Origin of the sequence: Nocardiopsis sinuspersici, assembly GCF_001998325.1 — a bacterium.
GTDB classification, from domain to species: domain Bacteria; phylum Actinomycetota; class Actinomycetes; order Streptosporangiales; family Streptosporangiaceae; genus Nocardiopsis; species Nocardiopsis sinuspersici.
In genome coordinates this window covers 4065325-4122025 of record NZ_MCOK01000001.1, presented here as the reverse complement: position 1 = coordinate 4122025, position 56701 = coordinate 4065325, and the positions used below count along the sequence as shown (strand labels likewise).

The window sequence follows — 56701 nt, the reverse complement described above, 5'->3', positions numbered from 1 at the left end:
CTTGTCCAGAACCAGGGCGTCAGTCATGTTCTTCCTCGGTCGTGCTCGTGGTGCGGCGGGGCCGGAGTCACCGGCACGGGCGTCAACACTTGTTGCTGAGGAAGATATTTCCTGGAACCTTAGATGTGGGTTCAATCACCCACGGGCGTGCCCTGGTGCTGGTGGCCCCTCTGGAGCGGTACGACGGGGACCGGGTCGGACGCCTCGTCCACCCACGCCTCCAGCCGCTTGACGAACAGCCGGGCCTGGACGGGCCAGTGGAAGGACGTCCGCGTGATCTGGTGCCCGGTGCGCGCCAGGCTCCGGCGCAGCTCATGGTCACGGCGCAGCCGCAGCACCGCCTCCGCCGCCGCCGACGCGTCGCCGAACGGCACCACCAGGCCCGCGGGGCCCTCCGGGCGGCCGGTCACCAGGGCCTGCGCCATCGGGTTGGGCGTGGTCACCACCGGGAGGCCGTGCGCCATGTACTCCACGACCTTGGTCGGCATCGAGTGCCGGTAGTTCGGGGTGTCGTGCAGCAGGCTCAGCCCCGCCACGGCACCCGCGCAGATCCGCAGCGCCCGGTCGTTGGGCACGAACCCGTACCAGTGCAGGACGTCCTCCTGCTGGGCCCGGCGCAGCAGCGGCCGCACGCCGACGTCGGCGCCGCCGATCACCTCCAGGCGCACCCCGTGCGGGCGCAGCATGCGGCCCAGCTCCACCAGTTCGCGCGCGCCGCGCGCCTCCGACACCTGGCCCAGGTACACCACCCGGTCGTCTCCCGGTTCGCGTGCCGGCGCCTCGGGCACGTCGGTGGTGTTGGGCACCACCGGGTGCTCGCAGCGGAAGCGGGAGCGGTAGCCCTCCTCGGCCAGCAGCAGCCGCATCCGGCGCTCCGCGCGCCGCTCGAAGGAGCGCACCACCGCGCCCAGCGGGCGCCGCAGGGCCACGGGCACCCACGCCTTGGTGAGCAGGGCCGCGGCCGTGTCCTCGTGCACGTCCCACACCGTCACCGGGCGCTTGGACGGCAGGGCCAGCAGGAGTTCGGGGTCGTGGAAGAGCAGCAGGTCGGCCCCGGGAGCCTGTTCGGCGAGCACCGCACGTGCGGCGCGCAGGGAGGACAGCCGCTCACGGCCGGAGGCGCGCGGCACGTCCACCGAGCGCAGTTCCTTCCACGGGGTTACCCCGCACTCACGGAACGGCGCCACGTAGGTCACCGTGTGTCCAGCGTCCAGCAGGGCCCGGATCTGGCGGTGCAGGATCCGGGCGTCCTCAGGATGGTGCACAACCGTGGCCACAAGCGCGTGCATCGCGTTCACCTACCTGGGTCACCGTATGGGCGGTTTGTGGCGATCTATGATGATCATCCACTTCAAGAAAGCCGTATGGGTCTTCCGACACGGTATGCAGCGGGGAAGACGCGCCGAGGAAAGCCCGGTGGCCGGTCGGAGTGCAACGCGTGAACCTTCGGCCAGGGGAACGTGAACACGAAGAGGCACGCCGGTGGACACCGTGGGTGTCCGGATCGGCGTGCCCTTTCGGGACCGGTGAACCCGGTCAGATCACAGGACCTGGAGCCCCTCGCGCGAGGTGTGGCGGCGGACCTGGACGGGGACCGCCGGGGCCGGGTCGGCCTCGGGGTCGGGGCGGCGCAGCACGCCCCGGGTGTCCAGGAGCAGCCGCGCGTACTCCTCCAGGCGCTTGGGCCGGTACTCGCTGTGGTCGGTGAGCAGGATGGTCAGGTCGGCGTCGGCCAGCGCCTGGTCCAGGTCGGTGGACCGGGGCACGTCCACCCCGTCGACCTGCCACGACTCCACGTGCGGGTCGTGGTAGGTGAGGGTGGCGCCCTTGGCGGCCAGCTTGCGCGCGACCGGCCGGGCCGGGGACTCGCGCTGGTCGGCGATGTCGGCCTTGTAGGTCACGCCCAGCAGCAGCACCTTGGACCGCGACAGCGCCAGGCCGGAGTCGTTGAGCAGCTCCTGCGCCCGCTGGATGACGTAGGACGGCATCCGGCCGTTGATCTCCTGGGCCAGCTCCACGAACCGGAACGGGTATCCCAGGGTCTTGACCTTGTACGACAGGTAGTTCGGGTCGATGGGGATGCAGTGCCCGCCCACGCCCGGCCCCGGGTAGAAGGCCTGGAAGCCGAACGGCTTGGTGGCGGCCGCCGCGATGGAGTCCCACAGGTCGATGCCCAGTTCCTGGCAGAAGATGGCCATCTCGTTCACCAGCGCGATGTTGACGTGCCGGTAGGTGTTCTCCAGCAGCTTGGCCATCTCGGCCTCGCGGGTGCCGCGCGCCCGCACCACCGTGTTCACGAAGGCGGTGTAGAAGACCGCCGCGGCCTCACCGCACTCGGGGGTGAGGCCCCCGACCACCTTGGGCGTGTTGGCCACGCCGAAGGTCGGGTTGCCGGGGTCGATGCGCTCGGGCGAGAACGCCAGGTGGAAGTCGGCGCCCGCGACGAGGCCGGACTTCTCCAGCAGCGGGCGGACCACCTCGTCGGTGGTGCCGGGGTAGGTGGTGGACTCCAGGATGACCAGGGTGCCCGGCTGTAGCTGCGCGGCGATCGACGTGGCCGCCGAGGTGACCGCGCCCAGGTCCGGGCCGCCCTCGGGCGACAGCGGCGTGGGAACGCAGATCACGATGGTTCGCGCGGTGGACAGGCATGTCGGGTCCGTGGTCGCTTTGAAACCGCGGTCCAGCATCTGGCGGACGTCCTCCGAGGAGAGGTCGTCCACATGCGACACCGCGTTGTTGAGCCCGTCGACGACGTGACCGCTCACGTCGAGGCCGGTGACCTTCAGTCCCGCGGACACGGCCTCGGCCGCCAGCGGCAGGCCGACGTAGCCGAGACCGAGGACGACGAGATCGCTGACCGCGCCGGCGGACTGCTCGGAAACAGGTGCTGGGTTGGAGGCTGCGGCATCCACTTCGTGGTCACACTCGCATTCATTTCGTGAACGGGCGTAAAAGCGGGGATTGCCATTGCTCAGTGCCTTGGACATCCGAGTGTAGGCAGGCGTTGTCCCCGGTCACGGGTTCTGGCCTGGTCCGGTCATTTTTCGAATCAGAACCCGATACGCCTGGTTGTAGCGGTATGCGGCCTCGGTCCATGTGCGGTCCGCGCCGACGAGGCTGCGACCTGCACGGCCGTAGGAAGCCCGCTTTTCATGACTGTAAGCGAGTTTTGTCAGGACATCTGCTAGGCATGCCGATTCGCCCGCAGGAATTAACTCTCCTGTCACTCCCGGTTCCACGATCTCTCGCAAAGCGGGAAGATCACTGGCCACCACCGGAAGTCCGCCCGCCATGGCCTCCACGGGTTTGAGCGGGGTGACCAGACGGCACACCCTCTCGTCCCTCCGCGGAACGGCGAACACGTCCAGTGCGGCGTGGTGGGCGCGCACCCGGTCGGCGGGGACCCGGCCGGGGAAGTGCGCGGCGCCCTCCAGTCCCAGGGAGGCGGCCCGGGCGCGCAGCACGGACAGCTCGGGGCCGTCCCCCACCACCAGGGCGCGGGCCGGCTCCCCGCGCTCGCGCATCAGGGCCACCGCCTCCAACAGCACGTCCAGGCCCTCGTAGCCGAAGCAGCTCGTGGTGGTGCCCACCACGAACTCCTCGGCGCCGATGCCCAGCTCGCGGCGCACCCCGCCGCCCGGCGGCAGCGGTTCGAGGAAGGAGGCGTCCACCGCGTTGGGGACCACCAGCAGCCGCTCGCGCGCCACCCCCCGCGCCTCGATGTCGGCACGCATCGCCTCGCCCAGCGTCACCACCAGGTCGGCGGCCAGCATGCACTCGGTCTCGCTCGCGCGCTCGGCCCGGTAGAAGGCGTCGTCCACACTGCGCGAGGGGTCGCGGGACAGCCACGACTCCTCCAGGAAGCCCCGTACCTCGTACACCACCGGCAGGCCGAACCTGCGGCCCAGCTCCAGCGCCAGACGGGCGTTGTGGTGGTTGCTCGCGGCGTGCAGCACGTGCGGGCGCACCGCCTCCACCAGCTCCGACGCCATCCGCACCCCCGCCTCCAGCTCACCCGCGGGGCCGCTCGGCGCCGTCCACGGGATCAGCCTGTGGTAGGCGACACCGTCCAGGCGCACCAGCGTGCGCGGGTCCGGTACACCCTTGGTGAGCGGGTACCCCGCCCGCGTGGCCACGTGCACGTCCATCCCGGCCTCGCGCTGGGCGACCGCGATCCGGTGGGTGCGCTGGGTGTATCCGGCGTTGGTGTGCGGCAGCGCGTTGGTCACCAGGTGCAGCACCCGCAGCCCCGATCCGGGTGACGACGGATCACCGGCCACACGCCAGCGTTCACCGTCGGGAGCCTCCGGTCGCCGAGCGTTCACCGTGTCGTCGGGCCGCGTTCGGGCATCGCGGGTTAACGTGATCCCGTGACGGTCGGGCGACGTGGACGGGGACGCGGGAACAGCGCGTCCCGTGGCCAGGGCCGTCCGGTACTCCGCGGCCTCCCGGAGGGCACCCTCCGGGAGCTGTTCGACCAGCTCACGGGCGGTCTCAGCGTCTCCCGCCGCCAGGCAGGCCGCCACCAGGCGGCCCACCCGGCGGGGAGGGGCGCCGCTCGCCGCGGCGAGCACCGCCTCACGGGCGTCGCCGCGCCGGCCCTGGTCCCACAGGGCGTAGGCGCGGGCCCTGCCACCCGCACGGGAGGCCAGGGCGCGGACCGCCCGCCGCGGCGGACCGGGCGTCAGCCGCAGGGCCAGAAGCGGCAGCCGGGCCGGATCGGACCGCAGGTGTTGCCAGGCCAACGACAGGATGAACGTCACCGCCCGCGGCCAGCGGGTACGGGGACGCGGGACCTGGGATTCGGAAGCTCGGGTGTCATGCACGGTCAGTCACACAACCACGCCGACGTGACCATGTGGTGACACCACGGCGACACGGACGGGACGGCTCGGGCAAAGAACGTCGTCGGACCACACCAGCCTCGCCGGTCACGGCGGGAACATCACCCCAACAGAAGGAAACGTGAGAGTCGTGGCAACGAGCGCCCCCCTGGGGAGCCAGGACACCGGGATCGTGCACGTCGTCGGCGCGCGCCCCAACTTCGTCAAGGCCGCGCCCGTCGTCTCCGCCCTGCGCGGGCGCGGCGCCCACCAGTCGGTCGTGCACACCGGCCAGCACTACGACGACCGCATGTCCGCCGTGTTCTTCCGCGACCTGAACCTGCCCACCCCCGACGTCGACCTCGGCGTGGGATCGGGCTCCCACGCGACCCAGACCGCCGCCCTCATGGTGGGCCTGGAGAAGGAGTTCACCGCGCGCCGGCCCGGCATGGTCGTCGTCTACGGCGACGTCAACTCCACCGTCGCCGCCGCCCTGGTGGCCGCCAAGCTGGGCATCCCCGTGGCCCACGTGGAGGCGGGCCTGCGCTCCTTCGACAACACCATGCCCGAGGAGATCAACCGCAGGGTCACCGACCAGCTCAGCGACCTGTGCTTCGCCACCAGCCCGGAGGCCGTCGGCCACCTGGCCGCCGAGGGCGTCGCCTCCGACCGCGTCCACCTGGTCGGCAACCCCATGATCGACACCCTGCTGGGCAACCTCGACCGCTTCGACGCCGAGGCCCTGCGGACCCGTCTCGGCCTGCCCGAGCGCTACGTCGCCGCCACCCTGCACCGGCCCGCGAACGTGGACGACCCCGACAACGTCGCCCGCCTCACCGCGCGCCTGCACGAGATCGCCGAGCTCGCCGACGTGGTCATGCCCGTGCACCCGCGCGGCAAAGCCGCCTTCGACCGGGCCGGACTCGGCGACCACCCGCGCGTGCGCCTCCTCGAACCCCTCGGCTACCTCGACTTCGTCGCCCTCACCCGCGGCGCCGCCGCCGTGGTCACCGACTCCGGCGGTGTACAGGAGGAGACCACCATCCTGGGGATCCCCTGCCTGACCCTGCGGCCCAACACCGAACGCCCCGTCACCATCACCCACGGCACCAACCAGCTCGTCACGGAGGCCGACCTCATCCAGGCCGTCACCAAGGTCCTGCACGGGCAGACCCCCGAGCGGATCGGCGACGACGTCCCGCCCCTGTGGGACGGGCGCTCCGGTGAGCGCATCGCCTCCGTCCTCACCCAGTGGTCAAGGTGAACCCGATGACACACGAGAACCGCAGCCCCGTCCCCGCGCCCAGGCGTGCCCTGGAGGGCACCCGGGAGCGCGCCACTCCCGCCCCGGCCCCGTCGGACGGCCGTGGCACCGTCCCGATCCCCCCACAGCGGTCCAGGTAGTCCACCATGGCAAACGTCCATCAGCCCCCTCCGCCACGATGCCCGGCCAGACCCGCGACACGCCTCGCCAAGGGCATCCGTACCCGTCCGGGCACGCGCCGGGGGTACCGCCCCGCGACGCCGGCCCCGCAGCCGACCGACGCAGTGGTTTCGCCGATCCGACCAGAACACAAGGTGGCAGACCGTGAAACGGCGTGAACAGAGCCAGACCGAACAGCTCCGCCAGGCGCTGGCCGAGCGCGAGGCCCAGCTCCAGGAGGCACGCGTGCGGCTGGCGGCCGTGGAGGGCTCCACCTCGCTCCAGGTGGGTCGCGCGCTCACGGCCGCCGCGAAGAAGCCCGGCCGGTCCCTGGTCAAACTCCCGCGTGACCTCTACCGCCTCTGGCGGCGCAGCGGAACCACCCGGCACACCGAACGCCGCCGCGGCGTCGAGCCGGTCCGCTCCTTCGACGCGGACCGCCAGGAGGCCCGCCTCCTCACCGGCGTGCCGGGCGGCGGCGAGGACCTGCTCGTGGCCGCCACCGTCGTCGGTCCCGCCATCGCCGAGGCGATCGACCCGTACTTGCACCCGGTGTCCCTGCGACCGCACGACGCCCAGATCGTCATGGACGGCGTGGACGTGGACCTGGTCCTGGTCTCCGCCTCGGCCGCCGCCCCGGGCTCGCCGTGGGCACACGTGGGCGACCCCGCGGTCGTGGACCGCACCCGCGCCCTGCACTGGGTCCTGGAGTCCGCCGCCGCACGGGGCATCCCCACCGTCCTGATCGACGACGAGCCCGCCCCGCCCGCCCTGCGCGCAATGGGCTTCGACCGGGTCCACAAGGGGGACGCCGGAGTCCCCCTGCACCTGTTCAACCCGGTGGCCGCCCACCTGACGCCCGGGCCCCAGGCGGTGTTCGTGCGCGGGCACCGCGACGAGCCCGTCCCGGACGTCCTCACCGAACTGGGCGCGGGCGTGGTGGACGCCGACTCCTCCGGCCTGGCCGAAGCCCTGCGCGCAGCCAACGTCGCCGTCGTCCCCGCGTTCCCGAGCGAGGACGTGCGCCTGCGCCGCCGCGCCTGGGCGTGCGGCACCCGCGTGGTCGCCCACGCGGCGGTCCCCGACCCGGCCGGCCCCGCCGCGGAGGGGCTGGCGGTCACGGTGCCGCGCCTGCGCGCCGAGGAGCCCACACCCTCCGAACAGCGGGGCATGCTCCGGCAGGTCTTCCTGCGGGAGGCCACGCCGGTCCGCCTCGCCGAGATCCTGGACGGCCTGGACTTCCCGCCCGGAACCCCGGGCGCGGAACTGCCGCTGAGGGGCCGCTCCGTGGCCGTCCTCGCCGACCCGGCGGGGGAGAGCGACGCCGAGCTGCTCGCCGACGACCTGCTGGCCGCCGCCCTGAGGCCCACGGAGGTGGTCGTGCCCAGCACGGCCTCGCGCCTGCCCGGGATCCGGCGGCTGCGGGCCGAGGGCGTCACCGTGCGCACCGCGCGCTTCAGCGCCCCGGACACTCCCGAGGAGCTGACCCGGGGCACACCCGACGTCCGGGTCGGCGGGCTCGGCCCGGAGCGGTGGGCGGTCCTGGCGGAGCGGGCCACCGCGCCCTGGGCGCACCTGTGGACCGCGCCGGTGGGACGCAGACGGCTCGCCGACCTGGTGTGCGCGGTCGAGTGCTCGGACGCCGACGCGGTCGGCACCGTGGACCTCGGCGCCGGGGAGGACGGCGGCGACCCGGACGGCCGCCCGCGGGAGGACGGGGCACGCGGGTTCTTCGACCGGCCGGGCACCAGCGGCCAGCAGTACGTCTTCGTCAGCTCGGTCGTCCCGGAGCTGGCCCGTACCGGACTGCTGCGGCGCGGCTGGGATCCCGCGGAGTGGAACCGCCGCGGCACCCGGCTCCTGGCGCTGGGGCCCGACCACGGTACGGGCACCGACTCCGACGCCGAGGACGCCGTGTACAACACCACGGACGCCCCGACCGGTGCGGTCGGTTGACCACCGACCGCGCCGACCGCCCCGCACGGGCAACGAGAAAGCATCCGAAGGGAAGAACGTGAGTACACCGCCTCCGCGCGCACTCCTGTACGGGGACGTGGACCTCAACATCATCGACGGTTCCGCGATCTGGGCGCAGTCGATGGCGCAGGCCCTGGCCGCGGCCGGATGCGAGGTCACCCTGCTGCTGAAGGCGCCCGTGCGCACCGACCGGCTCACCGAGCCGCTCACCAGGGTGCCCGGGGTCAGGCTCGTGCGGCCCCACGAGGACAAGGCGCTGCCGGACCTGGCCCCGCGGGGGCTCACCCCGGAGCAGGCCGTCACCCTGATGACCAGGTACCACGAGCGAAAGGCCTTCGACCTGGTCGTCGTGCGCGGCCGCCGCCTGGCCGGACTGGCCGCGCAGGAGGAGGCGCTGGCGGGACGCCTGTGGACCTACCTGACCGACTTCCCGCACAGCGTGGGGGAGCTGTCGGCCACCGCCACCGCCGAACTCACCGAGATCGCGCTGGCCTCCCGGTTCCTGCTCTGCCAGACCGAGGAGCTGCGCGCCTTCCTGGAGGCGTCGGTGCCCGCCGCCTGCGGACGGTCGGTCCTGTTCCCGCCCGTGGTGGTCGTCCCCGAGGACGTGCGCGCGGACGGGGAGGCCCACGCCCGGGCCCGCATGGCCTACACCGGCAAGTTCGCGCCGCGGTGGAACACCCTGGAGATGACCGAGCTGCCGGCCGAGCTGGCGCGCCGCGGGGTGGACGCCGAACTGGTGATGATCGGCGACAAGATCCACGCGGAGCCCGCCGACTGGGCCAAGCGCATGCGCAGGGCACTGGAGGACACCCCGGACGTGCACTGGCGCGGCGGGATGTCGCGTGCCGACGCGCTCCGCCAGGCCGCCGAGTGCGGCTTCGGGCTGTCCTGGCGCGACCCGTCCATGGACGCCAGCCTGGAGCTGTCCACCAAGGTGCTGGAGCTGGGCGCGCTCGGACTGCCGGTGGTGCTCAACCGCACCCCCATGCACGAGACGATGCTGGGCGCCGACTACCCGCTGTTCGCCGGCGCGGACGTCGCCTCGGTCGCCGAGGTGGTCGCCCGCGCCCACAGCGACCGCGCGGTCTACGCGGACGCGGCCGCGCGCTGCCGCGACGCCGCGGCCGACCACACCCTGGAGCGGGCCGCCGAACGGCTGCGCGGCTACCTCACCGAGGCCCTGCCCCCGGCGCCGGCGGGTGCCGACCCGGACCGCCCGCTCAAGGTGGTCGTGGCCGGGCACGACATGAAGTTCTTCACCCGCCTGGCCGAGTACCTGGACTCGCTGCCCGGGCTGGACGTGCGCATGGACCAGTGGGAGGGGCTGAGCACCCACGACCAGTACCGGTCCCGTGAGCTGGCGGGCTGGGCGGACGTGGTGATCTGCGAGTGGTGCGGGCCCAACGCCCTGTTCTACGCCAAGTGGAAGCGGCCCGACCAGCGCCTGATCGTGCGGCTGCACCGCTTCGAGCTGTACGCGGAGTGGCCGCGCAAGCTCGACATCGACAAGGTGGACGCCGTGGTGTGCGTGAGCCCCCACTACGCCGACCTGACCCGTGAGCTGACCGGGTGGCCCGCCGACAAGGTGATCGTGATGCCCAACTGGGTGGACGACGAGCAGTTGGACCGGCCCAAGCTCTCCGGTGTGGAGTACTCGATGGGCATGGTCGGGATCGCCCCGTCGCGCAAGCGCCTGGACCGGGGCCTGGACGTGCTGTCGGAGCTGCGGCGCATGGACCCGCGGTACACGCTGGCGGTGAAGACCAAGCAGCCGTGGGAGTACTGGTGGGTCTGGAACCGCCCGGAGGAGCGCGCCTACTTCGAGCGTGTGTACCGGCGGATCCAGCGTGACGACCTCCTCGCCTCCGGGGTGGTGTTCGACCCGTTCGGTCCGGACGTGGCCACCTGGCTGCGGCGGGTGGGGTTCATGCTCTCCACCAGTGACGACGAGTCGTTCCACCTGGCTCCGGCCGAGTGCGCCGCCTCGGGCGGGGTGCCCGCGCTGCTGCCGTGGCCGGGCGCGGACACCATCTACGACCCGCACTGGATCCACGACGACGCGGTGGCGATGGCCGAGTCCATCCACGCGACCGTGAGCGAGGGGCGCTTCGCCGCCGAGGCGGAACGGGCGCGCGGGGAGATCACCAAGGCCTACGGCCTGAGCCGGGTGCGTTCGCTGTGGAGCGACCTGGTGGTGCGGGGCAAGGTCCCCGACCAGGCGGAGCAGTCCACCGCCAGGGCGGGCGCCTGAGGGGCCGCTCGGAGCTCAGACCGGGCCGGTCATCTTCGACAGGCCTCCCGCCCCCGCGGGCAGGAACAGCGCGAAGGTGGTCGGCCTGGTCTGCACCAGCTCGATCCGTGCGCCCTCGGACTCGGCGATGTGCCGGGCCAGTGCCAGTCCCAGGCCGGTGCCGCCGCTACCGCTGACCTCGCGGTCGAAGATCCGGCCCGCCAGGTGGTCGGGGACCCCCTCGCCCTCGTCGCTCACCTCGATGCGCACCGACTGGTCGGTGTCGAGGCGGCGGATGGTCACCGTGCCCGCGCCGTGCTTGTAGGCGTTCTCCACCAGGGTCGCGATGATCTGCGCCAGGTCGGTGGGGACGGTCATGGCCGTCAGCCCCGACACCCCGGTGACCAGCAGCCTGCGCTGCTCGGCGTGGAAGACCGGCTGCCACTCGGCCTGGATGTGGTTGAGGACGGAGTCGACCTCCACCGCCTCCACCTCGGGGTTCTGGCTCTTGCGGGCCCGCCCCAGCAGGCTCTCCACGGTCTCCACCAGGCGCTCGGTCTGGGCCAGGGCGGCCTCGCCCTCCTCGCGGACCACCTCGGGGTTGCCGGCCTCGGCGAGGATCTCCTCCAGGCGCATCATCAGCGCGGTCAGCGGTGTGCGCAGCTGGTGCGAGGCGTCGGTGGCGAAGTGGCGCTCGGTGGCGATCAGCCCGGCGATGCGCTCGGCGCTGCGGTCCAGGACCTCCGCCACCCGGTCGGCCTCGGGGATCCCGTAGCGGTGGCCCCACGGCGTGGTCACCCCCGAGCCCAGCCGCTCGGCGGTGACCGCCAGGTCGATCAGGGGCAGGGTGAGCCTGCGTGCCTGGAACATCGACAGTCCCACGGCGACGCCGATGGCCAGCAGCGACAGGGAGGCGATCCCCAGCCAGGCGCGGACCACGCTCCGCTGCACGCCCTCGGCGCTCATCCACACCTCGACGAGCGTGCCCCGGCCGGTGGTCGCCGTGGCCTTCAGCATGCTCGGGGAGTCGGGGGCCTCGGGGTCGAGGGCGGGGTCGCCCGCGGTCACCGAGGCGGACGCGTCGGTCGGGGTGATCCTGATGAAGCGGTTCGGGTGGTCACGGTCGAACTCACCCAGGTTGAGCTCGCCGTGGGCCTCCAGCATGGTGTCGCTCTCGGCGCCGATCAACTCCGCCTCGCCCTGGAGCTGGCGGGTGCTCTCGTCGTACACCAGCTTGTACGTGAGCGCGCCCAGAGGCAGCCCGAGCAGCATGACGGCGATGACGGTCACCACCAGGGTGGAGAAAACCATCCGCCTGCGCATGTCACCTCATGTCCGTCCGACCCGGAGGCGGCCGACCGGCGCGGAGCGCCCCGGACCCGTGGCCGTGTCAGTCTCGCTCGAACCGGAAGCCCACACCCCGGACGGTCGTGATGTACGACGGCTGGTTGGCGTCGTCGCCCAGTTTGCGGCGCAGCCAGGAGATGTGCATGTCCAGGGTCTTGGTGGACCCCCACCAGTTGGTGTCCCAGACCTCGCGCATGATCTGTTCACGGGTGACCACCTTGCCCGCGTCGCGCACGAGCACGCGCAGCAGGTCGAACTCCTTGGTGGTGAGTTGCAGTTCGCGGTCGCCCAGCCAGGCGCGGCGTGAGTCGTTGTCGATGCGCACGCCGTGCACGACGGGCACCTCGGCACCGCCCCGGCGCAGCAGGGCGCGGACACGGGCCAGCAGTTCGGCCAGTCGGAAGGGCTTGGTGACGTAGTCGTCGGCACCCGCGTCGAGGCCGACGACGGTGTCGACCTCGTCGGCGCGCGCGGTCAGGATGAGGATCGGCGTTCCGTGACCCTCGGCCCGGAGCCGACGCGCCACCTCGAGTCCGTCCATTTCGGGCAGCCCGAGATCCAGGACCATGAGGTCTATGTCTCCCGCACGGGCACGGTCGAGTGTCTCCATGCCGTTGACGGTCACGTCCACCGTGTAGCCCTCGCGGCGGAGTGCGCGCGCGAGAGGCTCGGAGATCGAGACATCGTCTTCGGCCAGCAAAACGCAGGTCATGGTGCCGATCGTAGGTCCGGGGGCGTGCATTTCCCTATTATGCGCGCCGGATGTGCCAAGGTTGGCCGAAAATACGCTAATCACATATCGGGCAAATCGTCCAATTGGCCACCTTTGGCCCTTTCTTTGCCGTTACATGGTGAAACTGGGAAGCTCGCAGTGCGTGTGCCCAGGATGCCGCACGGATGGAGCCTGTGCCTCCCCCCGGATGGGAACCACGCAGGGGAAAGTGACAGGATTCGTGGCAAACGGGTAATAAAGCGGTATAGAACGGGCGCCGAAACGCGACGAGGTGTCCGCCGTCCGCCGCCCGACCTCCGCCGGCGCGCCGCCTGGGCCGGCACCCCGGACAGCGAGGAGACCGCGTGTGAACCCCCACGAGACACCCGGGTACGGCGACGGACACGGCTCGTCGCCCCGGCCGCGGCCTCCGCGGGTCCCCTTCGGCCGGCCGCCGTCCCGGCCGGGCCGCTACGGCACCGGCCTGGTGGCCGTCCTCGCCGTGGCCGCGGTCCTGGCGGGGGCCTCCTTCCTCGGCGGCGGCATCGCCCTCGGCGGGATGGTGGCCGAACGTGTCGCGGCGGCCGGGGGCCCCGAGCCGTCGGAGGAGCCCGCCGAGGCGCCGCACGCGTCGGAGCCGCCGAGCGGGCCCCCGGCCCCCACCGAGGACCCCCTCGCCTCCACCGACGAGCCCACGCGGGAGCCCACAGGCACGCCCACGACAGGTCCGACCGCCGAGGAGCTCATCTCCTCCGGGGAACTGGTCACAGGGCTGCGGAGCGGCTTCGGCATCGACTCGCGCCAGGACATCACCGACGAGGTCTGCGCCCCCGCCGACGAGGAGGAGCGCGGCGTCTTCCAGTGCACCTCCGCGATGGACACCGACCTGGTGCGGGTGGCCGCCTTCGAAAGCGACGGGGTCGCCATGCTCACCGCGATGGCCATGAGGGAGAGCGAGGACAACGCCGCGGAGGACGTCCAGGACGCCTGCCACTTCGTGCTGGTGTGGTTCGAGCACCACGGTCTGGACCAGGGCGAGCGCGACGACATGGCCGAGGCCGCGCGGGAGATCGCGGGCTGCCCCTGACCGGAGGCCGGTGCCGGCCCCCTCACGCCGACGGGCGCCGGACACGGCACGGGCCCGCCCCGGGTGTCGTACACCCCGGGCGGGCCCGTCCCGACTGCCTAGGAGTCCGTCTCCGCGGCCTCCCCTTCGGCGGCGCCTCCGCGCCTGCGGGCCAGGTAGAGCGCGGCACCGCCGGCGGCGACGGCCACCGCGGCCGCGGCGACCAGCCCGAACAGCGCGCCACCGGTCGTCGGCAGGGGGCCGCCGGCGTCCCCGCCGGGCTTGCCGGGATCCTTCCCCGGGTCGGTCGGAGCGGTCGGGCCCGCGGTCGGCGGAGCCGTCGGGTCGGCCGGGTCGGTCGGGTCGGCCGGATCCGTGGGGTCCCCGCTCGGCGGGTCGGTGGGCTTCCCGCCGCCGTCGCCGTCCGGCACGGTGGCCTGCTCGCCCACCACGATGCGGCCGGAACCGCCCTCGGGGTAGGCCTCCTCGGTGACCCTCCCCTCCAGCGTCCCGGTGAGCAGGTTCTCCAGGGCGCCCTGGTAGGTCGCGCCCACCACGGTGAAGTCCGCGCCGCGGAACGGGTACATGTCGCCGCCCCGCGCGGAGAAGTCGTTGGTCACGACCGTGATCGGCTCGCCCTCCACGACCTCGCCGTCCTCGACGAGCACCGTGCCGTCGTGCAGGACCACGTTGCGGACCCGCTCGCCGGGGGTGAGGACCACGCCCTCCTCGTCGACCACCTGCGCGGTGCGCTCCGGGTCGTAGGCGAAGTTGACCCCCGCGACCTGCATGAACGCTCCGCTGGCCGCGGGTGCGGCGGCCACGCCTTGTTCCAGCAGCTCCTTGACCTGCGAACGCGGGATCTCCGGGACCACCGCCACCTGGTTGGCGAACGGGGCGATCGAGTAGGTGTCCAACGAGGTCAGCGGCCCCGCGGGGATCACCGAGGAGTTGCGGATGCCGCCGCCGTTCTGGATGCCGATCCGCGGTGCGGGGACCCCGTACTCGTCGGCGTTGCGGACACCGGTGTCCAGCAGCGCGTCCGCCACCAGGTTGCCCAGGTTGGTCTCCCGGGTGCGCACGCCGGGGTCCCGGACGCCGTTCAGGTCGACCTCGCTCCGGGCCACCTCGGCCTCGGCCAGCCCGGCCACGTACTCGGAGACCGGCCCGGTCACCTGCTCGGCCACCTCGGGGTGGGGCTCGACCGCGTCCTCACCGGTGCCGGAGACCCGGACCGGGCCGGAGCGGTCGGAGACCGACACCACGTCGCCGCCGTCGAAGTTCACGACCAGGCGGCCCACGTACTTGTAGTTCGATCCGGCGGTGACGATCGGCACCCCGACGCCCTCGGGGTTGGTGGCCATCAGCGGGTAGGCCAGCGGCTCGCCGGTCTCCGGGTGCGCGGTGACCTCGTCGCCGGGCACCAGCGCGTCGTCCGGGCCGGCCATCACCTCGTGGCCGCCGCCCGCGACGATGGCGTCGACGCCGGTCAGCTCCTGGGCGACCCTCTCCTCGTAGGCGATGTTCTGCAGGTGCGAGATCAGGACGACCTTGTCCACGCCCGCCTCGGTCAGCCGGTCGACCTCGGCCTGGACCGGCTCGACGAGGTCCTCCACCACCACGCCGCGCGGGCTGGTGATGGTATCCAGCGGCGGGTACAGGGCGCCGACGACGCCGACCTCGTGTCCGGAGGCCTCCACCACGGTGCTGGGCGCGATCCGGCCCTCCTCCTCCAGCGCGGCCAGGCGGGACTCGGCGGACACGTCCACGTTGGCGGCGACCACCGTGGTGTCCCCGTCCAGCTGTTCGAGGAACTCCGCGTACACGTCCGGGCCGAAGTCGAACTCGTGGTTGCCCATGGAGATCGCGTCGTACTCCGCGTGGCCGGCGGCGACGGCGTCGTAGAAGGGCGCGCCCTCCTCGCGGGAGGCGGCGAACTCCGGGCCCGGAAGGTACATGTCGCCGGCGTTGACGGTCACGACACCGTGCTCGTCGGCCTCGCCCTCCTCCGCGCCGGTGCCGCTGTCCTCGGCCTCGCGCAGCCGGTGGAGCAGCGTGGTGAAGCGGTCGGCGCCGCCGAAGCCCGCCTGCTCGGGGGCGGGCAGCAGCTGGGACTCGGGGTCGTTGGCGTGCAGGATCGTCAGGGTGAAGTCGGCGCCGTCCTCGGGGTTCGCGGGGACGGACGCACTCGCTGTGGGTGCGAACGGGACCACCAGGGCGCTCGTCAGCACCAGTGCGGCCGAGGCGCGCACGAGTCTGGACATCTTTCCGGGACTCCTTCGGAGGATGAACGTCGTCGGGGGACGACCGGGGGTTCCGCCGGGGCGGACAGGGGGTCGGAGTGGTTCACCCTAGAGGCGCGCGGACGAGGGTTCACGTGCCACGGGGTTACGATTTGCAGAATCTGCGGTACCGATACAGGTTTTTGGTACGTCCGTATCGCGCTGCGTGACCCTGCTGCCCTCTCGGTCGCACTGGGTGACCCGCCCGGTGACCCGCCCGTACGGCCCGCCGCCCGCGGCGGTGGAGCGGTTTCCCGGCCGGTCCCGTGCCCTTCGCCTCCCGCCCTCTACGATGGGGGAGACAAGCCGGCTCGACATCCCTCGGAGGACGTCCGTGTTTTCCTCTGGCCAGGACCCGTACGACCCCGACGGGACGCAGCACGGAGGCGGCGTGCCGCCGCGGGGGATGCCCGACTTCGGTGCCCACCTCGACGCGCTGCGCCCCGACGCGCCCCTGCCCGGGAAGGTGGCGCTCGTCCGCGTCCTGATGTTCGTGGGCGGCGCCTGCGGGCTCGCGCTGTCGGCCCTCTTCCTCATGGGGCTGAGCGTGTCCTCCGAGGCCGTGGCCGAGGCCATGCGGCAGCAGGCCGACGCCGCCTCGGGGCAAAGCGCCGAACCCTTCTCCGACGTGGAGACGGTGCGCGCCATGATGGCCGCCATGGCGGCGGTCACCGGCGTGTACGGGCTGCTGTCCACGCTCCTGGCCGCCAGGATCCACCACCGCACGGTCGGCGTGTTCTGGGGCGTCGTGCTCTTCCAGGCCGCCGCGGGCGCGCTCCTGCTGTGGAGCCTCGCCGGGGACTACTTCGCGGTCATCCCGCTGGGCTTCGCCGTCATGATGGTGGTCCACATGTTCTCCCGCGAGGCCCGCGCCCACTACGGGCTGCTCTGACCGGCGGCCGCCCTCAGCCGCGCCCGGGGCCGAACGCGCGGCCGAACGGCCCGCGCCCCTTGCGCGGGGGCCGCGGCGGACGCACCGCCACCTCCGTCCACCGGCGCTCCAGCAGCCGCCGCACGGCCGCGGCGTCCGGCCCCGCCGCGGCCTGCCCGGGGCCCTCCGCCGCGTGCACTCCGCCCTCGGGGCCCTCCAGGGCCAGGGCCGCGCGCAGCAGCTCCACGGCGTCGGGCCGCCCACCCGGCTCCTTGGCCATCGCGGCCAGCACCAGCCGCTCCAGGCCGGGCGGCAGGTACTCCAGGTCCGGTTCCTCGAACATCACGCGCCGGGCCATCTCCTTGACCCCGGCCCGACCGAACGGGTCGTGCGCGGCGGCGGCGAAGGCCACCGTGGCCCCCCACAGGAACACGTCGGCCCTCTGCGTCGTGGGCTCGCGCCGGTACTGCTCGGGGCTGATCCACCCCGGCGTGCCCAGTCTGTCGACCTGCTCGGCGACCCGCTCGTCGGGCAGCGACTCCGGTGACGGCAGCCTGAGGTCCCGGTAGGCCCGGCGCATCCTGCGCAGCCGGATCCACTTGGTGGGATCGGGGTCCTCCACCGGGTGCGCGATCCCGAAGTCCAGCAGCTTGGGGCCCTTGCCGGAGAGCACCACGTTGCCGGGCTTGAGGTCGCGGTGGACCACGCCGGCGGCGTGGATGGCCCGCAGCGCCTCCGCGACGCCCACGGCCAGCCCCAGCAGCATCCCCCCGCGCAGGCGGCCGTGCCGCTCCACGTGGTGGCGCAGGGTGGGCCCCGGCACGTACTCGGTGATCATCCAGGGCGGGTCCGCCTCCACGTCGGCGCGCACGAACCGTGCCACCGCCGGGCTGTTCACCCGGGAGAGCAGGCGGGCCTCGTGCGCGAACCGCTCCCGGAAGCGCCGGTCGGCGGCCTGCTCGGCGTGGACGACCTTGACCGCCAGGTAGCCGTGCACGCCGGGGGAGTCGGCGGCGTAGACCGTGCCCATGCCGCCGGAGCCGATCCGCCCCCGCACCCGGTGCCCGCCGATCTCACGGGGGTCGTCCGGCTCCAGGGGGGCGAGTCTGCGTACGCCGCGCGCCTTCATGGTGACTCCCGCTTCGCCGGGGACGGGGGACGCTGTTGCGCCGGATCCTATCCGCCTCCGGCGCGGCGGCAGGAGGGCGCGCACGGCCGCGAACCCCCGCGCGGCGGGGGACTCCGCTATAAAGACGTCGTCAAGCGCAAGCCCGTCCGCGCGCGGAAGGAACACGATGGAGTTCACCCTCCCCGGCGGATACCCCGTCCGGCTCACCCCCGACATGGTCCGGGCCCTGCGCCGCGCCGAGCCCCTCCCCGCCAGGCAGGGCGTGTGGTGCCCCGACGTCCGGCGGGACGAGGACAGCACCGCACTCGTCGCCGCGGGCCTCGCCACGCGCGACGCCCGCGGCGTGCTCGTCCTCAGCGAGCGCGGGGACCAGGCGCGGTCCAGGCTGGTGCGTCTGTTCGGCCTGGTCGGCGAACCCGGACAGGAGGGCAGGGCCACGCTCGACCCCTCCCTTCCGCCGGAGCGCGCGGAGAGCCTGCGCGTCGCCCTGGACGAGGCCCGGGCCCGGAGGGTCCCGCGCGACACCGGCCGCCCGGACGGCTGGGGAAAGGCGCTCCTGCGGGTCTCCTACGGGCTCTTCTGGGTCCTGGCCGTGACCTGGCTGGTCCTCGACCTCCCGTTGCGCGCCGAGCTCGCCCTCGCGGCGGGCGCCGTCCTCGCCGTGGGGAGCGCGTCCCTGGTCCGCGCGCTCCGCCACCGGCGGGAGGGTGAACGCGACCCCGTGCGGATCGTCGAGTCCGCCGAGGAGGCGTTCGTGTCCCCCGGAACGCTCGACGACGGATCCCGTGCCCTCCTGGAGCGCGTGCAGAGGGCCGTCGACGCGGTCCTGGGCTCACCGCTCCACGAGCGCGGGCTCCTGCTGGACACCGTGCGCAACCGGGTGGTGCTGGCCGACGTGGAGTGGTTCGTCGCCCGGAGCCTGCTCCACCAGACCCGGGTCAGGGACCGGATCCGGCGGACGCCCACGCCCGGGGAGCGCAGCCGCGAGGCCGCCGCCCGCGCCGGAGCCGTCCTGGCCGCGGAGACGGCCGAGGTGAGGGCCCGTGTCGAGGTGCTGGAGGACTACGCGGGCCGTGTGCGCACCGCCGAACTGGACGAGCAGGACCGCGTGTCGGCCCGTGAGCTCGACGTGATCGCCGTGGAGGCGGCCGAAGCCGGTGCCGTGCACGGGCAGAGCGGCGAGATGCTCGACTCCCTCGTGCGGGCCCAGGAGCTCGCCCTGCGGGTCGCCGCCCTGGCGGACGACCCGGACCGACCGCCCCGCCGCCCGCGGGCGGGGCCGTCCACAGGACGGGGCGGGGCTCCCGAACGTCGGCGGTCTCTGGCACTGTCGGAGACGGAGGAAGGGAGGGGCCGCCCATGACCCCCGGACAGTTCATCGACGCCGCCCTGTGGTTCCCCGAAGCCGAGGAGGGCGAGCCCTTCGGCCCGGGCGCCCTGGTGTACAAGGTGGCCGGACAGAAGATGTTCGCCCTGCTCACGGGGGGAGGCGACGGGAGCGGACCGGCCACGGCCAACCTCAAGTGCGACCCCGACCTGGCCCTGGAGCTGCGGGACCGGTTCCCCGCCGTCACGCCCGGATACCACATGAACAAGAAGCACTGGAACTCCGTGCTCCTGGACGGCACGGTGCCCGAGGACGAGATCCTGGAGATGCTCAGACACTCCTACGTCCTGGTGGCCCGGAGCCTGCGCCGGGCCGACCGCGACCGCGTGCTCGCGGTCCTGGGCGAGGACGCGCCGCGCGTCGGCGGCGCGGCCGCGGAGGCACCGGAGCGTACGTGACCCGGAGAGGACGAACGCGTGTCCGACAAGACCGTCCAGCCAGCCGTCGTCCAGGGCGTCCTGGAACGGATCACCTACGCCAACGAGGACACCGGGTACACCGTCGCCCGCGTCGACACCGGCCGTGGCGGCGACCTGCTCACCGTGGTCGGCTCCCTCATGGGCGTCCAGCCCGGTGAGGCGTTGCGCATGCGCGGCCGCTGGGGCTCCCACCCCCAGTACGGCCGCCAGTTCCACGTGGACGACTACACGACCGTCCTGCCCGCCACGGTCCAGGGCATCCGCCGCTACCTCGGCTCCGGACTGATCAAGGGCATCGGCCCGAAGATGGCCGAGCGGATCGTCGACCACTTCGGCACCGACGCCCTGGACGTCATCGAGGAGCACCCCGAGCGGCTCATCGAGGTCCCGGGCCTCGGCCCCAAGCGCACCGGGCTCATCGCGAACGCGTGGGAGGAGCAGAAGTCCATCAAGGAGGTGATGGTCTTCCTCCAGGGGGTCGAGGTCACCACCTCCCTGGCCGTGCGCATCTACAAGAAGTACGGCGACGCCTCCATCGACATCGTGCAGAAGGAGCCCTACCGGCTGGCCACCGACGTGTGGGGGATCGGCTTCAAGACCGCCGACACCATCGCCCAGGCGGTCGGCATCCCGCACGACAGCCCGCAGCGGGTGATGGCCGGGATCCAGTTCACCCTCTCGGAGTCCACCGGGGACGGGCACTGCTACCTGCCCGAGGAGAAGCTCATCTCCGCCGCCGTGAAGATCCTCCAGGTGGAGGCCGGGCTGGTGATCGAGTGCGTCGCCGAGCTCGTGGCCACCGAGGGCGTGGTCCGGGAGACCGTCCCCGGACCCGAGGGAGAGCCCGTGCGCGCCGTCTACCTGGTGCCCATGCACCGGGCCGAGGTCGGTCTGACCTCCGGGCTGCGCACCCTGCTCTCCCACCCGGTGGACCGCATGCCCGCGTTCGCCGGGGTGGACTGGGACGTGGCCCTGGACTGGCTGCACTCCCGCACCCGCGCCGAGCTCGCCGAGGCCCAGCGCGAGGCCGTGCGCCTGGCGCTCTCGGAGAAGGTGTGCGTGCTCACCGGCGGGCCCGGCTGCGGCAAGTCCTTCACCGTCGCCTCCGTCGTCACCCTGGCCGCGGCCAAGCGCGCCAAGGTGATCATGGCCGCGCCCACGGGACGCGCCGCCAAGCGCCTCACCGAGATGACCGGGGTCGAGGCCTCCACCGTGCACCGGCTCCTCGAACTCCGCCCGGGCGGCGAGGCCACCTACGACCGCGACAACCCGCTCGACTGCGACCTGCTGGTGGTGGACGAGGCCTCCATGCTGGACGTGCTCCTGGCCAACAAGCTGGTCAAGGCGGTCCCGCCCGGAGCGCACCTGCTGTTCGTCGGCGACGTGGACCAGCTGCCCTCCGTCGGCGCGGGCCAGGTGCTGCGCGACCTGCTCGACGAGGGATCGCCCGTTCCGAGCGTGCGCCTGACCCACGTCTTCCGCCAGGCCCAGCACTCCGGGGTGATCACCAACGCCCACCGGATCAACAGCGGTGAACCGCCGCACTTCCAGGGCATGAACGACTTCTTCCTCTTCCCCTGCGAGGAGTCCGAGGACGCCGCCGAGATGACCGTGGACGTGGTCGCCCGCCGTATCCCTCGCCGGTTCGGCCTCGACCCGCGCCGGGACGTGCAGGTCCTCACCCCCATGAAGGGCGGCCCGGCCGGGGCCGTCAACCTCAACACGGCGCTCCAGGCCGCCGTGACCCCCTCGGGCGAGCACGTCCCCGAACGCCGCTTCGGCGGCCGTGTCTTCCGCGTCGGCGACAAGGTCACCCAGATCCGCAACAACTACGAGAAGGGCGAGACCGGGGTGTTCAACGGAACCCTCGGTGTGGTCACGGGCATCGACTCCGTCGCCCAGGAGGTCCTGGTGCGCACCGACGAGGACGAGGAGGTCGCCTACGACTTCGCCGAGCTCGACGAACTCGCCCACGCCTACGCCGTCACCGTGCACCGGTCCCAGGGCAGCGAGTACCCCGCCGTGGTCGTCCCCGTCACCACCAGCGCCTGGATGATGCTCCAGCGCAACCTGCTGTACACCGCCGTCACCCGGGCGAAGAAGCTGGTCGTCCTCGTCGGCTCCCGGCGCGCCCTGGCCCAGGCGGTCCGCAACGCCTCCTCCGGGCGCAGGCACACGGCGCTGGCGCACCGGCTGCGGTCCGTCCGGTGGACGCCGGGCGGGACCGCCGGGCCGGGCACCCCCTGACCGCTCCGCCGCCGGGCCCGCCATGTCGTGGGGCATCGCTACGCTGGGCACCGTGGAACAACAGACCCTGATCGTGGTGGGCGCCGTCGTCATCCGCGACGGCCGCGTCCTGGCCGCCCAGCGCGCCGGTCCCGAGGCCCTGCGCGGCCGGTGGGAGTTCCCCGGCGGCAAGGTCGACCCGGGGGAGACCCCGGCCCAGGCCGTGGTCCGCGAGTTCCGTGAGGAGCTCGGCGCCGACGTCCGCCCCCTGCACCAGCTCGGCGCGGACGCGCCCTTCCCCGCGCCCGGCCGGGACCACACGCGCCCCGCCGTGCTGCGGCTGTGGCGCGTGGAGCTGCTCTCCGGCGAGCCCGAGGCCCGGGAGCACCTCTCCCTGCGCTGGCTCAACGCCGCCGGCCTGCGCGCCCTGGACTGGCTTCCCGCCGACGTGCCCTTCCTCGACATCGTCGAGCCACTGCTCTCCCCGGGCGCCGTCACCAGGCCCTGAGGACGGTTCGGCCCGCACGTTTCCCCAAGGGGCCGCTTTGACCACATAAACTGGTAACGGGCCGTGGCAATCTGCGGTCTCTTCCCAGTACCAGGAGATCGAGACTTTCCCATGTCCAGCGCTACGCCCGTCGAGGGCTCCGCACGCCGCAGCGACCTCCGCAACGTCGCGATCGTGGCCCACGTGGACCACGGCAAGACGACCCTCGTTGACGCCATGCTCTGGCAGTCCGGAGTGTTCCGCGAGAACCAGGACGTCGACGACCGTGTGATGGACTCCAATGACCTGGAGCGCGAGAAGGGCATCACCATTCTCGCGAAGAACACGGCTGTCCACTACACCACGCCCGAGGGCGAGGACGTGGTCATCAACATCATCGACACCCCCGGCCACGCCGACTTCGGTGGCGAGGTCGAGCGGGGCCTGTCGATGGTCGACGGCGTCGTGCTGCTCGTGGACGCCAGCGAGGGCCCGCTCCCGCAGACCCGCTTCGTGCTGCGCAAGGCACTCCAGGCCAAGCTTCCCGTCATCCTCGTCATCAACAAGGTCGACCGGCCCGACAGCCGCATCGCCGAGGTCGTGGACGACACCTACGAGTTGTTCATGGACCTGGACGCCGACGAGTCGCAGATCGAGTTCCCGATCGTCTACGCCTGCGCGCGCGACGGCAAGGCCTCCCTGGAGCGCCCCGCCAACGGCACCGTGCCCGACAACGACAACCTCGTGCCGCTGTTCAGCACCATCCTGGACACCATTCCGGCTCCCGAGTACGTCCCCGGAGGCTCCCTCCAGGCCCACGTCACCAACCTGGACGCCTCCCCGTTCCTGGGCCGTCTGGCGCTGTGCCGCATCCAGCAGGGTGAGCTGCGCAAGGGCCAGCAGGTCGCGTGGATCCGCACCGACGGCAGCATCCAGCAGGTCAAGCTCACCGAGCTGCTCATGACCGAGGGCCTGCAGCGCAAGCCCGCCGAGAAGGCCGGGCCCGGCGACATCGTCGCCATCGCCGGTATCGAGGACATCATGATCGGCGAGACCCTCGCCGACCTGGAGAACCCGGTCCCGCTGCCGCTGATCCGGGTGGACGAGCCCGCGATCTCCATGACCGTCGGCACCAACACCTCGCCGCTGGTCGGCAGGGTCAAGGGCTCCAAGGTCACCGCCCGCCTGGTCAAGGACCGCCTGGAGAAGGAGCTCGTCGGCAACGTCTCCCTGCGCGTGCTGCCCACCGAGCGCCCCGACACCTGGGAGGTGCAGGGCCGCGGCGAGCTGGCGCTGGCCATCCTGGTCGAGCAGATGCGCCGTGAGGGCTACGAGCTGACCATCGGCAAGCCGCAGGTGGTCACCAAGGTCGTCGACGGCAAGGTCCACGAGCCCGTCGAGCGCCTCACCGTGGACGCCCCCGAGGAGTACATGGGTGCCATCACCCAGCTGCTCAGCGTCCGCAAGGGCCGGATGGAGAACATGGTCAACCACGGCACCGGCTGGGTGCGCATGGACTGGCTGGTGCCCTCCCGCGGCCTCATCGGCTTCCGTACCGAGTTCCTCACCGAGACCCGCGGTACCGGTATCGCCCACCACGTCTTCGAGAAGTTCGAGCCGTGGTTCGGCGAGCTGCGCACCCGGCCCAACGGGTCCCTGGTGGCCGACCGCGCCGGCGCCGCCGTCGCGTTCGCGATGTTCAACCTCCAGGAGCGCGGCACGCTCTTCGTCGAGCCGGGCACCGAGGTCTACGAGGGCATGATCGTGGGCGAGAACTCGCGCGCCGACGACATGGACGTCAACATCACCAAGGAGAAGAAGCTCACCAACATGCGCTCGGCCACCGGCGACGAGCTGGTGCGCCTGGTGCCGCCGCGCAAGCTCTCCCTGGAGCAGGCCCTGGAGTTCTGCCGCGAGGACGAGTGCGTGGAGGTCACCCCCGACCACGTGCGCATCCGCAAGGTCGTCCTGGACCAGAAGGAGCGCGGCCGGATGACGGCCAACAAGAAGCGCCAGCAGCGGTAGTACCACCGCTACGGGACGGGGGCGGGCCGCACGCGCGGTCCGCCCCCACCGCGTTTTCCGGCCGGACGGGTCGGGTAGACCCGTGAGCAGCATGAAGTCCGAGCCCACGTGTCCCCGCTGCGGGCGCGCGGTCCAGCCTCCGGGGCTGTGGACCAGCGCCTGGCAGTGCGACGTCCACGGACCGGTGGTGCCCCTGCAACCGGTGCGGGCACCCGGAACCGCGGCCCTGGAGGTACTCCTGCCCCAGGCCCACGTCCCCGTCTGGATTCCCTGGCCGCTGCCCACCAACTGGGTGGTCACCGGCTTCGCCGAGTGCGGAGACGAACGCAGCGGCGTCCTCGCCACCGCCGTGGCCCTGTCCGGTCCCGACCCGCTCGGCGGCGTCGGCGAGGCCGTCATCGTCGCGGAGGACCCCGGTGTGGGCCTCGGCGCCCGCCTCGCCGGGCTGGAGGGCCCCGACCCCGGCGACGGCTTCGACAGCTCAGCGGCCGACGCCAAGGTGCGCTTCGACGGCCACGAGATCGCGCTGTGGAACCTGGACGTGGGCCGCGACCGGGCCGTCTACACCGGCGAGGCGCTCGCCCACTGGGTGTGGCTGGTGTTCGCAGCCGCCGACACCGGCATGCTCATGTGCGAGATCAACGCTCTGCGCGACCTGCGTGACATCAGGGACGGGGGCGTCGCGCTGGAACCGCCCTTCGGCGCACCCAGCCCCTTCCTCGTCCGGAGCCTGGCGCCCCGGGACGAAACGGACTGAATCCGCCGCCCGGCTCCACCCGTGCGGGGCGCGGCGCCCGGGACTTACGTACAATCGCCCGGTGACACGTATCGACCTGCACTCACACAGCTCGGTCTCCGACGGAACCGACACCCCCGCCGATGTCGTCGAGTACGCGGTCGCCGCGGGTCTCGACGTCCTCGCCCTCACCGACCACGACACGGTCGGCGGTATCGAGGAGGCCGCCAAGTACCTGCCCCCCGGGTTCACCCTCGTTCCGGGGATGGAGCTGTCCTGCGCCTACGCCGGGTCCAGCGTGCACCTGGTGTCCTACCTGTTCGACCCCGAGAACCCCGGCCTGGCAGAGGAGCTGCGCCGTGTCCGCTCCGACCGGGCCGCCCGCGCCGAGGAGATGGTCCGCAAGCTCCGCGACCTGGGGGTGGACCTCACCTGGGAGCGGGTGCTGGAGATCGCCGGCGCGGGCCGCGACGAGTACGCCGACGCCAACACGATCGGCCGCCCGCACCTGGCCCGCGCGATCGTGGAGGCGGGTGCGGCCAGGGACGTGCAGGACGCCTTCGACCGGTGGATCGGCTCGGGCGGCCCGGCCTACGCCTCGCGGTACGCGATCGACCCGGTCCGCGCGGTGGAACTGGTGCGCGCGGCGGGCGGTGTGTGCTCGCTGGCCCACCCGGCCCGGGCGGAGGGCTCCCTCAACGGCGCGGTCCCCCTCGAACTGGTGGAGCGCATGGCCGCCGCGGGCCTGGGCGGGATCGAGGCCGACCACCCCTCGCACAACCGGAGGCAGGCCGTCCACTGGCGCGGGGTGGCCGGGGACCTGGGCGTGGTGGTCACCGGCTCCAGCGACGACCACGGGAGCCTGTCCGGCCGCAGGCTGGGGTGCAGGACCACCGATCCGGAGGCGTTCGAGCGGCTCGTCGCGCCCGCGACGGGGGTGCCGCTTCTGCGGGGGTGAACCGTGTGACGGTTCCCCGGAGTCCGGTACGGTACCGACCACTGTGTGGTAGCGCGACAATGGGTCGCAGCGCGACCCACTCGTACCCTGACGCAAGCGAAAGGTCTGACACCGTGTTCTGGAAGCGGAAGCCGAAGAAGCAGGACGGCCAGGAGGCCACCGACTCCGCTGCGGAGGCCGCGGTGGACCAGGAGGAGGCCAAGGAGGAGGACTCCGCCGAGGCCGGCACGGCCGACGCGAAGGCCGGGAAGGCGGACGCCGAGACCGGGTCCGGCGACACCGGGGCCCCGGAGGACTCCGAGGAGGAGGCCGGGAGGGAAGCCGACGCCGAGGACTCCGAGAAGGAGCCCGAGGAGGACGCGTCCGACGACGTCTTCGCCGACGAGGGCGAGGAGACCGGCGTGACCGGTCCCGACTCCGACAAGATCACCCGCGTGCGCACGGCCGGCGTCTTCGAGTTCGACGGCGAGAAGATCGACATCGTCAGCAACACCTGGATCGTCGAGGCCGACGACGAGGGCGTCATCGTCATCGATCCCGCCTACGACGCCGAGGCCATCATGGAGGCCGTCGGGGAGCGCGAGGTCTACCTCGTGGCCTGCACCAACGCCTACAGCCACCACATCGAGTCGGCCATCAAGATCGCGGAGGAGTCCGAGGCCCCCATCGCCCTGCACCCGCGTGAGATGCGCGCCTGGCGCCGCCACCACGGCGCCGAGCACCGCCCCGAGATCGAGGTGGAGGGCCAGGGCGCCCTCGACATCGGCGACCTGCACATCGACGTCCTGGCCCTGCCCGGCACCGCCACCGGCACCGTCGGCTACTACATCAGCCAGCTCGGGGTCGTCTTCAGCGGTGACACCCTGCGCAGGGGCGAGCCCGGCATGGTCGGCAGCACCTACATCGACTACACGACGCAGCTCGCCTCCATCGGGAAGGCGCTGCTGTCCCTGCCGCCCGACACCCGCGTCCTGCCCGACCGCGGCCCCGCCACCACCGCGGGCGCCGAGAGCAAGAACTTCGACTCCTGGGTCTAGCGCAGGAGCCCCCTCCGCGCTGATCTTGCTCTCGGCGTCACCGTGGAGCGCCGACAGTGCCACTGGGAGCAAGATCACCGTGGTCGGGCGCCGCACCAGGCGCGCCCCTCCGAGGACCCGCCGAGACCTGTTCACCGCCGCGCCGCCGTCCTCCGGCGGCGCGGCCGCGTGCCACGGTCAGCGGCGGCCCACCGACTCCGACTCGTTCCAGAACGCGGTCAGCGCGCTCGCCGTGGTCTCGGGGGCCTCCACGTTGGGGGAGTGACCCGCGCCGGGGACCACCAGGCGCTTGGCCTCCAGCCGCTCGGCCATCCGGTCCTGCTCCTCCAGCGGCCACGCCTCGTCGTTCTCGCCGTACAGGACCAGCTTGGGGGCATCCACACGGGCCAGCTCGTCCACGCGGTCGGGCGCGGCCAACAGCTCCTCGGCCATGTGCATCAGGCCCACGGGGCTGCTGGCCAGCAGCCGCTCGCGCAGGAAGTCGCGGATCTCGGACTGGGGGGTGCGTCCCTGCGCCACGGCGTCGAACTGCTCCTCCCACAGCTCCCGGAGCCGCTCGGAGGTGGGGTTCATGGACACGGCGGCGATGAGGCCGCGCGTGGTGTCCGCGCTCGGACCGCTCAGGGCGCCGGGGCCCGAGCACATCAGGGTGAGCGAGGCCAGCGGCGCCATGTCGACCAGCGCGGCCTCGCGTGAGACCAGCCCGCCGAAGGAGTGCCCCAGCAGGTGGACGGGGCCGCCGTCGCCGATCTGGTCCAGGACCTCGGCGACCACCGCCCCCAGGGAGGGCAGGCGGTAGTCCGGCCGCCGTACGCCGGGCGGGAGCACGAGGGACTCCAGGCCCGGCGACTGGTAGGTGCCGGGGAGGTCGATCGCGACCACCTCCCGGCCGGCCTGGGCCAGGCTCTGGAGGAGGGAGATGAAGTCCTCCTTGCTGCCGGTGAATCCGTGCACCAGGACAGCGGGGGCCAGCTCGGGGCCGCCGGAGGTGGGAAGCGCCCGCAGGGCGGCGACGGGACCGTACGACAGGGGCAGGTCCGCGCGCCGCACGCCCGGGGGCAGGTCGATGAACTGAGGTGTACTCACGTCGGGCCACCCTAGACGATCGGTGACCCGGGCCGGTCGAACCCGGGCCGCGGCCGTGACGGCCATCGGCACCGCGGGGAAGGCCCGTCGCCCGCCCCGCGTCGACCGCGGCGCCCGTTCGGGCGCCCGTGCGTCAGGTGTTCTCGGGATCCCGTCGGGCGGCGCTGGCGCCACCACGGGTACGACGGCGCCGCCGCACCTTGCGGGTGCCCTCGGCGGAGGACTTGCCGCCTTCGCGCGAGGCGTCCGGGGAAGCCGGGGCACTGCTGCCCGCCTTCTCCGCGGGAGCCCCGGACCCGGCCGACCCGCTACCGCCGCGGGTGCGGCGGCGCGAGCGGTTGCGGCTCTGGCCGCGTCCGCCCTCACCGCGGTCCCGGTCCCGGTCGCGGTCGCGGTCCCGTCGGCCGCCCCGGTCGCCGCGGGGCGCCCCGGTGTCGCCGATGTCCTCGACCTCCTCGGCCTCCAGGCCCGCGTGCTCGTCGCGCTTGTCCGCGGCCAGCTTGCCCTTGGTCCCGGCCGGGATCCGCAGCGCCTCGAAGAAGTGCGGCGAGGTGGAGTAGGTCTCCTCCGGCTCGAAGAACGGCAGGTCGAGAGCGCTGTTGATCAGCTTCCAGCGCGGCATCTCCTGCCAGTCCACGAAGGTGACGGCGGTGCCGCTGCGCCCGGCCCGGCCGGTGCGGCCGATGCGGTGCGTGTAGGTCTTCTCGTCCTCGGGCGTCTCGTAGTTGACCACGTGCGTGACGTCGTCCACGTCGAGTCCCCGGGCCGCCACGTCGGTGGCGACCAGGATGTTGATCTTGCCGTTGCGGAAGGCCCGGAGGGCGCGTTCGCGCTGGCTCTGGCCCAGGTCGCCGTGGACGGCCGCGACGGCGAAGCCGCGCGTCTTCAGGTCGCCCGCCACCCGGTCGCAGGCCCGCTTGGTCTGGCAGAACACCATGCTCTGGCCGTGGTCCTCCGCCTGGATCAGGCGGGCGAGCATCTCGATCTTGTCCATCTGGTGGGTGCGGAACGCGTGCTGCGTGATCTGCCCCGTGATGGCCGAGCCGTCGATCTCGTTGTCGTCACTCGCGCGCACGTGGGTGGGGCGGCTCAGGTACTTGCGCGACAGGGAGACGATCTCGCTCGGCATGGTGGCCGAGAAGAGCATGGTCTGGCGCTCGCTCGGGATCTTGGTGAGGATGCGCTCGATGTCGGGCAGGAAGCCCAGGTCGAGCATCTTGTCGGCCTCGTCCAGCACCACCGCGGACACCTCGTCCAGGCGCAGGTGCTTCTGGTTCTCCAGGTCCAGCAGGCGGCCCGGGGTGCCGACGACGACGTCGGTGCCCTCCTTGAGGCCGTTGACCTGCGGCTCGTAGGAACGGCCGCCGTAGACGGTCAGGATGCGGCCGCCGCTGCGCTTGCTGGCGGTGGTCAGGTCCGCGGCGACCTGGATGGCCAGCTCACGGGTGGGGACCACGACCAGGGCGCGGGGCCGCTTGGCCGTGCCGGGTGCGGCCTGTGCCCGCTGGAGCAGCGGGAGGCCGAAGGCCAGGGTCTTGCCGGTACCGGTCCGGGCCTGGCCGATGATGTCGTTGCCGTTCAGCGCGATCGGCAGGGCCAGTTCCTGGATGAGGAAGGGCTCGATGATCCCCTCCGCCTCCAGGGCGTCGGCGAACTCGGTGTTCACGCCGAGGTCGCGGAAGGTGATCTTCGGTTTGGTCGTCTCGTCTGTGCTGCTCAGGGCTCAAGCCTCCATCTTGGCGTGCCGCAACGTTGGCCGGCCGCGGCGGGATGCGGTCCATCGGTCCCTCGCCTCCGTGCGGGCGCGGCTCATCGCTCGCCTCTGTCACGAGGCGCCGCGGTGGCGCAGCCTGCCGGATCCGTGCGACGCGGGGGTTCCCCGCCGCGGATAGGGACCGTCCCCGTATTGGACGGGGAGCGCATCCGTGGTTCGTCGTTGTCCTCGCGCGGCCTGGGCCACCGTCGGTGGGGGTCCGCGCCTGTGCGGGCGCCGCCTCCGCGACGCCGCTGCGTGGGAGATCCCCGCGTGTGTGAGGAGAGTTCGGTCGGACGCACACGCCGGTCATCACGCAGAGTCTAGCTGGTGACGCGCCTGGTGGACATAGCAGTTCACCGGGCTGTGGACGGCGTGGACCGTACCCGCTCCCAGCGGGTGCAACCGTGCCGGCGGTTCGTTTAGTCCCCGGTTCGGTACCCGGGTGGCCGGGCGATACGCTGACCCGCATGATCCAAGGCCCCTCTGACAGTCCCGGCGTGATCGATCTGCTCGGGCTGCTCGCCTACGCCGAGCTCGGTTCCTTCTTCCGTCTCGCCGACGACGCGGGACTGGCCCCCTCCCTGCGGTCCAAGGGCCAGTTGGCCGCCCTCGCCGCCGCCGAGCAGGCGCACTACCAGACGCTGCGGGACCGGCTGGAGGGGCTGGGGGTCGACCCCGAGGAGGCCATGGCGCCCTTCGTGGAACCGCTGGACGCCTGGCACTCCCGGACCGAGCCGCAGAGCTGGCTGGAGAGCCTGGTCAAGACCTACGTCGGCGACGGTATCGCGGGGGACTTCTACCGCAAGGTCGCCGCGCTGGCCGACGAGGAGACGCGGGACCTGGTGGAGGGCGTGCTGGCCGAGACCGGCCGGGCCGAGTTCGTCTCCGAGACGGTGCGCGCCGCCGTGGACGAGGACCCCAAGCTGGCCGGGCGCCTGTCCCTGTGGGCCCGCCGCCTGGTCGGCGAGGCGCTCAGCCAGGCGCAGGCGGTGGCGGTGGCCCGCCCCGACCTCGCCGCGCTGCTGGCCAAGGACCCCAAGGCCTCCGGGGACGACGGCACCGGCCTGGGCGACCTCGCCGCGGTCAGCAGGATGTTCGCCTCGCTCACCGACCGCCACTCGGCCCGTCTGGAAGCCATGGGACTGTCCGGCTGATCCCTCTGGGCGCCGGTTTCAGGTATTACGCAAACTTGGTCTCATCTTGGGATGTCTTGGTCAAGCGCGGGTAATATCCAACACTTCTGTGACGATTCGTTGGCTGATGCCCGTAAAATCGGTGAAGCTTCCGTCTCCTGACCACCCGAGTAGGTACTTCCATGCCCAGTGGGACCTCCGTGCGCCATCCGCTGGCCGGACTGACCCGTGACTTCCACCGGATCGGCCCCCTCGACAGGCCGATCGAGCCCTGGATGTGCGCTGAACTGGACCAGCACGCCGCACAGGTGTGCGAAGGCATCACCGCCTCCGGTGGCGAGCTCAACGCCCGCACCCTCGGTACCTACCTCCACGGGTTCCTCGACGGCTGCCTCGAACGGGGCTGGGACTCCGAGGCGGTCGAGTACGACTGGGAGACCCTCCGAGTCCTCGCCATCTGCCGCCTGGCCAAGGATCGCGGTTTCGTCCGCTAGGTTGGTGACATCCGCAGGCCGGCGCGGGCCACGACCCGAGCTCCTCGTGGCCACCAGCCCTGCCAGTTCTCCGGTGGAAACCCCACGCTGGGCGTACGCTGAAACGTACCGGTGACTCCACAGCGGCCGATGTCGGCCCGGCGCACCGTGGTCGAACCAGGGCCCTGCGGAATGCAACGTGGGACTGGCGGCGTTATGGAAGTCCGGCAAATCGGACCGGCATGCGCCGTAACTGGCGGAGCGGCTCGTGGAGCCGCAAGAAAGGAAGGCGAATGAGGAGCGGTCGGCATGGGGCGGCCCGCCCACCGGTCGGCGTCCTGATTCAACAGGACCGCGTCGACTTCGCGCTTTTCGCACTGATCTTCGTCGTCGCACTGGCGTCGATGGTATTCACCGGACCGGGGAACGTGGCCTTCTGGCTGGCCTTCCTTCCGATCATCGCCTCCGTGGTACTGGCTTTCCGGCGGGTCGAACAACTCGCCCGCCTGGAACTGCGGGACTCCGAGTTCCTCTGAGTTCGCCCGCGGACTCCGGCGAAGCGCCCCGGGGCACCGGGTACGGACGCACGGCGCACACGACGAAGGGCGGGACCGGCCGGTCCCGCCCTCACCTGTGTCCGCGGCGCGCGGCCGGCTACGGAGTGGTCGGCTCGCCGCCCCCGCCGCGGCGCGCGGCCTGGGCCGTGGCCCCGTCGCGCCGCTCCGCGGGCTCGGCGGGACGGTTCATGGCCGCCTCGCGCCCGGCGTTGTAGCTGGCCTCCTCGCTGATCCGGCCGGTCTCGCGCTCGGCGACGTCCAGCCAGCGGGACCAGCGCGACCGCATCGGCTCGATCATGCCGCCGCCGACGCCGACGATGAGGATGCCGCCGATCGTGGCCAGGACCGTGATCAGGACCGGCAGGGTCACGGTCACGGCGACGCCGATCTCGTTCAGCGCGGCGATGACGCCGAGCGCCATGATGAACACGGCCGCCACGTTGGCCAGGACCGAGCCGTAGGACAGCCCGCCCAGAGCACCGGAGACGACGTTGCGGACCGCCTTGGCGATCATCGCGGCCACCACGACGATGATCAGCGCGACGATGGCGCTCGGGATCCAGGCGATGACCTGGCTGAGCAACTCGCTGATCGGGTTCGGTCCGAAGACGTTGAACGCGAGCGTGAACACGAACAGCAGTCCGACGTAGTAGATGATCTTTCCGCACAGCTCGCTGGCGCTCCAGCGGCTGCGCTCGAAGTACTCGCCCACACCCCCGCGGTGCAGCGCGCGGTCCAGTCCGACGCTGTGCAGCCCCTTGGAGACCGCCTTGCCCACGACCCAGGCGATAAGCCAGCCCAGGACCAGGATCACCAGGAAGCCGATCAGTTGCGGAACGAAACTGACCACCGCCTGCCAGGCCGTCGTCAGCCCCTGACCCACGTTCATAACGTCTTCACCCCCAAATCGCTTGCTCCGCCGGGGTCCGGACAAGGACCAGACGGATACGGCGAAGAGAAGCACGTTACTTCTCATTCCGGCGATACCCGGAGGGCGGCGATCGAATCGCATGTTCCGCATGCGCCGGGGTGATTCCCTTTTCTTTATGAATTCATTGCGAAATGATGGGTGGATGTTTTCCTCATTTCGCAGCGAGAGGACCCCCGGGCGCACTCGGCGCCCGGGGGTCCTCTCGTGGAAAGGGGCTGGGTTCTGTTCGGTGGACTCGGATCCTGTGCCGCCGGGGGGTTGGCGAGGGCGCCGACGGGGCCGCCGGAGGTCCCGCGGGCGCACCCGCGGGGACCGAAGGCTCCCGTACCTGCGGCGTCCGGGCACGAGGCAGGCGCGGCCGAGCCTCAAGGAAGCACGGGCTAGTCCTGTTCCCCGGCCGCCCGCTGCAGGTCCCAGCCGCTGATCCCGCGCCAGGCCAGGCGGGCCACCAACTGCTCCGCGGCGTCCTTGGGGACGGATCCGTGGTTGTTGAGCCAGTACCGGGCGCTGGTCTCGGCCATGCCCACCAGTCCGATGCTCAGCAGGTGCGCCTCCTCGTCGGAGATGCTGGTGTCCTGCCGGATCACCGCGCCGATCAGTTCGGCGCAGCGCTGGAAGGTCTCCTCGCTCTTCTCCCGCACGGCGGGCAGGTTGCGCAGGTCGGACTCGAACACCAGACGGAAGGCCTCGCCGTCGCCCGCGACGAAGTCGAAGTAGGCGCGAAAGCTCGCGATGACGCGCTGGCGGTTGTCGTCGGTGCTCTCCAGGGCCTCGCGCTGCTTCTCGACCAGCACCTCGGAGTGTTCCTCCAGCAGGGCCAGGTACAGCTCCAGCTTGCCTGGGAAGTGCTGGTAGAGCACGGGCTTGCTGACCCCGGCACGGTCGGCGATCTCGTCCATCGCCGCCGCGTGGTACCCACGCGCGACGAAGACCTCCTGTGCCGCGGCCAGGAGCTGACGGCGGCGCCTGACCCGGGGCAAGCGGGTGCCCCGGGCGCGGGCGTCTGAAGGAGCTGTCACACCCACACCCTCCGAACTCGGCATGGCAGATGCACGCCATCACCGGACATCTGCGTGGCTAGTGCCGTCGAACGCCGCCGGTGGCGCGTTCCACGGCTTTCCCCCTCATCTTACTCCGGCGTAGGTTCCCCCCGGGCAGGGTGGAGCGGGACCGTGGGTCGCGCGACCCGCCCGGAACACCCGGGAAACAGGCGGTCGGGGGCGTGGCCGGCGGTCGCGGGAGGTGTCCGGAGAAAAACGGAGAACGGACGCGGACGCGGTCACCGACGCTCGTCGTCGTCGTTTCCGACGTCGCGCGCCTGCTCCACCACGTCCGCCTCGGCGGCCTGGTCGAAGCTCTCCGGCGGCGGTTCGTTCCATCCGTTCGCGGTGTCGTCGTCCGCGGCCGGTGTGCGCTGCTCGGCCGCGTCGGCCTCGGGCACCTCGGGGGCGGGGGACGGTTCACCGGCGTCCGGGCGTCGTCTCGCGGAACGGTTCTCCTGTGCCACGGGGGCCTCCCCAAACGTCGTCGCCGACTGTACAGGCGACCACTACCCACCGCCGGGCACGGTACGCCGGCCCCCGCGGAATGAACTCCCGGCCGGTGTTGGTTGCCCTGAGGAGGACGTGCGCGGACGCGTGTGTGCTCCCACACCTCCCGGGGGTGGGAATGGAATACCCCACCCGTTAGGTTGGGTATGAGTGCAAGCACGCTTCGCGCCCTCCGCCCCCTCGCCCGGCGGTTTCCCGGTACGGGCGGTGTGAAGCAACCGAACAGACATGAGGAGTCACCGTGTCGCTGCCGCCGCTGGTGGAACCAGCTGACGAGCTGACCGTGGACGAGGTGCGCCGATACTCGCGCCACCTGATCATCCCCGACGTGGGTATGGACGGGCAGAAGCGCCTGAAGAACGCCAAGGTCCTGGTCGTCGGCGCGGGCGGCCTGGGCTCCCCGGCGCTGCTCTACCTGGCCGCCGCGGGGGTGGGCACGCTCGGCATCATCGACTTCGACGTCGTGGACGAGTCCAACCTCCAGCGCCAGATCATCCACGGACAGAGCGACGTCGGCCGCCCCAAGGCCGAGTCCGCCCGGGACAGCGTCAAGGAGGTGAACCCGGGCACCCGTGTGGTCCTGCACCAGGAGCGCCTGGAGTCGGACAACGCGCTGGAGGTCTTCGCCGACTACGACCTGGTCCTGGACGGAACCGACAACTTCGCGACCCGCTACCTGGTCAACGACGCCTGCGTCATCCTGGACAAGCCGTACGTGTGGGGCTCCATCTACCGCTTCGACGGCCAGGTCAGCGTCTTCTGGAACGAGTACGGGCCCCAGTACCGCGACCTGTACCCCGAGCCCCCGCCGCCCGGCATGGTGCCCTCCTGCGCCGAGGGCGGCGTCCTGGGCGTGCTGTGCGCCTCGATCGGCTCGGTCATGGTCAACGAGGCCATCAAGCTGATCACCGGCATCGGGGACCCCCTGGTGGGCCGCCTGCTCATCTTCGACGCCCTGGAGATGAGCTGGCGCGAGGTCAAGGTCCGCAAGGACCCCGACACCGAGCCGGTCACCGAGCTGATCGACTACGAGGCGTTCTGCGGAGCCGTGTCGGAGGAGGCCACCGAGGCCGCCGCCGGCGCCACGATCACCGCGGGCGAGCTCAAGGAACTGCTGGACAACAAGCCCGAGGACGTCTTCCTCGTGGACGTCCGGGAGAAGAACGAGTACGAGATCGTCAACATCCCGGGGGCCACGCTCATCCCCAAGGGCGATTTCCTCAACGGCAAGGCGCTGGAGCGGCTGCCCCAGGACAAGCGCGTCGTCCTGCACTGCAAGTCGGGCGTGCGCTCGGCCGAGGCGCTGGCGGCGGTGCACGCGGCCGGGTTCTCCGACGCCGTCCACGTGGGCGGCGGCGTCCTGGCCTGGATCAACCAGGTCGACCCGAGCCTGCCCGTCTACTAGGCGGTGCCCGGGGAACACGTCGTCCCCGGAGAACGCGCGGTATCCGTCCGCGGGGCGGCGCCGGAAGACCCCTTCCGGCGCCGCCCCGCGTGCTTTCGCGCCCTCCCGTGCCCGCCCCGGGCCGTGCCTGTCCCGGCCGGTAACTGGGTAGGAGTCGTCCAGAGGCCGTCGGCCGACCGCCGGCGGCAGTCCTGACGCAGGGAGGTGTTCCATGCGATGGAAGGGACGCTGGGCGGACTGGGTGGCGATCCTCGCCGGTCTGGCCCTGGGACTGAGCTGGATCTGGCACGGGATGTACGGCCTCGGCGGAGGCGCGATGCTCGTCCTCGGCCTGGGGGTCATCGTGGCCGGGGTCGTCTCCATCACCCGCCCGGGAGCGCTGTCGAGCGAGACGGGAGTCCTCGCGATCGGTGTCCTGACGTTCGTCCTGCCGTGGCTGCTGGGTTTCACGGACGTCACCGCAGCCGCCTGGACGGCGTGGATCCTCGGCGTGGGCATCGCCGCGCTGGGGGTGTTCGGCCTGATGAGGGCGCGCCAGGCGCGCAAGCGCGACCCCGAACTCGCCTGGGGCTCGCAGGCCTACCAGGTCCACAACTGATCCGACGGCCGTCTCCCTCCGGGGCCGCCTCCGCTCACGCGGGGCGGCCCCCCGCCGTCGGCGGCCCCGACGGCCGGTGGCCTTCCGTCGGTGGCCGCCGCTAGGTTGTGGGGGTGTTCACGGACGAGGAGGGCGGACCCGACGACTACGCCGAGGAGGTCCTGGCACTGGTCGAGCGGATCCCGCCCGGACGGGTGATGGCCTACGGCGACATCGCCGAGTACGTCGGCAGGGGAGGGCCCCGCCAGGTCGGCTCGGTCATGTCCTCCTGGGGAGGGGGAGTGCCCTGGTGGCGCGTGGTGCGCGCGGACGGCAGGCCGCCCTCCTGCAACGAGGTCCGCGCACTGTCCCACTACGCGGCGGAGGGCACCCCGATGCGCCCGGGGAGCGACCGTGTGGACATGCGCAGAGCCCGGTGGGACGGGGAGGGCGGAAGCTGAGAGGGTCCCTGTGGCGGAGATGACGTGCGGGATGGTCGCCGGTCTCTGGTGAACTGGTGGCGTGAACACATCTCCGTACCGTCTCGTGCGGCGCACCCACCAGGTGCAGCCGCCGCCGGTGCTGGACGAGAACCAGCGGCGCGTGGTCGAGCACGGGGGCGGCCCCCTCCTCGTGCTGGCCGGGCCCGGCACCGGCAAGACCACCACCATCGTCGAGGCCGTCGTCGACCGCATCGAGCACCGCGGCGTGGACCCCTCGCGCGTGCTGGTGCTCACCTTCAGCCGCAAGGCCGCCCAGGAACTGCGCGAGCGCATCACCGCACGGCTGCGCCGCACCACCCGCGAACCGCTGGCCCTGACCTTCCACAGCTACGCCTACGCCCTGATCCGCCGGGAGTTCCAGCGCATGGGCGACCTGCCCCCGCGCCTGCTCTCGGGCCCCGAACAGCTGATGGAGGTCCGCGAGCTCCTCACCGGAGAGGCCCTGGACGGCGCCGCGGACTGGCCCGAGCGCCTGCGCCCCGCCCTGGAGACCCGCGGGTTCGCCCAGGAACTGCGCGACTTCCTCATGCGCGCCCAGGAGCGCGGCATGGGCCCGGCCGACCTGGAGCGGCTGGGCCGCGAGCGCGGCCGCGACGACTGGGTCGCGGCCGCCGGGTTCCTGGACCGCTACACCGGCCGTTTCGACATCGCCCCCGTGCCCACGCTCAACTACGCCGAGCTGGTGCGGGTCGCCGCGAACCTGCTCTCCGACCCCGAGGTCCAGGACCGCGAGCGCGCCGCCCACGAGGCCGTGTTCGTCGACGAGTACCAGGACACCGATCCCGCCCAGGAGGAACTCCTGCGCGCCCTGGCCGGGGACGGCCGCGACCTGGTCGCGGTCGGCGACCCGGACCAGTCCGTCTACGCCTTCCGCGGCGCCGAGGTCCGGGGCATCCTGGACTTCCCGCGCCGCTTCCCGACCGCACGGCGCACCGAGGCCCCCGTGGTCGCGCTGCGCACCTGCCGCCGCAGCGGCCCGGCCCTGCTCTCGGCCTCGCGCGCCCTGACCCGGCGCCTGCCCGCGGTCGCCTCCGCGCGCGGCCACGTCAACGAGCACCGCGCCCTGACCCCGGCCGAGGGCCTCCCCGAGGGCGAGGTCCGCGTGCTGCTGGCCGACAGCGCCACCCAGGAGGCCGCGGTCATCGCCGACGTCCTGCGCCGTGCCCACCTGGTCGACGGCGTCCCGTGGTCGGACATGGCCGTGCTGGTGCGCTCCTCCAGCCGCCAGCTACCGGTACTGCGCCGCGCCCTGACCGCCGCCTCGGTCCCCGTCGCGGTCGGCGCCGACGACCTCCCCGTGGCCGCCGAGCCCATCGTCCGCCCCATGCTCGCGCTGATCCGCTACGGCCTGTCCCCGCACGAGCTGGACGAGGACGCGGCGCGCGAACTGCTCACCAGCCCCTTCGGAGAGGCCGACACGGTACGGCTGCGCAGGCTCGTGCGTGCGCTGCGCCGCCTGGACCTGGACCGCGCCCACGCCGCTCCCGAGGAGGAGGGGGACGGCTCCGGAAAGGAGGACGCGGGCGCCTACAGGCCCGCCTCCCGGCTGCTCGTGGACGCCCTGCTCGACCCGGCCGACCTCGCCCTCGTCGACCCCGAGGTCGCCGCGCCCGCCACCCGCGTCGCCGAGGCGCTGCGCACCGTCCGCGAGCTGTCCGCCAGGAGGGCCGACGCCGAGCAGGTCCTGTGGGAGCTGTGGCGCGGCAGCGGCCTCGCCGACCGGCTGCTGCGCCACAGCCTGGCCGGGGGCCGCCGGGGCGCCGCCGCGGACCGCGACCTGGACGCCGTGGTCGCCCTGTTCGAGAGCGCGGCCCGCTACTGCGACCGGCTGCCCCCCGGCAGCCCCGCCGGGTTCCTGGAGGACCTCGCCGCCCAGGAGATCCCCGGCGACAGCCTCGCCGAGCGCGCGCCCGAGGGCGAGGCGGTGCGCATCCTCACCGCCCACCGCTCCAAGGGCCTGGAGTGGGGCCTGGTCGTGGTCGCCGGGGTCCAGGAGGGCGACTGGCCCGACCTGCGGCTGCGCGGCTCCCTGCTCGGCGTGGAGGAGCTCGTCGACGCCGACGTGCACTCCGCCGACTCCTCCGGCACGGCCCTGGCCTCCAAACTCCTGGACGAGGAGCGCCGCCTGTTCTACGTGGCCCTGACCCGGGCCCGCCGCACCCTGGTGGTGACCGCCGTGGGCGGTGAGGACACCGACGAGCGCCCCTCGCGCTTCCTCACCGAACTGGGCGTCGGCGATCCCGAGCCCGTCAGCACGGGCCTGCGCTGGCTGTCCCTGCCCTCGCTCGTCGCCGACCTGCGCTCGGTGGTCACCGACCCCGGGGCCCCCGATCCGCTGCGCGACGCCGCCGCCCTGCACCTGGCCCGCCTGGCCGAGGAGGGCGTGCGCGGCGCCGACCCCTCGGAGTGGTACGCGCTCACCCCCTTCACCGACGACCGCCCCCTGGCGGACGAGGAGGACACCATCCGTGTCTCGCCCTCCCAGGTGGAGAGCTTCACCAACTGCGAGTTGCGCTGGCTCCTCGAACGCGCCGCCGGAGCCTCCTCCGGGGACTCCGCCTCGGCCCTGGGCACCGTCGTGCACGCCGTCGCCGTCCTGGTGGCCCAGGGCAGCACCCCCGAGGAGATCAGCGGGCGCATGGACGAGATCTGGGCCGACCTGGACTTCGGCGGCCCCTGGCAGTCCAGGGCCCAGCGCGACCGCGCCGACACGATGGTCCGCAAGCTCGTCGACTGGGAGGCGGCCAACGACCGCGAACTGGTCGTCACCGAGGAGGGCTTCCGGGTGGACGTGGGCGGCATCGAGATCACCGGCCGAGTGGACCGCCTCGAACGCGACGACCAGGGCCGCGCCGTGGTCGTGGACATCAAGACCGGCAGGAACAAGGCCGACGACCTGGCCCGCCACCCCCAGCTCGGCGTCTACCAGATGGCGGTCCTCCAGGGGGCCTTCGCCAGGATCGGCCTCACCGAGCCGGGCGGCGCCTCGCTCGTACAGGTCGGCGAGAAGATCAAGAAGGCGCGGGAACAGCCCCAGCCGCCCCTGGGCGAGGACCCCGACCCCGGATGGGCCGGGACCCTGGTGCGCGAGGTCGCCACCGGTATGGGCGGGTCCCGCTTCACCGCCACACGCAACAAGGGCTGCAGATCGTGCGCCGTCCGCGCCTGCTGCCCGGTCCAGGACGAGGGCAGACATGTCTGAAACCCACCCCCACCAACCCCGACCCCACCCCGAACCGGACCCCCGGCCCCACCTCCAACCCCATCCCCGCTTCTCCCCCTCGGAACTCGCCCGCCTCCTCGGCCAGCCCGAGCCCACCGCCGAGCAGTCCCAGGTCGTCTCCGCCCCCCTGGAACCCGGCGTGGTCATCGCGGGCGCGGGGTCGGGCAAGAGCGAGACCATGGCCTCCCGGGTGGTGTGGCTGGTGGCCAACGGCCAGGTGCGCCCCGACCAGGTCCTCGGCCTGACCTTCACCCGCAAGGCCACCGCCGAGCTGGCCGAGCGCGTGCGCAAGCGCCTGGAGCAGCTGCGCGCCACCGAGCAGCTGCCCGAGGAGCTGTTCGACGGCGAGCCCACCGTGTCCACCTACAACGCCTACGCCGGGCGCATCGTCTCCGACCACGCCCTGCGCGAGGCCGTCGAGCCCACCTCCCGCCTGCTCAGCGCGGGCCAGGCCTGGCAGCTGGCCTCCCGGATCGTCGGCGAGTACGACGGGCCCATGGACCTGATCACGGTCGGGGCCGACACCGTCACCCGCCGCGTCCTGGACCTGTCCGGGCAGATCGCCGACCACCTCACCACCGCCGAGCGGGTGCGCGGTATCGGCCGGTGGCTGCGGGCGGCCGTCGACGCCCTGCCGCGCAAGCCCACGGTGCCCACCCGCAACCTGCTCAACGCCCAGTTGCGCCGCGAGCAGCTCCTGCCGCTCGTGGAGCGCTACGAGCACGCCAAGCACGCCCGCGAGGCCCTGGACTTCGGCGACCAGGTGTCCCTGGCCGCCCGCATCGCCGAGAACCACCCGGAGGTCGGCCTCATCGAGCGGGGGCGGTTCCGCGTGGTCCTGCTGGACGAGTACCAGGACACCAGCCACGCCCAGCTCGTGCTGCTGCGCGCCCTGTTCGGCGAGGGCCACCCGGTCACCGCCGTCGGCGACCCCTGCCAGTCCATCTACGGCTGGAGGGGGGCCGTCGCCGCCAACCTCACCAACTTCCCCAACGACTTCCCGGCCGCCCCGGGCCGTGCCGCGCCCGTGCGCCGCCTGGCCACCAGCTTCCGCAACGGCGAGCACGTCCTGGAGGTCGCCAAGCACATCTCCGAGCCCCTGCGCGCCGAGAGCGCCGAGGTACCCGTCCTGCACCCCGGACCGGCCCGGCGCGGCCGCGGCACCGTCCGCACGGGCCTGTTCACCGGCCAGCAGGACGAGGCCGACTGGATCGCCGAGGAGGTCGAGAAGTACCTGCGCTCCGCCCCCGGCGAGCCGGGCAGCGCCGAGACCGCGCCGGACGGGCTGCCCTGGCCCCCGGGAGAGCACGGCGGCGCCGCGGACGGCGGGATCAGCCCCGGCGACATCGCCGTGCTGTGCCGCAAGCGCTCCCAGTTCCCGGCGCTGCGCGAGGCCCTGGAGGCGCGCGAAATCCCCGTGGAGGTCGTCGGCCTGGGCGGGCTCATGATGGTGCCCGAGGTCCGCGACATCATCGCCACCCTGCGCGTGGTCCACGACGCCTCGGCGGGCAACGAGCTCGCCCGGATCCTCACCGGCCCGCGCTGGCGGATCGGGCCGCGCGACCTCGCCGCGCTCGGCGCACGCGCCGCGGAACTGGCCCGCCACACCCGGCGCGACCTCACCTCGCCCGACCCCGGCGAGGAGCCCGAGGACGACGTCCTGCGCCGCACCGTCCTCGACCTGACCGCCGAGAGCGGCAGCCTGGTGGACGCCCTGGACGACCCGGGCCCGGCCGAGAACTACTCCGAGGCCGCCCGCGAACGGCTCGGCCGCCTCGCCGAGGAGCTGCGCACCCTGCGCAAGCTCGTCGGGCAGCCGCTGCCCGACCTGATCACCGAGACCGAGCGGATGCTCGGCCTGGACATCGAGGTGGGCGCCCGCGTCCACCGCGACCCCCTGTCCGCGCGCGCGGACCTGGACGCGTTCGTCGACCACGCGGTCCGCTTCACGGGCAGCAGCGAGGACCCCACGCTGGGCAGCTTCCTCAGCTACCTCAGGGCCGCGGCGGAGCGGGAGAGCGGTCTGGCCCCGGGCGAGCGCGTCAGCGGCAACGACACCGTCAAGCTCATGACCATGCACGCCTCCAAGGGGCTCCAGTGGCCCGTGGTGGTCGTGCCCGGGATCAGCGGCGGCAGGTACTCCCCGCTGTTCCCCACGACCCTGTCCGAGGGCGACATGTGGATCAAGGGCGAGCACCTGCTGCCCTACCGGCTGCGCGGAGACCGGCGGAACCTGCCCGAGCTCCTGTCGGTGGACAAGAAGGGCATCGACGAGTTCAAGGAGGCCGAGCAGGAACGCCACCTGCTGGAGGAGCGGCGCCTGGCCTACGTCGCCGTCACCCGTGCCTCCTTCGCCCTGCTGTGCACCGGCCACTGGTGGGGGCGCGACGCCGCGAGCGAGCGCGGGCCCTCGCAGTTCCTGGAGGAGGTCCGGCGGGCCTGCGGCGACAGCGGCCGTGGTCCCAGGAGGGTCGAGCGCTGGGACCCCCGGCCCGACCCCGACGACAACCCCTACGAGGAGGGAGAGGGCGACACGGCCGTGTGGCCGCCCGAGGAGGGCGCCGACCCCGCCGCGGACGGGTCCGCCGGCCGGCGCGCCGGGATCCTCGCCGGTGCCGACATGGTCGAGCGCGCCCGTGCCCGCCTGCTCGCGGGGGAGACCGACCCCGAGGAGGAGGGGGCCGCGCCGCCGCCCAGGCTGAGCCGCCGCCTCCAGGGCTGGGAGCGCGACACCGAGCTGCTGCTCGCCCACCGGCAGGCCGAGGAGGCCGGCCCCGGGGAGAGGACCGTCCAGGTCGAGCTGCCCGGCCACCTGTCGGTGTCGTCCATGGTGTGGCTGGCACGCGACCCCTCCGCCCTGGCCCGGCAGATCCGTCGTCCGCTGCCCCGCCCGCCCGCACCGCACACCCGGCGCGGCACCGCCTTCCACACCTGGCTGGAGCAGCGGTTCGGCCAGCGGGCCACCCTGCTGGACGAGCTGCCCGGAGCCGCGGACGAGACCGCGGGGGAGGACGAGGACCTCGCCGAGCTCCAGAGCCGCTTCGAGGAGAGCGAGTGGGGCCCACGCGTCCCGGTGGAGGTGGAGGTGCCCTTCGAGACGGTCATCGGCGACCGGCTGATCCGGGGCCGCATGGACGCGGTCTTCCACGACCCCGGGACGGGCCGCTACGACGTGGTGGACTGGAAGACCGGCCGTCCGCCCTCCGGCGACGCCGAGCGCCGCGCCGTGGGCGTGCAGCTGGCCGCCTACCGCCTGGCCTGGGCGGACCTGGCGGGGGTGGCGCTGGAGGAGGTGCGCGCCGCCTTCCACTACGTGCGCGACGGGCTGACCGTGCGTCCCACGGACCTGCTCGACGCCGAGGGCCTGGCCGCGCTCATCGAGGCCGTCCCCGAACCCGGGTGAGGCCGGGGCGCCGGTGCCAGGACGTGCGTGGCGCACACGCGCCCGCCGTCCGGCGCCCGCCCGGTGCCCGTCGTGTGAACGGGGTCGGCGCCGGGGCCGGTTCGGGCGCCCGAGGAGCCTCTCCGCCGTGGGCGCCCGAGGAGCATCCCTACTCGGCGAGCAGGGCGTCCATCTGCCCGACCGACTGCTCCAGGCCCTCCACCATGCCCATCCTCGCGAGCTGTTCCATCTGCTCCAGCGACGCGAAGACCGAGCGCAGCACCATCCGGGTCCCGTCGCCGTGCTCGGTGATCTCCACCCGCGCCGTGGTGCTGGGCATGTCGGCGGACGGGTTGCCGTCCTGGTCCGAGAAGCCGTCGACGAACTCCAGGGAGGTCGGCGGGTCGGCCGACACGACCCTCCACCAGCCGTGGTGCCTGTCGCCCTCGGGGCCGGTCATGAAGTAGGTGACGCCGCCGCCGGGGGAGAGGTCGTGCTCCTCCACGGTCGCCGGGTAGGAGGGCGGGCCCCACCACTGCTCCAGCCGCCGCGGGTCGGCCCACAGCCGCCACACCCCCTCGACCGGTGCGGAGAAGTCGGCGACCAGGGTCAGGGTCAGGTTCTCGAAGTCCTTGTCGATGCTGGTGACGCTCATCGGTCCTCCCCTTGTACCGGTTCGTCGGCCCCCGCCTCGGGAGCCCGGGCGAGCAGGTCGGCCATACGGTCCACCCGTCCCCGCCAGAGGGCCTCGATCTGGTCGAGGGCCCGCCGTGCCCGGTGCACGGCGTCCGGCTCGGTGCGCACGAGCTGCTCCCGTCCGTGCCGCTCCTTGGTGACCAGGCCGGCCCGCTCCAGCACCGCGACGTGCTTCTGCACGGCGGCGAAGCTCATCGGGTAGAGCTCGGCCAGCCGCGACACGGACAGCCTCCCCTCGACGGAACGCCGGAGGATGTCGCGGCGGGTGTTGTCGGCCAGGGCGTGGAACAGCCGGTCCACCGACTCGTCGGTCAGATCTCCTACAACCATTTGGTTGTATGTTAGCGCGGGCCGGTGACGATGTGAAGAGGGGCACGTCAGGGGCTCAGGTGGCGGGGAGGGGCGCTGGTGCCCCCACCAGCGCCCCTCCCCGCCTTCCGCGTCGACCGTGTCCGGTCAGGCCGATGTCCGGGGGACCGGGTCAGAGCACCCCGAAGACGAAGCCGCCCGGGGACCGGGTGTCGTCCCCGAACAGGTACTCCCGCGCCGAGAGCACGAACTCCTGGCGGCTGATGAACCCGTCCTGGTCGGTGTCCACCCCAGCGAACCGCTGCTCGGCGTCGGCGGCCTCCGCGCCGAGGGCGTTCGCGTACCGCAGGAACTCCTCGCGGCTGATCCGGTCGTCGCCGTCGGTGTCGAGCAGGTCGAACACCGCCTCGGCCACGCCCTCCGCGGCGTTGAACCGGCTCCGGTCCTCCGACGCCGCGTGCATGGCCCCGACGAACTCCTCCCGCTCCAGGCGCTCACCCTCCACGCCCGAGTGGCGCAGCAGTTCCTGCCAGAGCATCTGGTACGACGCCCCGATCGCCTGTGCCCGGCGCTCCTGCGGGTCCAGCCCGTACCCGTGGACGTAGCGATCCACGAGTCGCCGGTAGTCGGCCCAGGTCACGAAACCGTCGTGGTCGGAGTCGAGCGTGTCGAAGAGCCGTCCGAACCTCTCGGTGATCGGGGCGGCGGGAACGGTGTCCACGGGGAGTCCTCTCGTCGGCGGGCGGGCGGGTCCCGCCCCATGCCCTTCGAGTGTCCCGCGGCCGGAAGGGTTCCCCGCCCACGTCATCCGTCTGCGACGGACACGATGTCCTCGACGGTTCGTCCAGGTTCTAGGCTCAATTCCGACAAGGACGTCGAGGAAGGACGGGTCATATGGACGCACGCGCCTACATCGAGGCACACCGGGACGAGTTCGTCTCCTCCCTCAAGGAGTGGCTGGAGATCCCATCGATCTCCGCCGACCCCGCGCACCACGGCGACGTGCGCCGGTCCGCGCGGTGGCTCGCGGACCACCTCACCGCCACCGGCTTCCCCACCGTCGAGGTGTGGGAGACCCCCGGCCTGCCCGCCGTGTTCGCCGAGTGGCCCGCCGCCGACCCCGCCGCCCCCACCGTGCTCGTCTACGGCCACCACGACGTCCAGCCGGTCGACCCGGTCTCCGAGTGGGAGACCGACCCGTTCATGCCCACCGAGCGCGGCACCTCCCTGCACGCGCGCGGCGCCTCCGACGACAAGGGGCAGGTGCTCTTCCACGCCCTCGGCGTGAGCGCCGCCCTGGCCGCCTCCGGAGCCGACGCGCCGCCGGTCACGGTCAAGCTGCTCGTGGAGGGTGAGGAGGAGTCGGGGTCGGTGCACTTCGCCGAGCTGATGCGGGCCAACAGGGACCGCCTGGCCTGCGACGTCGCCGTCATCTCCGACACCACCATGTGGGCGGCCGACACCCCGTCCATGTGCGTGGGCATGCGCGGCGTCACCGACGCCGAGATCAGCCTGTACGGCCCCGAGCGCGACCTGCACAGCGGATCCTTCGGCGGCGCGGTCCCCAACCCGCTCAAGGCCATGAGCGACCTGCTGTCCGGCCTGCACGACGAGGACGACCGCGTCGCCGTCCCGGGGTTCTACGACGGGGTGGTCGAGGCCGATCAGGCCGAACGCGACCTCATCGCCCAACTGCCCTTCGACGAGCGCGAGTGGCTGGCCACCGCCGCCTCCACCGCCACCTGGGGTGAGAAGGGACACACCACGCTGGAGCGGATCTGGCTGCGCCCGACCGCCGAGATCAACGGCATGTGGGGCGGCCACACCGGCTCGGGCGGCAAGACGATCGTCCCCCGCTCCGCGCACGCCAAGGTCAGCTTCCGCCTGGTCCCCGGCCAGGAGCCGCTGCACGTGCAGGAGCGCGTCCGCGCCTACGTGGAGGCGGCCACCCCCGCCGGCCTGCGCGCCGAGACGGAGTTCAGCGGCCCCGGCGTGCGCGCCTGCGCCTCCGACCTGTCCTCCACCGCGCTGAAGGCGGCCCGTGCGTCCATGGAGCGCGCCTTCGGCACCCAGGTCCTGTTCACCCGCGAGGGCGGCAGCGGACCCGAGGCCGACATCGCCGACATCCTCGAAGCCCCGCTGGTGTTCGTCGCCGTCGGCCTGGACGAGGACCGCATCCACGCCCCCAACGAGAAGGTGGAGGTCCCCCTGTTGCTCAAGGGCGCCGAGAGCGCCGCCTACCTGTGGGAGGAACTCGGTACCGTCGGACTGGGGTGACACCGGACGCGTACGGCCGCGCCGGAGCCCGCCCGCCGAGGGCGGCGGGAAGGAGACCGACGCGGCCGCGCGCCCCCGCCGGAGGCGTGCGGCCGCCACCGGTGTCGGCCCTGTAGCGCGGGACCGTGCCCTGCGGCCCCGCAGACCCCGGAAGGACCCATGGACGCTGACGCGACTCCCTCCCTTTCCCGCTTCTCCGTCGACCCCGCCTCGCACCGGCGCCTGGACGACGCATGGCTGGCCGAGGCGTGGGCGGACCCCGCCGCGCGGGTCCTGGTCCTGGAGGGCGGTGATCCCGGCAGCCACGGCTGGCGGGCGCTCATGGCCAAGCAGTCCCGGGCACTGGTCACCACCGGTCCCACCTGCGAACTCGTGTTCACCACTCCCCGCGACGCACCCGAGGGCGAGCGCTACCTGCTCGGCACCGACGGCGAGCACGTCTACTTCGCGGTGCGCTCCACCCGGGAGCTGGCCGCCACGCCGCAGGCCGAGCCCGCGTCCCTGCGCGAGGTCGGAGCCCTGCTCGGCGACCGGGACACCGGCCTGCTGACCCGGGCCGTGGCCCTCGCCAACTGGAACGCCACCCACGGCTTCTGTCCCCGCTGCGGTTCTCCCACCACGGGGGCCGCCGCCGGGCACGTGCGCGTGTGCGAACGGGAGGGCAGCGAGCAGTACCCCCGGATGGACCCGGCGGTGATCATGCTCGTGCACCGCGAACGCGACGGACGCGAGGAGATGCTGCTCGGCAACAACCCCAAGTGGGACGCCCGCCGCTTCTCGGTGCTGGCCGGGTTCGTCGACGCGGGGGAGTCGCTGGAACAGGCCGTGGTCCGCGAGGTCGCCGAGGAGGTGGGCATCGTGGTCGAGCGGCCGTGCTACCTGTCGTCCCAGCCCTGGCCGTTCCCGCGCAGCCTCATGGTGGGCTACACCGCGCGCGCCGTGGGCGAGACCGAGCGCACCGACGACGAGATCGCCGTCGCCCGCTGGTTCACCCGCCCCGAGCTGGCCGAGGCCGTGCACTCCGAGGAGATCGTGCTGCCCGGCCGGGTCTCGATCGCCCGCACCCTCATCGAGCACTGGTACGGCGCCGAGCTCCCCGGCGGCTGGTGACGGGACCCGCGCGGCCGGGCCTCCCGGCCCGGCCCGGCCGCGTCCGCCTCAGCGGGGGCCGGGCGAGGCGTCCAGTTCGTCGGGCAGGGCGGTGAGGGGGCTCGTGCTGCTCTCCACCACGTCCAGCGCCAGGTCGGCCACCTTCCTGCCGCGCGAGCGCGCCGAGGAGCGCAGCCGCTCGAAGGCCTCGCGCGGCTCCATCGTGTGCCGCTCCGCCAGGACCCCGATCGCCTGCTCCACCACCACACGCGAGTGCAGGGCGTGCTCCAGCTGCGCGATGGTGTGCCGCAGCCGCTCGACCTCGGACGCCCCCTCGGGGGCGCGGCCGGGCGCCTGCGCGCGCGGGAGCCGGGCCCCCGACTCCCGGGACAGCAGGTCCGCCAGGACCATCGCGCTCACCAGGTCGGGCACCTCCTCGCCGCCGTCCACCCGCCACCCCGTCGGGGTGCGGCGGACCACGCCGAAGTCCACCGTGCCGGTGACCACCGTGTCATGAGGCCTCATGTCCTCCCCCAACTCCGCACTCCCCGTCGTCATCGTCCGAGCCTCCAAAGCCCGAGTGCCGTCGGAGGTGCACGCCGGAGGCGGGCCCCATGACGGGGGCGGCGGCCGCGTCCCCCGGAGGGGAGGCGACCGGCGGCCCGCGTGCGTCCTACGACAGCTCGGCCAGTTTCTGCTTCACCTGAGCGAGAGACGGGTTGGTCATCGCCGATCCGTCGCCGAAGACCAGCGTCGGAACCGTCTGGTTCCCTCCGTTGGCCTTCATCACGAGTTCAGCGGCTTCCGGGTGCTCCTCGATGTTCACCTCGTGGCCGGTGATCCCCTCGCGGGAGAGCTGGCTCTTGAGCCGTTTGCAGTACCCGCACCACGGGGTGGTGTACATCGTGAACTGTCCGGTGTCAGCGCTCGTCATCTCGCTCACGCCCTTCCTACGTCTACGGTCGGTGGTTGCGTCCGGTCATCTCAACACCGAGGGGGCCGGACCGCTTCCCGTGACCGCGCGACACAACGTGGGACGCCTCACAAGCCCAACTGGTTCTGGAATGTCCGGCGCGCCGCGTGACCAGCGGTCCTCCGGAGCACGGGGGCCGATCCGCTCCCCGGCACGGCTGATACTTGAGAGACTGGGACGCCAGACCCATCCGCCCCGACCCGATGCAGGAGCACCATGGACCCCGACCGCGTCCTGGAGGGACTGGACCCGGAGCAGACCCAGGCGGCGCGCGCCCTGCGCGGCCCCGTGTGCATCCTGGCCGGTGCCGGAACAGGGAAGACCCGTGCCATCACCCACCGCATCGCGTACGCGGTCGCCAGCGGGGTGGTGTCCGAACAACAGGTTCTCGCGGTCACCTTCACCGCACGCGCCGCCGGCGAGATGCGCGGCCGTCTGCGCGGTCTGGGCGCGCCCCGCGTGCAGGCCCGCACCTTCCACGCCGCCGCCCTGCGGCAGCTGTCCTTCTTCTGGCCGCAGGTCGTCGGCGGTGAGAAGCCCACCCTCGTCGAGAGCAAGATCCAGGCCGTCTCCCGCGCCGCCCACTCGGTCGGCCTGCAACCCGACCGCGCCGGCCTGCGCGACCTCGCCAGCGAGATCGAGTGGGCCAAGGTCACCCAGGTGCGTCCCACCGACTACGACAAGGCCGTGGTCAAGGCGAGCCGCCAGCCCCCGATGCCCGCGGGCGAGGTGGCCCGCGTCTTCGAGGCCTACGAGGACCTGCGCCGCGAGCACAACCTGCTCGACTTCGAGTCGATGCTCGAACTCACCGCGGGCATGATCAACGAGTATCCGGCCATCGCCCAGCGCGTGCGCGACCAGTACCGGTACTTCGTCGTCGACGAGTTCCAGGACGTCAACCCGCTCCAGCGGCTCCTGTTGGACGCCTGGCTGGGCGACCGCGACGACCTGTGCGTGGTGGGAGACCCCAGCCAGACCATCTACTCCTTCGCGGGCGCCACCCCCGGCTACCTGACCGGGTTCGCCGCCCGCTACCCGCACGCCACCATGGTCGAGCTGGTGCGCGACTACCGCTCCACCCCGCAGGTGGTGCGGGTGGCCAACCACGTCATCGCCCAGGCGCGCGGCACCACCTCCGCCCGGCACCTGACCCTCCAGGCGCAGCGCCCGGACGGACCCGACCCGATGTACCAGGAGTACGAGGACGAGCCCGCCGAGGCCACCGGGGTCGCCCGCAAGATCAGCGTCCTGATGGAGGGCGGCACCCCGGCCAGCGAGATCGCGGTGCTGGTGCGCACCAACGGCCAGTCGGCCGCCTACGAGCAGGCCCTGACCGACGAGGGCGTGCCGTTCACCATGCGCGGCACCACCCGCTTCTTCGAGCGCCCCGAGATCAAGCAGGCCGTGCACACCCTGCGCGGTGCCCGGCACGGCGCCGCGGGGGAGGAGGCCGACCCCCTGGTGCGCACGGTCCGCCAACTGCTCGGACAGCTCGGCCTGACCGAGAGCGCGCCCGAGGGCCGCCAGGCCCGCGAGCGCTGGGAGTCGCTGTCCGCGCTCGCCCAGCTGGCCGAGGACATGGCGGCCAAGCCGCGTCCCGACGGCGGCCCGGTGACCATGGCCGACTTCGTGGAGGAGCTGGACACGCGCATGGCCACCGAGCACGCGCCCGGCTTCGAGGGCGTCACCATCGCCTCCCTGCACTCGGCCAAGGGCCTGGAGTGGGACGCCGTCTTCCTGGTCGGCCTCACCGAGGGCATGATGCCGATCATCTACGCCGAGACCGACGAGCAGGTGGAGGAGGAGCGCCGCCTGTTCTACGTGGGTGTCACCCGGGCCCGCGAGCGCCTGATGATGTCGTGGTCCCTGGCCCGCTCACCCGGCGGCAGGAGGACCCGCAAGCCCTCCCGGTTCCTGGACGGGCTGCGGCCCGCCTCCCCGTCCACCTCCTCCCGGCGCGCCGAGCGCCGCAAGGGCGGCGTGGCCCGCTGCCGGGTGTGCGGCAACACCCTCGCCGACGCGGCCGAGCGCAAGCTGGGGCGCTGCCTGGACTGCCCGTCCAGCTACGACGAGGCCCTGCTGGAGCGGCTGCGCGACTGGCGCCGCGAGAGCGCACAGGAGCAGAAGGTGCCCGCCTACGTGATCTTCACCGACGCGACCCTCCAGGCCATCGCCGAGCAGGAGCCCACGAGCCTCACCCAGCTCTCGGCCGTGTCCGGTGTCGGCGCGGTGAAACTCGATCGCTACGGTGATGCGGTACTCGCGCTGGTGTCCGGCGCCGAACCGGCGGACGTCACGGGCGAACCGGTGGAGAAGAACGGGGAGGAAGCAGCGGATGAGTGATCGCGCGGCCGCGCAGTTGCGGGGACAGTCCCTCGCCGACCTGTTGACGGTGCTGGACCTGGAGCGGATCGAGGACAACATCTTCCGGGGCAGCAGCCCCAAGGAGGGTCCGCAGCGGGTCTTCGGCGGCCAGGTCGCCGGGCAGGCACTGGTCGCGGCGGGGCGCACCGTCCCGGTCGAGCGCTACGTGCACTCCCTGCACGCGTACTTCATCCGCCCGGGCGACCCGTCGGTGCCGATCGTCTACGAGGTGGACCGGGTCCGCGACGGGCGCTCGTTCACCACCCGCCGGGTGGTGGCCATCCAGCACGGCAAGCCGATCTTCACCCTGTCGGCCTCCTTCCACAAGGAGGAGCCGGGTCTGAACCATCAGGTCCCCATGCCCGACGTCCCTCCGCCCGAGGACCTGCCGAGCACGCGCGAACGCCTGCAGGACGAGTTCGGAAGGGTGCCCGGATTCGTGCGCTGGCACCCCATCGAGCTGCGCCCGGTGGGTCCGATGTCCTACGAGGCCGAGCGCGACCCGAGCCTGCGCACCGAGACCAACCCGGTGTGGCTGAAGGTGAACGGCAAGCTGCCCGACGATCGGCTCACCCAGGTGTGCCTGATGACCTACGCCTCGGACATGACCCTGCTGGACACCGTGCTGCTGCGGCACGGCCGGTCCTTCGCGGGCATCTCCATGGCCAGCCTCGACCACGCGATGTGGTTCCACCGGCCCTTCCGCGCCGACGAGTGGCTGCTGTACGCACAGGAGGCCCCGACCGCGCAGGGCGCGCGCGGGCTGGCGCGGGGCCTGGTGTACACGCGCGACGGGGACCTCGTGTGCTCGGTGATGCAGGAGGGGCTGATCCGCGTGGTGGACGCCGAGGGCTGGTCCGACGCCCTGCCCGGCTCGCTCTAGCGGGGTACGCCCCGGCGAGGCGTGCCCGGCACACGCGCTCCCGGCCGCACACGAGGCCCTGGTCACCGGTGGTGACCAGGGCCTCGTGTGCGCGGCGGGGCCGGACGGCCGGATGGAAACGCTCCCAGAGACCGCCCCATTCCCGTGGACACGTGGCCGGATGCGGACGTTTTCGCAGGTCGAAAATAGGTTGCTCTCTTCAGCGGGGCGGTCATAGTCTGTACACCGTCGCAATGACCGCTCCCGGCGAGGGTGAAAGATTCCCGTCGCCCGACCGTGAAGGAGGTGCCCGATCAAATGACCAGCATCACGGAAACCATCGGCTTCATCGCTGGCTCTGCCATGCCGTCGCGTCGACTGTCCCTGACGGCTGTTCCGGGCATCGCCCTGGGCGGTCGCGTGCGCGCCCTCGCCTCGTCCGGCGAGTGCACCGCCACCGGTACCGGCGTCGGCAACGGCACCACCGGTGGGTTCGGAGGCCTCGGCTTCCGTCTCCCGCTGCTGGGGTCCCGGCTCGAGCGGACCGGTCACGGCAGTGGTGTGCCCGCTGAGTCCGAGCTGGCCCTTGGCTGGGGCGAGCCCATGTCGAAGCACGCAGAAGCCACCCAGCGCCGCTATGGCGTACCGGGGGAGTGTCCACGGAGAATTCCGGCCTAGAGCAGGACAGGCCGAGAGTTTCGACCGTGGCCGCGGACCCCGACACAGGGGCCGCGGCCTTCTTTGTATCTCCGTCCGTTTCCTCGTCCCCCAGGGACGAGGGAAGGCCGGCGGCATCGCAAGTCCAGGTCCCTCACCGGATCGGTTCCGGTGACCCATCACCGACCGCGTTGTACGAAACGATCAAAGATCTTGGAGGGCACCGATGCTTGCGTCGGTCCTGGAAACGCCCTGGCTGTCCGACACCGAGGTTCCCTGCCGCCTGGAGCCCGACCTGTTCTTCGCGGAGGCTCCCGCCGACGTCGAGGCGGCCAAGGCCGTCTGCGGCGCGTGCCCCGTCCGGGAGCAGTGCCTGGCCGACGCGCTGGAGCGCCGGGAGCCGTGGGGCGTCTGGGGCGGGCAGTTGCTCGTCTCCGGACAGGTGGTGGCGCGCAAGCGCCCCAGGGGCCGCCCCCGGAAGAACCCCGCCCCGGTCGCGGCCTGACAGAGCCCGGACAGAAGACCTCCCGAACCACACAGACCTCAGAGGACCGAAGAAGATGACGATGTTGAACCTCATTCGCGTGGTCGAGCAGAGAGACGTCGAGACGCGGTACGTGCAGCAGAGGAAGCTCACCGCCCGACAGGTGCGCGCCCGCCAGCGCGAGGAGCGCAGGATGGAACTGGCGCTCATGGAAATCGCGTGGTCACGTCTGTGTTGACGTCGCGCCGCGCGGTGGAGTGACGGGACGCCCGTCGTCCCGAGCCGATCCGAGGCCGGACGGAACCTCCTGGGGGGTAACCGTTCGGCCTCTTTTGTGTATCTATATGATAAAAAGAAAGCTTCGAAAACCCTCGTGGTGTCCCGTCCCACAGCCGAAAAACGGTGCTGGTCAGAGCGGAATGTGCTACGGGGCCGGATTTTTCGGCCACGTTCCGCGAATCAGGAATCCGGTGAAACCCGGGACATAACCGGGCAAGGTACACCTGTGCGGGAGCGCCTCGCTCGGCTACCGTAAAGTTCGTGCCCTCGAACACCAAAGTCGAGGTACGACGCAGTCCTCGTCGTCGACGCACGGTGTCGGCCTACAGGGACGGGGACACCACGGTCGTCCTCGTGCCCGCGACGTTCTCCCGCGCTGAGGAAAAGCGCTGGGTGGGCCGCATGCTGCAACGGCTGGAGGCCCGCGAGGGGCGGCGCCACCCCGGCGACCGCGAACTCCACGAGCGCGCGCTGGAGCTGGCCCGGCGCTACCTCGGCGGCACCGAACTCCCCGACAGCGTGCGCTGGGTGGACAACCAGAACTCCCGCTGGGGCTCGTGCACCCCCGAGACCGGCACGATCCGCATCTCCCGCCGCGTCGCCGGGATGCCCTCCTGGGTGGTCGACTACGTCCTCATCCACGAACTCGCGCACCTGTTCATCCCGCACCACGGCCGGGAGTTCTGGAACCTGGTGCGCCGCTACCCCAAGGCCGAGCGCGCCCGCGGGTACCTGGAGGGCTTCAGCGCCGCCTCGCGCGGCGAGGCCTGCGACCCCTCCGCCGAGGAGGACGACGAGGAGCTCGACACGGCCGAGGTCGCCTTCGAGGAGTGAACGGTGGCCCGTCCCCAGGGCGGGGACACGGACGGCGGGAGGAGAGCTGGGGCCGCCGGCGCGGAGCCGCTCCACGGAACCGGAAGGGGAGCCGCACGCCGTTTCGGCCCCGCTCCGTGCACCGGGGAAACCGGGGGCCGGCCCGGCCGGACCCCTCGTCGGCACCCCGAGCTGCCGGATCGTCCGATCACCGGAAGGGTCGGGGGCGCCGTCGCCGATGCGGACAGGGACAAAAGGCTTTTTTCGCCTTTATCGCTCTCATTTTCCCGCGTGTTCTGGGGTACTTTTCTGCGGTCACAAGGGCCCCGGCCCCCACCCCACTGGAATGGACACCCCCATGAGGACACTCAGGAAGACCCTGGCGACCGCCGCCGCGACCGTGATGCTTCTGGCCGCCGGTGTGGTCGCGGCCTCCCCCGCCAGCGCGGCCGCCTACAACGGCGCCTGCGGCTCGGGCTACTCGGTGGTCAACTCCGCACCGGTCCGCTTCGACCTGGGCACCGTCTACCTGACCTACAACAGCTCCAACGGCTACAACTGCGTGGTCACCGTCCGCACCGACCCCGGCTTCGACATGCCGATGAGCGCGGGTCTGCGCCGTTCGGGAGACCCGGATTCCTACAAGTCGGACACCGGTGAGTACGGCTACTACGCCGGGCCGGTGTACGTGTACGCGAGCGGCTCCTGCGTCGACTGGCGCGGGCTGATCGGAAACCAGGCCACCGAGCGCTACGAGACCAACTGCGGCTGACCCGGAGCGGACGGCCCCGCCGGAGAGCCCCGGCGGGGCCGCCGCCCGCCATGGGGCCGCGGGATCCGGCCCGGGTGGGGGCGACGGGCCGGCTCCGCGCCCACGTAGGAGGACCCGGGCGGATCGTCGACCGGGGATTCGGGCGTGTGACCAGGCCACACGGGGCGTGCCGACGCCCCACCGGACATGAGGACAACTAACGCGCCCCACGCCGCCCTCCTCGCCGCCGCGGGCGCACTCGCCCTGCTGGCCTCTTCGAGGCGAAGGGGCACGGCAGCGCCGACCCCGTCGCCCCCGACGGGATCGACGGCGAGGACAACCCGGAGGGCCGGGAGCGCAACCGGAGGGTGGAGATCCGCGTCACCGAGTGAGCGGGCGCCCCTCGCCCCCGGTCGTCCGGTGCCGCGGACACCGCCGCTCCCCTCGTGGGGGATGGTTCAGTTCTCGGCGGCCCAGACGGCCCCACGGTGCGCGGAGGCCGCCTCGGCGGCGGCGCGGACCAGGGCACGGCACGCGTCGTCGGAGGGCTCGGGCAGGTCGTCGACCGGGAACCAGCCCAGGTCGGCCGACTCGTCGGGGTCGCGCACCAGTACGGCGTCCTCCGGGGCGACCGCCGCGTACTGCACGTCCAGGTGGAGGCTCCCGCCGCCGCAGGGCACGGGGTGGCTGTCCAGCCGGACCGGCCGGGGGAGCAGCGTGATCCCCCTGATCCCCGACTCCTCGGTGGCCTCGCGCAGGGCGGCCGCGGCCAGGGTGGCGTCCCCGGGCTCGCAGTGACCGCCGGTCTGCAACCACATCCGGTGGATCCGGTGCAGGGTGAGGACCGCCCGCGAGCCGTCGGAGGACACGATCACCGTGCTCGCCGTCACGTGGCCGGGCAGGCAGCCACGCCACATCCCGTCCTCGTGCGCCTCCAGGTGCTCAAGGTAGAAACGGCGCAGCTCCTCCTGCCGGGCGTCGGGCGCCGTCCACGCGCCCAGCACCGCCCGGGCGTCCGCGTGCAGCGACACCTACGCGTCCCCTCCCCGGCCGTCTCCGGGCCCGTCGTCCTCACCGTCGTCGCCGGAGCCCCGCTCCTCGGCGGAACCCTCGCTCCCGCTCTGCCCGGGAACGTCCCCGGTCAGCGCGGAGATGTCGAAGTCGGCGTCGCCGAACTCCCCGGATCCGTGGACGAACGCGTCCGGGTCGTCCAGGTCGTCGCCGGTGGGCATCAGGTCGGGGTGCTGCCACACCGCGTCCCTGCCCTCCACGCCGCGCGCCTCCTCCAGCGCGGCCCACAGGGCGGAGGCCTCGCGCAGACGGCGCGGGCGCAGCTCCAGGCCGACCAGCGCGGCGAACGTGTGCTCGGCGGGCCCGCCGGTCGCCCGGCGCCGCCGGGTCGCCTCGGCCAGGGCGTCCGCCTGCGGCAGCCG

The 56701-nt window shown here is 72.6% G+C and carries 50 protein-coding genes (2 of these 50 running past the window's edge); 30 read left to right on the top strand and 20 right to left on the bottom strand.

What is annotated here, in order from left to right:
- The 4 genes from NOSIN_RS17775 to NOSIN_RS17760 all read right to left on the bottom strand — a co-directional run.
- Positions 1 to 27, bottom strand: the 5' end (the start) of a protein-coding gene (locus NOSIN_RS17775) for a malonic semialdehyde reductase (protein WP_077691830.1). Its footprint begins 579 nt before the window's first position; 27 of the gene's 606 nt are visible here — the first part of the coding sequence; the start codon lies at positions 25 to 27; the stop codon falls past the left edge of the window.
- A gap of 104 nt (positions 28 to 131) precedes the next feature.
- Positions 132 to 1289, bottom strand: coding sequence for a glycosyltransferase family 4 protein (locus NOSIN_RS17770; protein ID WP_077691829.1), 1158 nt, complete (start codon positions 1287 to 1289; stop codon positions 132 to 134).
- Between the two features lie 252 nt (positions 1290 to 1541).
- Complete coding sequence (locus NOSIN_RS17765) at positions 1542 to 2912, bottom strand: nucleotide sugar dehydrogenase (RefSeq protein WP_077691828.1); 1371 nt, start codon at positions 2910 to 2912, stop codon at positions 1542 to 1544.
- A gap of 102 nt (positions 2913 to 3014) precedes the next feature.
- The gene (locus tag NOSIN_RS17760) at positions 3015 to 4745 is read right to left on the bottom strand and encodes a glycosyltransferase family 4 protein (protein ID WP_227014669.1); all 1731 of its coding nucleotides are present in this window, start codon (positions 4743 to 4745) and stop codon (positions 3015 to 3017) included.
- Positions 4746 to 4974: 229 nt separating this feature from the next.
- Here NOSIN_RS17760 and wecB point away from each other — a divergent pair, with 229 nt between their 5' ends.
- From wecB to NOSIN_RS17745, 3 genes are all read left to right on the top strand, one after another.
- Positions 4975 to 6087, top strand: coding sequence for a non-hydrolyzing UDP-N-acetylglucosamine 2-epimerase (gene wecB / locus NOSIN_RS17755; protein ID WP_077691826.1), 1113 nt, complete (start codon positions 4975 to 4977; stop codon positions 6085 to 6087).
- A 324-nt stretch (positions 6088 to 6411) separates the two neighbouring features.
- On the top strand, positions 6412 to 8202 hold the full coding sequence (locus tag NOSIN_RS17750; RefSeq protein ID WP_077691825.1) for a hypothetical protein: 1791 nt from the start codon (positions 6412 to 6414) through the stop codon (positions 8200 to 8202).
- Positions 8203 to 8260: 58 nt separating this feature from the next.
- Positions 8261 to 10477 carry a glycosyltransferase gene (locus NOSIN_RS17745; RefSeq protein ID WP_236743390.1) on the top strand — a complete coding sequence of 739 codons (2217 nt, stop codon included), beginning with the start codon at positions 8261 to 8263 and terminating at the stop codon, positions 10475 to 10477.
- A gap of 15 nt (positions 10478 to 10492) precedes the next feature.
- Here NOSIN_RS17745 and NOSIN_RS17740 read toward each other — a convergent pair whose 3' ends face one another.
- Together NOSIN_RS17740 and NOSIN_RS17735 are read right to left on the bottom strand one after the other, a co-directional pair.
- Positions 10493 to 11779 (bottom strand): sensor histidine kinase, encoded by a 1287-nt coding sequence (locus NOSIN_RS17740; protein ID WP_077691824.1) that lies wholly within the window; start codon positions 11777 to 11779, stop codon positions 10493 to 10495.
- Positions 11780 to 11846: 67 nt separating this feature from the next.
- Positions 11847 to 12515, bottom strand: a complete 669-nt coding sequence (locus NOSIN_RS17735; protein ID WP_077691823.1) for a response regulator transcription factor — start codon at positions 12513 to 12515, stop codon at positions 11847 to 11849.
- A gap of 367 nt (positions 12516 to 12882) precedes the next feature.
- Between NOSIN_RS17735 and NOSIN_RS17730 the strand changes: the two genes are divergently transcribed.
- Entirely contained in the window at positions 12883 to 13602 is a 720-nt protein-coding gene (locus NOSIN_RS17730) for a hypothetical protein (protein WP_077691822.1), read from the top strand.
- A 98-nt stretch (positions 13603 to 13700) separates the two neighbouring features.
- Here the strand turns inward: NOSIN_RS17730 and NOSIN_RS17725 are convergent, their stop codons facing one another.
- On the bottom strand, positions 13701 to 15845 hold the full coding sequence (locus tag NOSIN_RS17725) for a bifunctional metallophosphatase/5'-nucleotidase (protein WP_077691821.1): 2145 nt from the start codon (positions 15843 to 15845) through the stop codon (positions 13701 to 13703).
- Between the two features lie 352 nt (positions 15846 to 16197).
- On the opposite strand from NOSIN_RS17725, the gene NOSIN_RS17720 reads away from it, so the two are divergent.
- A complete protein-coding gene (locus NOSIN_RS17720) occupies positions 16198 to 16755 on the top strand; it encodes a hypothetical protein (protein WP_077691820.1) in 558 nt (185 codons plus the stop codon).
- A gap of 13 nt (positions 16756 to 16768) precedes the next feature.
- Here NOSIN_RS17720 and NOSIN_RS17715 read toward each other — a convergent pair whose 3' ends face one another.
- A complete protein-coding gene (locus NOSIN_RS17715) occupies positions 16769 to 17863 on the bottom strand; it encodes a serine/threonine-protein kinase (RefSeq protein WP_077691819.1) in 1095 nt (364 codons plus the stop codon).
- Between the two features lie 166 nt (positions 17864 to 18029).
- On the opposite strand from NOSIN_RS17715, the gene NOSIN_RS17710 reads away from it, so the two are divergent.
- From NOSIN_RS17710 to NOSIN_RS17675, 8 genes are all read left to right on the top strand, one after another.
- A complete protein-coding gene (locus tag NOSIN_RS17710; protein WP_227014671.1) occupies positions 18030 to 19226 on the top strand; it encodes a hypothetical protein in 1197 nt (398 codons plus the stop codon).
- Positions 19223 to 19648 carry an MmcQ/YjbR family DNA-binding protein gene (locus NOSIN_RS17705; RefSeq protein ID WP_077691818.1) on the top strand — a complete coding sequence of 142 codons (426 nt, stop codon included), beginning with the start codon at positions 19223 to 19225 and terminating at the stop codon, positions 19646 to 19648. The genes NOSIN_RS17710 and NOSIN_RS17705 overlap by 4 nt, the downstream gene beginning before the upstream one ends.
- 18 nt (positions 19649 to 19666) lie before the next feature.
- The gene (gene recD2, locus NOSIN_RS17700; protein WP_077691817.1) at positions 19667 to 21916 is read left to right on the top strand and encodes an SF1B family DNA helicase RecD2; all 2250 of its coding nucleotides are present in this window, start codon (positions 19667 to 19669) and stop codon (positions 21914 to 21916) included.
- A gap of 52 nt (positions 21917 to 21968) precedes the next feature.
- Positions 21969 to 22403 carry a (deoxy)nucleoside triphosphate pyrophosphohydrolase gene (locus NOSIN_RS17695; RefSeq protein ID WP_077693635.1) on the top strand — a complete coding sequence of 145 codons (435 nt, stop codon included), beginning with the start codon at positions 21969 to 21971 and terminating at the stop codon, positions 22401 to 22403.
- 111 nt (positions 22404 to 22514) lie between these two features.
- Positions 22515 to 24407: a translational GTPase TypA gene (typA, locus tag NOSIN_RS17690; RefSeq protein ID WP_077691816.1), complete on the top strand. Its 1893-nt coding sequence runs from the start codon at positions 22515 to 22517 to the stop codon at positions 24405 to 24407.
- Between the two features lie 91 nt (positions 24408 to 24498).
- Positions 24499 to 25164: a DUF6758 family protein gene (locus NOSIN_RS17685; RefSeq protein WP_077691815.1), complete on the top strand. Its 666-nt coding sequence runs from the start codon at positions 24499 to 24501 to the stop codon at positions 25162 to 25164.
- Between the two features lie 61 nt (positions 25165 to 25225).
- A complete protein-coding gene (locus NOSIN_RS17680) occupies positions 25226 to 26101 on the top strand; it encodes a PHP domain-containing protein (RefSeq protein WP_077691814.1) in 876 nt (291 codons plus the stop codon).
- 113 nt (positions 26102 to 26214) lie between these two features.
- The gene (locus tag NOSIN_RS17675) at positions 26215 to 27138 is read left to right on the top strand and encodes an MBL fold metallo-hydrolase (protein WP_077691813.1); all 924 of its coding nucleotides are present in this window, start codon (positions 26215 to 26217) and stop codon (positions 27136 to 27138) included.
- Positions 27139 to 27315: 177 nt separating this feature from the next.
- Here NOSIN_RS17675 and NOSIN_RS17670 read toward each other — a convergent pair whose 3' ends face one another.
- Together NOSIN_RS17670 and NOSIN_RS17665 are read right to left on the bottom strand one after the other, a co-directional pair.
- On the bottom strand, positions 27316 to 28224 hold the full coding sequence (locus NOSIN_RS17670; protein ID WP_236743389.1) for an alpha/beta fold hydrolase: 909 nt from the start codon (positions 28222 to 28224) through the stop codon (positions 27316 to 27318).
- Between the two features lie 133 nt (positions 28225 to 28357).
- Positions 28358 to 29890: a DEAD/DEAH box helicase gene (locus NOSIN_RS17665; RefSeq protein WP_077691812.1), complete on the bottom strand. Its 1533-nt coding sequence runs from the start codon at positions 29888 to 29890 to the stop codon at positions 28358 to 28360.
- A 557-nt stretch (positions 29891 to 30447) separates the two neighbouring features.
- On the opposite strand from NOSIN_RS17665, the gene NOSIN_RS17660 reads away from it, so the two are divergent.
- The 3 genes from NOSIN_RS17660 (at position 30448) to NOSIN_RS17650 (ending at position 32122) form a co-directional block, all read left to right on the top strand.
- Positions 30448 to 31134, top strand: a complete 687-nt coding sequence (locus NOSIN_RS17660; protein ID WP_077691811.1) for a ferritin-like fold-containing protein — start codon at positions 30448 to 30450, stop codon at positions 31132 to 31134.
- A gap of 161 nt (positions 31135 to 31295) precedes the next feature.
- Positions 31296 to 31607: a DUF6401 family natural product biosynthesis protein gene (locus NOSIN_RS17655; RefSeq protein WP_077691810.1), complete on the top strand. Its 312-nt coding sequence runs from the start codon at positions 31296 to 31298 to the stop codon at positions 31605 to 31607.
- A gap of 272 nt (positions 31608 to 31879) precedes the next feature.
- The gene (locus tag NOSIN_RS17650; RefSeq protein ID WP_077691809.1) at positions 31880 to 32122 is read left to right on the top strand and encodes a hypothetical protein; all 243 of its coding nucleotides are present in this window, start codon (positions 31880 to 31882) and stop codon (positions 32120 to 32122) included.
- 118 nt (positions 32123 to 32240) lie between these two features.
- Here NOSIN_RS17650 and NOSIN_RS17645 read toward each other — a convergent pair whose 3' ends face one another.
- The 3 genes from NOSIN_RS17645 to NOSIN_RS17635 all read right to left on the bottom strand — a co-directional run bounded on the left by NOSIN_RS17645 (position 32241) and on the right by NOSIN_RS17635 (position 34581).
- Entirely contained in the window at positions 32241 to 33032 is a 792-nt protein-coding gene (locus tag NOSIN_RS17645) for a mechanosensitive ion channel family protein (RefSeq protein WP_077691808.1), read from the bottom strand.
- Positions 33033 to 33454: 422 nt separating this feature from the next.
- Positions 33455 to 34093, bottom strand: coding sequence for a TetR/AcrR family transcriptional regulator (locus NOSIN_RS17640; protein ID WP_077691807.1), 639 nt, complete (start codon positions 34091 to 34093; stop codon positions 33455 to 33457).
- Positions 34094 to 34353: 260 nt separating this feature from the next.
- Positions 34354 to 34581, bottom strand: coding sequence for a hypothetical protein (locus NOSIN_RS17635; RefSeq protein WP_077691806.1), 228 nt, complete (start codon positions 34579 to 34581; stop codon positions 34354 to 34356).
- A gap of 284 nt (positions 34582 to 34865) precedes the next feature.
- On the opposite strand from NOSIN_RS17635, the gene moeZ reads away from it, so the two are divergent.
- From moeZ to NOSIN_RS17610, 5 genes are all read left to right on the top strand, one after another.
- Positions 34866 to 36029: an adenylyltransferase/sulfurtransferase MoeZ gene (gene moeZ, locus NOSIN_RS17630; protein WP_077691805.1), complete on the top strand. Its 1164-nt coding sequence runs from the start codon at positions 34866 to 34868 to the stop codon at positions 36027 to 36029.
- 211 nt (positions 36030 to 36240) lie between these two features.
- Positions 36241 to 36627 carry an SPW repeat protein gene (locus NOSIN_RS17625; RefSeq protein WP_077691804.1) on the top strand — a complete coding sequence of 129 codons (387 nt, stop codon included), beginning with the start codon at positions 36241 to 36243 and terminating at the stop codon, positions 36625 to 36627.
- 113 nt (positions 36628 to 36740) lie between these two features.
- Positions 36741 to 37067 carry an MGMT family protein gene (locus tag NOSIN_RS17620; protein ID WP_077691803.1) on the top strand — a complete coding sequence of 109 codons (327 nt, stop codon included), beginning with the start codon at positions 36741 to 36743 and terminating at the stop codon, positions 37065 to 37067.
- Between the two features lie 85 nt (positions 37068 to 37152).
- Entirely contained in the window at positions 37153 to 40311 is a 3159-nt protein-coding gene (locus tag NOSIN_RS17615) for an ATP-dependent helicase (RefSeq protein WP_171986672.1), read from the top strand.
- Positions 40304 to 43735, top strand: a complete 3432-nt coding sequence (locus tag NOSIN_RS17610; protein ID WP_077691801.1) for an ATP-dependent helicase — start codon at positions 40304 to 40306, stop codon at positions 43733 to 43735. The genes NOSIN_RS17615 and NOSIN_RS17610 overlap by 8 nt, the downstream gene beginning before the upstream one ends.
- Before the next feature lie 148 nt (positions 43736 to 43883).
- Here NOSIN_RS17610 and NOSIN_RS17605 read toward each other — a convergent pair whose 3' ends face one another.
- The 3 genes from NOSIN_RS17605 to NOSIN_RS17595 all read right to left on the bottom strand — a co-directional run bounded on the left by NOSIN_RS17605 (position 43884) and on the right by NOSIN_RS17595 (position 45440).
- Entirely contained in the window at positions 43884 to 44369 is a 486-nt protein-coding gene (locus tag NOSIN_RS17605) for an SRPBCC family protein (protein ID WP_077691800.1), read from the bottom strand.
- Positions 44366 to 44740 (bottom strand): ArsR/SmtB family transcription factor, encoded by a 375-nt coding sequence (locus NOSIN_RS17600; protein ID WP_077691799.1) that lies wholly within the window; start codon positions 44738 to 44740, stop codon positions 44366 to 44368. The genes NOSIN_RS17605 and NOSIN_RS17600 overlap by 4 nt, the downstream gene beginning before the upstream one ends.
- Before the next feature lie 151 nt (positions 44741 to 44891).
- Positions 44892 to 45440, bottom strand: coding sequence for an EF-hand domain-containing protein (locus tag NOSIN_RS17595; protein WP_236743388.1), 549 nt, complete (start codon positions 45438 to 45440; stop codon positions 44892 to 44894).
- A 173-nt stretch (positions 45441 to 45613) separates the two neighbouring features.
- Between NOSIN_RS17595 and NOSIN_RS17590 the strand changes: the two genes are divergently transcribed.
- The gene (locus tag NOSIN_RS17590; protein WP_077691797.1) at positions 45614 to 46996 is read left to right on the top strand and encodes a dipeptidase; all 1383 of its coding nucleotides are present in this window, start codon (positions 45614 to 45616) and stop codon (positions 46994 to 46996) included.
- A 159-nt stretch (positions 46997 to 47155) separates the two neighbouring features.
- The gene (gene nudC, locus NOSIN_RS17585) at positions 47156 to 48106 is read left to right on the top strand and encodes an NAD(+) diphosphatase (protein ID WP_077691796.1); all 951 of its coding nucleotides are present in this window, start codon (positions 47156 to 47158) and stop codon (positions 48104 to 48106) included.
- A gap of 48 nt (positions 48107 to 48154) precedes the next feature.
- Here nudC and NOSIN_RS17580 read toward each other — a convergent pair whose 3' ends face one another.
- Both NOSIN_RS17580 and NOSIN_RS17575 read right to left on the bottom strand, forming a co-directional pair.
- The gene (locus NOSIN_RS17580) at positions 48155 to 48610 is read right to left on the bottom strand and encodes an ANTAR domain-containing protein (protein ID WP_077693633.1); all 456 of its coding nucleotides are present in this window, start codon (positions 48608 to 48610) and stop codon (positions 48155 to 48157) included.
- 148 nt (positions 48611 to 48758) lie between these two features.
- Entirely contained in the window at positions 48759 to 49019 is a 261-nt protein-coding gene (locus NOSIN_RS17575) for a mycoredoxin (protein ID WP_077693632.1), read from the bottom strand.
- Between the two features lie 255 nt (positions 49020 to 49274).
- Between NOSIN_RS17575 and NOSIN_RS17570 the strand changes: the two genes are divergently transcribed.
- From NOSIN_RS17570 to NOSIN_RS17545, 7 genes are all read left to right on the top strand, one after another.
- Positions 49275 to 51401 (top strand): ATP-dependent DNA helicase UvrD2, encoded by a 2127-nt coding sequence (locus NOSIN_RS17570; RefSeq protein WP_077691795.1) that lies wholly within the window; start codon positions 49275 to 49277, stop codon positions 51399 to 51401.
- Positions 51394 to 52305 (top strand): acyl-CoA thioesterase II, encoded by a 912-nt coding sequence (gene tesB / locus NOSIN_RS17565; RefSeq protein ID WP_077691794.1) that lies wholly within the window; start codon positions 51394 to 51396, stop codon positions 52303 to 52305. The genes NOSIN_RS17570 and tesB overlap by 8 nt, the downstream gene beginning before the upstream one ends.
- A gap of 297 nt (positions 52306 to 52602) precedes the next feature.
- Positions 52603 to 52962, top strand: a complete 360-nt coding sequence (locus tag NOSIN_RS17560; RefSeq protein ID WP_077691793.1) for a hypothetical protein — start codon at positions 52603 to 52605, stop codon at positions 52960 to 52962.
- A 205-nt stretch (positions 52963 to 53167) separates the two neighbouring features.
- The gene (locus tag NOSIN_RS17555; RefSeq protein WP_073704119.1) at positions 53168 to 53446 is read left to right on the top strand and encodes a WhiB family transcriptional regulator; all 279 of its coding nucleotides are present in this window, start codon (positions 53168 to 53170) and stop codon (positions 53444 to 53446) included.
- Between the two features lie 61 nt (positions 53447 to 53507).
- Positions 53508 to 53663 carry a hypothetical protein gene (locus NOSIN_RS27290; protein ID WP_170293626.1) on the top strand — a complete coding sequence of 52 codons (156 nt, stop codon included), beginning with the start codon at positions 53508 to 53510 and terminating at the stop codon, positions 53661 to 53663.
- Between the two features lie 302 nt (positions 53664 to 53965).
- A complete protein-coding gene (locus tag NOSIN_RS17550) occupies positions 53966 to 54538 on the top strand; it encodes a M48 metallopeptidase family protein (RefSeq protein WP_077691792.1) in 573 nt (190 codons plus the stop codon).
- Between the two features lie 337 nt (positions 54539 to 54875).
- Complete coding sequence (locus tag NOSIN_RS17545) at positions 54876 to 55289, top strand: spore-associated protein A (protein WP_077691791.1); 414 nt, start codon at positions 54876 to 54878, stop codon at positions 55287 to 55289.
- Positions 55290 to 55726: 437 nt separating this feature from the next.
- Here NOSIN_RS17545 and NOSIN_RS17540 read toward each other — a convergent pair whose 3' ends face one another.
- Positions 55727 to 56299: an NUDIX hydrolase gene (locus tag NOSIN_RS17540; protein WP_077691790.1), complete on the bottom strand. Its 573-nt coding sequence runs from the start codon at positions 56297 to 56299 to the stop codon at positions 55727 to 55729.
- Positions 56300 to 56701 carry the end of a zinc-dependent metalloprotease gene (locus NOSIN_RS17535; protein ID WP_077691789.1) on the bottom strand. It continues 1056 nt past the right edge of the window, so 402 of the gene's 1458 nt are visible here — the last part of the coding sequence; its start codon lies beyond the right edge, outside the window; the stop codon is at positions 56300 to 56302.

What these genes read in the sequence shown, in the direction of transcription:
- NOSIN_RS17625 (WP_077691804.1), top strand. Translation starts at nt 36,241, where the DNA reads ATGCGATGGAAGGGACGCTGGGCGGACTGGGTGGCGATCCTCGCCGGT.
- NOSIN_RS17605 (WP_077691800.1), bottom strand. Translation starts at nt 44,369, where the DNA reads ATGAGCGTCACCAGCATCGACAAGGACTTCGAGAACCTGACCCTGACC.
- NOSIN_RS27290 (WP_170293626.1), top strand. Translation starts at nt 53,508, where the DNA reads ATGTTGAACCTCATTCGCGTGGTCGAGCAGAGAGACGTCGAGACGCGG.
- NOSIN_RS17645 (WP_077691808.1), bottom strand. Translation starts at nt 33,032, where the DNA reads ATGAACGTGGGTCAGGGGCTGACGACGGCCTGGCAGGCGGTGGTCAGT.
- NOSIN_RS17555 (WP_073704119.1), top strand. Translation starts at nt 53,168, where the DNA reads ATGCTTGCGTCGGTCCTGGAAACGCCCTGGCTGTCCGACACCGAGGTT.
- NOSIN_RS17590 (WP_077691797.1), top strand. Translation starts at nt 45,614, where the DNA reads ATGGACGCACGCGCCTACATCGAGGCACACCGGGACGAGTTCGTCTCC.
- NOSIN_RS17650 (WP_077691809.1), top strand. Translation starts at nt 31,880, where the DNA reads ATGAGGAGCGGTCGGCATGGGGCGGCCCGCCCACCGGTCGGCGTCCTG.
- NOSIN_RS17725 (WP_077691821.1), bottom strand. Translation starts at nt 15,845, where the DNA reads ATGTCCAGACTCGTGCGCGCCTCGGCCGCACTGGTGCTGACGAGCGCC.
- NOSIN_RS17570 (WP_077691795.1), top strand. Translation starts at nt 49,275, where the DNA reads ATGGACCCCGACCGCGTCCTGGAGGGACTGGACCCGGAGCAGACCCAG.
- NOSIN_RS17655 (WP_077691810.1), top strand. Translation starts at nt 31,296, where the DNA reads ATGCCCAGTGGGACCTCCGTGCGCCATCCGCTGGCCGGACTGACCCGT.
- tesB (WP_077691794.1), top strand. Translation starts at nt 51,394, where the DNA reads ATGAGTGATCGCGCGGCCGCGCAGTTGCGGGGACAGTCCCTCGCCGAC.
- NOSIN_RS17735 (WP_077691823.1), bottom strand. Translation starts at nt 12,515, where the DNA reads ATGACCTGCGTTTTGCTGGCCGAAGACGATGTCTCGATCTCCGAGCCT.
- NOSIN_RS17580 (WP_077693633.1), bottom strand. Translation starts at nt 48,610, where the DNA reads ATGAGGCCTCATGACACGGTGGTCACCGGCACGGTGGACTTCGGCGTG.
- NOSIN_RS17705 (WP_077691818.1), top strand. Translation starts at nt 19,223, where the DNA reads ATGACCCCCGGACAGTTCATCGACGCCGCCCTGTGGTTCCCCGAAGCC.
- NOSIN_RS17715 (WP_077691819.1), bottom strand. Translation starts at nt 17,863, where the DNA reads ATGAAGGCGCGCGGCGTACGCAGACTCGCCCCCCTGGAGCCGGACGAC.
- NOSIN_RS17685 (WP_077691815.1), top strand. Translation starts at nt 24,499, where the DNA reads ATGAAGTCCGAGCCCACGTGTCCCCGCTGCGGGCGCGCGGTCCAGCCT.
- NOSIN_RS17710 (WP_227014671.1), top strand. Translation starts at nt 18,030, where the DNA reads ATGGAGTTCACCCTCCCCGGCGGATACCCCGTCCGGCTCACCCCCGAC.
- NOSIN_RS17545 (WP_077691791.1), top strand. Translation starts at nt 54,876, where the DNA reads ATGAGGACACTCAGGAAGACCCTGGCGACCGCCGCCGCGACCGTGATG.
- NOSIN_RS17575 (WP_077693632.1), bottom strand. Translation starts at nt 49,019, where the DNA reads ATGACGAGCGCTGACACCGGACAGTTCACGATGTACACCACCCCGTGG.
- NOSIN_RS17600 (WP_077691799.1), bottom strand. Translation starts at nt 44,740, where the DNA reads ATGGTTGTAGGAGATCTGACCGACGAGTCGGTGGACCGGCTGTTCCAC.
- NOSIN_RS17770 (WP_077691829.1), bottom strand. Translation starts at nt 1,289, where the DNA reads ATGCACGCGCTTGTGGCCACGGTTGTGCACCATCCTGAGGACGCCCGG.
- typA (WP_077691816.1), top strand. Translation starts at nt 22,515, where the DNA reads ATGTCCAGCGCTACGCCCGTCGAGGGCTCCGCACGCCGCAGCGACCTC.
- NOSIN_RS17610 (WP_077691801.1), top strand. Translation starts at nt 40,304, where the DNA reads ATGTCTGAAACCCACCCCCACCAACCCCGACCCCACCCCGAACCGGAC.
- nudC (WP_077691796.1), top strand. Translation starts at nt 47,156, where the DNA reads ATGGACGCTGACGCGACTCCCTCCCTTTCCCGCTTCTCCGTCGACCCC.
- NOSIN_RS17660 (WP_077691811.1), top strand. Translation starts at nt 30,448, where the DNA reads ATGATCCAAGGCCCCTCTGACAGTCCCGGCGTGATCGATCTGCTCGGG.
- NOSIN_RS17740 (WP_077691824.1), bottom strand. Translation starts at nt 11,779, where the DNA reads ATGCGCAGGCGGATGGTTTTCTCCACCCTGGTGGTGACCGTCATCGCC.
- NOSIN_RS17560 (WP_077691793.1), top strand. Translation starts at nt 52,603, where the DNA reads ATGACCAGCATCACGGAAACCATCGGCTTCATCGCTGGCTCTGCCATG.